At 40.2% G+C, this 48,978-nt stretch carries 47 protein-coding genes; 9 read left to right on the top strand and 38 right to left on the bottom strand.

The genetic code is table 11. The features are described from left to right. Positions 1–544 precede the first annotated feature (544 nt). Together BIZ38_RS21980 and BIZ38_RS17670 are read left to right on the top strand one after the other, a co-directional pair. Positions 545–712, top strand: a complete 168-nt coding sequence (locus BIZ38_RS21980; RefSeq protein WP_316247586.1) for a hypothetical protein — start codon at positions 545–547, stop codon at positions 710–712. Beyond that, positions 699–1,103, top strand: coding sequence for a GNAT family protein (locus BIZ38_RS17670; RefSeq protein WP_316247585.1), 405 nt, complete (start codon positions 699–701; stop codon positions 1,101–1,103). The genes BIZ38_RS21980 and BIZ38_RS17670 overlap by 14 nt, the downstream gene beginning before the upstream one ends. Before the next feature lie 158 nt (positions 1,104–1,261). On the opposite strand, the gene ppiC is transcribed toward BIZ38_RS17670, so the two are convergent. The 9 genes from ppiC to BIZ38_RS17625 all read right to left on the bottom strand — a co-directional run bounded on the left by ppiC (position 1,262) and on the right by BIZ38_RS17625 (position 13,228). After that, a complete protein-coding gene (gene ppiC, locus BIZ38_RS17665; RefSeq protein ID WP_054552145.1) occupies positions 1,262–1,540 on the bottom strand; it encodes a peptidylprolyl isomerase PpiC in 279 nt (92 codons plus the stop codon). A 69-nt stretch (positions 1,541–1,609) separates the two neighbouring features. Beyond that, a complete protein-coding gene (locus BIZ38_RS17660; RefSeq protein WP_138617368.1) occupies positions 1,610–1,948 on the bottom strand; it encodes a hypothetical protein in 339 nt (112 codons plus the stop codon). A gap of 47 nt (positions 1,949–1,995) precedes the next feature. Next, positions 1,996–5,046, bottom strand: coding sequence for a S8 family serine peptidase (locus BIZ38_RS17655; protein WP_187490885.1), 3,051 nt, complete (start codon positions 5,044–5,046; stop codon positions 1,996–1,998). Positions 5,047–5,384: 338 nt separating this feature from the next. After that, positions 5,385–6,014: a lysoplasmalogenase gene (locus BIZ38_RS17650; RefSeq protein WP_187490884.1), complete on the bottom strand. Its 630-nt coding sequence runs from the start codon at positions 6,012–6,014 to the stop codon at positions 5,385–5,387. A 58-nt stretch (positions 6,015–6,072) separates the two neighbouring features. Then, complete coding sequence (locus tag BIZ38_RS17645; protein WP_262387623.1) at positions 6,073–6,447, bottom strand: thiol-disulfide oxidoreductase DCC family protein; 375 nt, start codon at positions 6,445–6,447, stop codon at positions 6,073–6,075. Between the two features lie 26 nt (positions 6,448–6,473). Beyond that, a complete protein-coding gene (locus BIZ38_RS17640) occupies positions 6,474–7,496 on the bottom strand; it encodes a zinc-binding dehydrogenase (RefSeq protein WP_187490882.1) in 1,023 nt (340 codons plus the stop codon). 13 nt (positions 7,497–7,509) lie between these two features. Then, positions 7,510–8,916, bottom strand: coding sequence for a TolC family protein (locus BIZ38_RS17635; protein WP_054552139.1), 1,407 nt, complete (start codon positions 8,914–8,916; stop codon positions 7,510–7,512). After that, entirely contained in the window at positions 8,909–12,055 is a 3,147-nt protein-coding gene (locus BIZ38_RS17630) for an efflux RND transporter permease subunit (protein WP_054552138.1), read from the bottom strand. The genes BIZ38_RS17635 and BIZ38_RS17630 overlap by 8 nt, the downstream gene beginning before the upstream one ends. A 6-nt stretch (positions 12,056–12,061) precedes the next feature. Next, positions 12,062–13,228 (bottom strand): efflux RND transporter periplasmic adaptor subunit, encoded by a 1,167-nt coding sequence (locus BIZ38_RS17625; RefSeq protein WP_187490881.1) that lies wholly within the window; start codon positions 13,226–13,228, stop codon positions 12,062–12,064. Positions 13,229–13,346: 118 nt separating this feature from the next. On the opposite strand from BIZ38_RS17625, the gene BIZ38_RS17620 reads away from it, so the two are divergent. After that, positions 13,347–14,291 (top strand): LysR family transcriptional regulator, encoded by a 945-nt coding sequence (locus BIZ38_RS17620; protein ID WP_054552136.1) that lies wholly within the window; start codon positions 13,347–13,349, stop codon positions 14,289–14,291. Between the two features lie 11 nt (positions 14,292–14,302). Here BIZ38_RS17620 and BIZ38_RS17615 read toward each other — a convergent pair whose 3' ends face one another. Both BIZ38_RS17615 and BIZ38_RS17610 read right to left on the bottom strand, forming a co-directional pair. After that, a complete protein-coding gene (locus tag BIZ38_RS17615; protein WP_187490880.1) occupies positions 14,303–15,346 on the bottom strand; it encodes a GGDEF domain-containing protein in 1,044 nt (347 codons plus the stop codon). 199 nt (positions 15,347–15,545) lie between these two features. Beyond that, on the bottom strand, positions 15,546–16,394 hold the full coding sequence (locus tag BIZ38_RS17610; protein ID WP_187490879.1) for a DUF6279 family lipoprotein: 849 nt from the start codon (positions 16,392–16,394) through the stop codon (positions 15,546–15,548). Positions 16,395–16,939: 545 nt separating this feature from the next. Here BIZ38_RS17610 and BIZ38_RS17605 point away from each other — a divergent pair. After that, positions 16,940–17,662 carry a tetratricopeptide repeat protein gene (locus BIZ38_RS17605; RefSeq protein WP_054552133.1) on the top strand — a complete coding sequence of 241 codons (723 nt, stop codon included), beginning with the start codon at positions 16,940–16,942 and terminating at the stop codon, positions 17,660–17,662. Between the two features lie 19 nt (positions 17,663–17,681). Here BIZ38_RS17605 and BIZ38_RS17600 read toward each other — a convergent pair whose 3' ends face one another. From BIZ38_RS17600 to BIZ38_RS17540, 13 genes are all read right to left on the bottom strand, one after another. Continuing rightward, positions 17,682–19,094, bottom strand: coding sequence for a coniferyl aldehyde dehydrogenase (locus tag BIZ38_RS17600; protein WP_187490878.1), 1,413 nt, complete (start codon positions 19,092–19,094; stop codon positions 17,682–17,684). Positions 19,095–19,233: 139 nt separating this feature from the next. Next, on the bottom strand, positions 19,234–20,664 hold the full coding sequence (locus BIZ38_RS17595; RefSeq protein ID WP_054552237.1) for an SLC13 family permease: 1,431 nt from the start codon (positions 20,662–20,664) through the stop codon (positions 19,234–19,236). Between the two features lie 57 nt (positions 20,665–20,721). Further along, positions 20,722–21,681: a porin gene (locus BIZ38_RS17590; RefSeq protein ID WP_166340920.1), complete on the bottom strand. Its 960-nt coding sequence runs from the start codon at positions 21,679–21,681 to the stop codon at positions 20,722–20,724. Positions 21,682–21,894: 213 nt separating this feature from the next. After that, a complete protein-coding gene (locus BIZ38_RS17585) occupies positions 21,895–23,265 on the bottom strand; it encodes a sigma-54-dependent transcriptional regulator (RefSeq protein ID WP_054552130.1) in 1,371 nt (456 codons plus the stop codon). After that, the gene (locus BIZ38_RS17580; protein WP_138617388.1) at positions 23,262–25,001 is read right to left on the bottom strand and encodes an ATP-binding protein; all 1,740 of its coding nucleotides are present in this window, start codon (positions 24,999–25,001) and stop codon (positions 23,262–23,264) included. The genes BIZ38_RS17585 and BIZ38_RS17580 overlap by 4 nt, the downstream gene beginning before the upstream one ends. Positions 25,002–25,023: 22 nt before the next feature. Then, positions 25,024–27,006, bottom strand: coding sequence for a TonB-dependent receptor plug domain-containing protein (locus BIZ38_RS17575; protein ID WP_187490877.1), 1,983 nt, complete (start codon positions 27,004–27,006; stop codon positions 25,024–25,026). A 195-nt stretch (positions 27,007–27,201) separates the two neighbouring features. Continuing rightward, positions 27,202–27,471, bottom strand: a complete 270-nt coding sequence (locus BIZ38_RS17570; RefSeq protein ID WP_054552127.1) for a CBU_0592 family membrane protein — start codon at positions 27,469–27,471, stop codon at positions 27,202–27,204. Between the two features lie 147 nt (positions 27,472–27,618). Continuing rightward, positions 27,619–27,870: a hypothetical protein gene (locus BIZ38_RS17565; protein WP_054552126.1), complete on the bottom strand. Its 252-nt coding sequence runs from the start codon at positions 27,868–27,870 to the stop codon at positions 27,619–27,621. A 38-nt stretch (positions 27,871–27,908) separates the two neighbouring features. Next, positions 27,909–28,313: a DUF1761 domain-containing protein gene (locus tag BIZ38_RS17560; RefSeq protein ID WP_054552125.1), complete on the bottom strand. Its 405-nt coding sequence runs from the start codon at positions 28,311–28,313 to the stop codon at positions 27,909–27,911. Positions 28,314–28,465: 152 nt separating this feature from the next. Continuing rightward, positions 28,466–28,999 (bottom strand): response regulator transcription factor, encoded by a 534-nt coding sequence (locus tag BIZ38_RS17555; RefSeq protein ID WP_054552124.1) that lies wholly within the window; start codon positions 28,997–28,999, stop codon positions 28,466–28,468. Beyond that, positions 28,996–30,207, bottom strand: a complete 1,212-nt coding sequence (locus tag BIZ38_RS17550) for a sensor histidine kinase (RefSeq protein ID WP_166340917.1) — start codon at positions 30,205–30,207, stop codon at positions 28,996–28,998. The genes BIZ38_RS17555 and BIZ38_RS17550 overlap by 4 nt, the downstream gene beginning before the upstream one ends. 17 nt (positions 30,208–30,224) lie before the next feature. Continuing rightward, positions 30,225–30,629: a DUF4440 domain-containing protein gene (locus BIZ38_RS17545; protein WP_054552122.1), complete on the bottom strand. Its 405-nt coding sequence runs from the start codon at positions 30,627–30,629 to the stop codon at positions 30,225–30,227. Positions 30,630–30,637: 8 nt separating this feature from the next. Continuing rightward, positions 30,638–31,939 (bottom strand): amidohydrolase family protein, encoded by a 1,302-nt coding sequence (locus BIZ38_RS17540; RefSeq protein WP_316247587.1) that lies wholly within the window; start codon positions 31,937–31,939, stop codon positions 30,638–30,640. Between the two features lie 160 nt (positions 31,940–32,099). Between BIZ38_RS17540 and BIZ38_RS17535 the strand changes: the two genes are divergently transcribed. Together BIZ38_RS17535 and BIZ38_RS17530 are read left to right on the top strand one after the other, a co-directional pair. Beyond that, a complete protein-coding gene (locus BIZ38_RS17535; RefSeq protein WP_166340915.1) occupies positions 32,100–33,173 on the top strand; it encodes a ketoacyl-ACP synthase III in 1,074 nt (357 codons plus the stop codon). Between the two features lie 68 nt (positions 33,174–33,241). Further along, positions 33,242–33,628 (top strand): VOC family protein, encoded by a 387-nt coding sequence (locus tag BIZ38_RS17530; protein WP_138617396.1) that lies wholly within the window; start codon positions 33,242–33,244, stop codon positions 33,626–33,628. Position 33,629: 1 nt separating this feature from the next. On the opposite strand, the gene BIZ38_RS17525 is transcribed toward BIZ38_RS17530, so the two are convergent. Both BIZ38_RS17525 and BIZ38_RS17520 read right to left on the bottom strand, forming a co-directional pair. Continuing rightward, complete coding sequence (locus tag BIZ38_RS17525) at positions 33,630–34,991, bottom strand: leucyl aminopeptidase family protein (RefSeq protein ID WP_138617398.1); 1,362 nt, start codon at positions 34,989–34,991, stop codon at positions 33,630–33,632. Positions 34,992–35,077: 86 nt separating this feature from the next. Beyond that, positions 35,078–35,488 (bottom strand): hypothetical protein, encoded by a 411-nt coding sequence (locus BIZ38_RS17520; RefSeq protein WP_187490875.1) that lies wholly within the window; start codon positions 35,486–35,488, stop codon positions 35,078–35,080. A 106-nt stretch (positions 35,489–35,594) separates the two neighbouring features. Between BIZ38_RS17520 and BIZ38_RS17515 the strand changes: the two genes are divergently transcribed. The 3 genes from BIZ38_RS17515 to BIZ38_RS17505 all read left to right on the top strand — a co-directional run bounded on the left by BIZ38_RS17515 (position 35,595) and on the right by BIZ38_RS17505 (position 40,260). Beyond that, a complete protein-coding gene (locus tag BIZ38_RS17515) occupies positions 35,595–35,747 on the top strand; it encodes an oxidoreductase-like domain-containing protein (protein ID WP_187490874.1) in 153 nt (50 codons plus the stop codon). A 297-nt stretch (positions 35,748–36,044) separates the two neighbouring features. After that, positions 36,045–38,630, top strand: coding sequence for a TonB-dependent receptor plug domain-containing protein (locus BIZ38_RS17510; protein WP_187490873.1), 2,586 nt, complete (start codon positions 36,045–36,047; stop codon positions 38,628–38,630). A 145-nt stretch (positions 38,631–38,775) separates the two neighbouring features. Then, positions 38,776–40,260 carry a tetratricopeptide repeat-containing sulfotransferase family protein gene (locus BIZ38_RS17505; protein ID WP_187490872.1) on the top strand — a complete coding sequence of 495 codons (1,485 nt, stop codon included), beginning with the start codon at positions 38,776–38,778 and terminating at the stop codon, positions 40,258–40,260. Here the strand turns inward: BIZ38_RS17505 and BIZ38_RS17500 are convergent. From BIZ38_RS17500 to BIZ38_RS17445, 12 genes are all read right to left on the bottom strand, one after another. Next, the gene (locus BIZ38_RS17500) at positions 40,193–41,095 is read right to left on the bottom strand and encodes an alpha/beta fold hydrolase (protein WP_187490871.1); all 903 of its coding nucleotides are present in this window, start codon (positions 41,093–41,095) and stop codon (positions 40,193–40,195) included. The genes BIZ38_RS17505 and BIZ38_RS17500 overlap by 68 nt on opposite strands. A gap of 502 nt (positions 41,096–41,597) precedes the next feature. Further along, complete coding sequence (locus BIZ38_RS17495) at positions 41,598–42,293, bottom strand: hypothetical protein (protein WP_187490870.1); 696 nt, start codon at positions 42,291–42,293, stop codon at positions 41,598–41,600. Further along, entirely contained in the window at positions 42,283–42,741 is a 459-nt protein-coding gene (locus BIZ38_RS17490) for a hypothetical protein (protein ID WP_187490869.1), read from the bottom strand. The genes BIZ38_RS17495 and BIZ38_RS17490 overlap by 11 nt, the downstream gene beginning before the upstream one ends. Before the next feature lie 754 nt (positions 42,742–43,495). Beyond that, positions 43,496–43,678, bottom strand: a complete 183-nt coding sequence (locus BIZ38_RS17485; RefSeq protein WP_166340909.1) for a hypothetical protein — start codon at positions 43,676–43,678, stop codon at positions 43,496–43,498. A gap of 118 nt (positions 43,679–43,796) precedes the next feature. Continuing rightward, positions 43,797–44,240, bottom strand: coding sequence for a hypothetical protein (locus BIZ38_RS17480; protein ID WP_187490868.1), 444 nt, complete (start codon positions 44,238–44,240; stop codon positions 43,797–43,799). Positions 44,241–44,360: 120 nt separating this feature from the next. Then, on the bottom strand, positions 44,361–44,738 hold the full coding sequence (locus BIZ38_RS17475) for a DUF6896 domain-containing protein (RefSeq protein ID WP_187490867.1): 378 nt from the start codon (positions 44,736–44,738) through the stop codon (positions 44,361–44,363). A gap of 98 nt (positions 44,739–44,836) precedes the next feature. Then, the gene (locus BIZ38_RS17470) at positions 44,837–45,289 is read right to left on the bottom strand and encodes a hypothetical protein (protein ID WP_187490866.1); all 453 of its coding nucleotides are present in this window, start codon (positions 45,287–45,289) and stop codon (positions 44,837–44,839) included. Between the two features lie 951 nt (positions 45,290–46,240). Next, the gene (locus BIZ38_RS17465; RefSeq protein ID WP_062565556.1) at positions 46,241–46,432 is read right to left on the bottom strand and encodes a hypothetical protein; all 192 of its coding nucleotides are present in this window, start codon (positions 46,430–46,432) and stop codon (positions 46,241–46,243) included. 158 nt (positions 46,433–46,590) lie between these two features. Continuing rightward, the gene (locus tag BIZ38_RS17460) at positions 46,591–47,010 is read right to left on the bottom strand and encodes a GNAT family N-acetyltransferase (RefSeq protein WP_187490865.1); all 420 of its coding nucleotides are present in this window, start codon (positions 47,008–47,010) and stop codon (positions 46,591–46,593) included. A gap of 38 nt (positions 47,011–47,048) precedes the next feature. Next, positions 47,049–47,312, bottom strand: a complete 264-nt coding sequence (locus BIZ38_RS17455; RefSeq protein WP_187490864.1) for a hypothetical protein — start codon at positions 47,310–47,312, stop codon at positions 47,049–47,051. Between the two features lie 84 nt (positions 47,313–47,396). Continuing rightward, positions 47,397–47,846 (bottom strand): hypothetical protein, encoded by a 450-nt coding sequence (locus BIZ38_RS17450; RefSeq protein WP_187490863.1) that lies wholly within the window; start codon positions 47,844–47,846, stop codon positions 47,397–47,399. Positions 47,847–48,014: 168 nt separating this feature from the next. Next, positions 48,015–48,434 carry a DUF4265 domain-containing protein gene (locus tag BIZ38_RS17445; RefSeq protein WP_187490862.1) on the bottom strand — a complete coding sequence of 140 codons (420 nt, stop codon included), beginning with the start codon at positions 48,432–48,434 and terminating at the stop codon, positions 48,015–48,017. Positions 48,435–48,978: the final 544 nt, after the last annotated feature.

Here is a 48,978-nt window from a genome sequence, read left to right as displayed (position 1 = left end):
AAACTAATTATGGCTCTGGCTTTGTATTAAGCTAACCCACGAAAAGCGGAGGCTAGCACCGTGTGGGAGTCATTATGTCTATATGCCTAAGAGAGTTATATGAATATTGCTATTTTTGTTGTTTCATTTGTAGTCTATATAGGGATCTGCTTGGCTACCGTAAAACTCCATAAACATGTAGCAGATAATCTTAAACGGGTTAATCGACGTAATTTGCTAAACTTATGCAGCCAATATATTTTGTTTCTGTTGTTTATCGTTACCTACATCCCGTTTAGTATATTCTTCCCTGCGTGGTTAAATGCAAAACTTAGTATTGTGCAAGAGTCCCAAAATGCAACCACTGTTTTCATTTTACTGGGATGTTTAACGCTAGCAATTACTATGTGGCTAGGTTATAAAAAAACTAAGCAGGTTAATTGGTAATCGGCATATAACAAGTCAATTAAATGGACGCAAAACGCTTGGCTTGCGCTCCTTCGTCGCTAATTTTAGCCAAGCATTTATGCCGCTTAAAACGGCGTTTTATTTCAAGGAAGACTAAGTGCAATTTCCAGAGCTAGAAACATCTCGTTTAATTCTTAATAAGTTATCAAAAAGTGACGGACAGGCTTTACTTGATATTTTCACTGATGAAAACGTTGTTAGATATTACGATATCGATGTTTTTAATTCAGAAAAACAATCATTGGAGTTAATTGATTTTTTTTAATCAACGCTTTGCTGACAAAGTAGGTGTTCGTTGGGCTATTCGAGTTAAGAGTTCGGGAAAACTAATTGGTACGTGTGGATTTAACTCAATAAACTTGAAGATGAAAAATGCAGGTATTGGCTATGAGTTAGCCTCAAAGTATTGGGGGCTTGGCTATGCTTCCGAAGCTATTAACACGATTATCCAATTTGCATTCTCTAATGACCAACCTTTAGGCGAACTCTACCGGATCCAAGGTGATATTATGATTGGAAATGCTGCTTCTGAGTCAGTGTTAAAAAAGCTAGGTTTCAAAGAGGAAGGAATTAGGCGTTCAAGTGGTTTCTGGAAAAACGAATTCCATGATTTAAAGTGTTTTGGTTTAATAAAACCTGAATTTAAAGAAATATAACAAGTTAATTAAACTAAAGACTTAAAATAGCCCTTTGAATTACAAACTATAACGGTCTGATTTTGGGCAAAGTGAGTTAAACCTAGCGCTTTAACTCACTGAGATGAAAAGTATAAGACTAACAACATGTCTTACACTATTTAGGCAGGCTTTAATTTTTAAGTTCTATATAGCACTTTAATAACATGCCAACCAAAGCGCGTTTTCACTAAATGTGGCTCTAAGATTTCGCCGCTGAAAGCTACTTTGTCAAACTGTGGCACCATTTGACCGCGTCTGAATTCACCCAAATCGCCGCCTTTTTTACCCGACGGACAGGTTGAATATTTTTTAGCTAACGTCTGAAACTTCGCACCTTTTTTAAGTTGCTTGATGATGTCTTCAGCTTGTTCTTTATGCTTAACAAGGATGTGCAGTGCGTGCGCTGTATTTGCCATGGAAAATCTCGTAAATTAAAACGCGCGTATAATAACATAAAAACGCATAATCACTGATATGTTATCTAGTTAATCAGGCTGGCTTACAGGTAAATAATGAACTCTTTTCACTCCTTTGAGACTGTTAAGTGTTTGAATGTGGGACTTTAATAAGCTTGGCTCTATGTTTTTATCGAACTCAATGATTACACGCCCGAGCTCTGGGTCTACAGCTCTTAAATAGCCACTATTCACTTTTGAAAAATCAGCTAACTCAGCAGACTCAACATATTCTTTTGCTACAGACAAAACGAGTACACCACATTCATACTTTAAACCTTCGTAAACGCACTGATTTCGATCTTGCTTACAAGCACTTATAAAGCTCGTAAACAAAAGGATGTTGAAAATAAAAATACGCTTAAACATTATTGCCCCTAAAAAGCGGGTATTTATTAAAAATACCCGCTATTACTTTACTCTGCTACAGGAACTGTAATTGGTAGAACAACCCTTCTTAGAACAGCACTTTCATCACCTCTAACCCATAAAATAACTTCATAGTTTAGTGGTTCTATTGATGCACTTTTAACGCCTTGCAATGTTACATCAAAAGTTACTGTGTCACCTGGTTTAGCCGCCTGGATGACTTCTGGTGTGATATTAGCTACCCACTCTTCTCCAGAGATATGTTCAATCGAAATATCAATCTCTTTCAGCGCTTCATCTAATGCTTCAGAGATTCTATCTGCGATTTCATTACTGTCTGTTGATAGCATAAATGATACACCGCCCGTTGCGCTTACAACACGGTTGATATCTTCTGTTGTATCACTGTTACTACCACTTTGAAGTCCAAACACCGTGATGCCGTTATCTTGCAGCTCACTAATAACTTGTGTGAAACCTGCACCTGGATAGTCAGTTTCGAGATCAGAATCATGGAAAGCGGCATCGGTCGCAAGTAGCACAACCTTTAATGCCCCTTCACGCCAACCTATACTAGAAGGCGATATTTCACCCGCGTCTGTGTATTGACCGTCGTCGTTGATATCGCGTCCTGCACCTGTTGCTACTTGATAAAGGCCTTCAAGTTGTGACTCTTGATAATCACCGCCATAAAAGGTCTCTAAACTAGTAATACCTGACTTCACATCATCAACATTAGTGGTAACTTCTTGAAGTAAATAAAACGCTTCATCACCACTTCCTGCACTACCATACCCATCAATTGGAAAATCAGAAAATGCCGATACACCAAAGGCTACGTTAATACCCCGACCAGTTAAGTTATCAAGGATTGCATCAGCTTGTGTCTTTAAATTACTAATGTCATCGTCATAGCTACCGCTAACATCAATTAAAAACATAATATCTAATGCATTTACTGTTGTTTCTGGTAAAGAAAACTCAATGGTTTTATTAATTTCAGTGCCTTTGCTCAATGAAGTAGCTGCCATAACCTCAAGATCAGAGTCCACTGTTAATTGTGCTGTTTTAACTGCCGAATTAAGGTTTAGTAGTTTTGTAGGTGATGTAGTGCCTACATCTTTAGACTCATCAGATAAAACAACTGTATTACTTGCAGTTGAAAGTAAAATATCACGAACTTCAGCGGCTTTTAACGATGAGTTGATACCTTTGATCAAACCAGCAGAACCTGTGACTAAAGGCGCAGCATATGATGTCCCGCTTCCAACTTCGCCATTACCCCAACCTAAATCGACACCGGGCGCAGCTATATTTACCACTTCTCCCATACGTGAAAAAGTAGCATCCATATTGCTACTATCAGTCGCAGCAACAATTAGCGCGTTTGTTTTCCACGCATCAGCGCCAATATCATCTTCAGATAGTAATAGTTGGTGATCAGCTTTTTCGCAGTTGTTACCTGCAGAATACACAAGTAACGCATCTTTTGATTTTGCATATTCAACAAGGTTGGTTTGATTTAATCGCCAGCTACGACGGCTTTGTAACCTTACTTCAGTTGGATCTGAGCACTTACTTGTATCACCCCAAGATAAGTTAACAATACTTGCGCCATTATCTATTGTTGCTTTAGCACCAGCAATTAAGTCAGTTACAAATGTTTTCTCGCCAATGCCAAATGGGCAATCAGCCGCACTTAAAATTCCATCACAACGTCTAAAATACACATCGGCATGAATAACATTTGCATACGGGTTAACCCCCGAATAACTTTTACCTTCTGCCATATTGTACGCTGCAACAAAGCTAGTAACCCACAAGCCATGCTCTGAATCAGTATCGTCAGTATCTGTGGTTACATAACTTCCGTCTGCTAATATCTGTAATCGAGATAGTCGTGACTCATCTAAACTAGTTTGTGAATCTGAGATACCTGTATCTACAACTCCCACTTTTACTGATTCTAAACTGTCTTCTTCAATAGCTTGCCATGCTTTATCTGCAGAAATGATACTGTGCCAATAATCACCTGTGTAAGTCGATTCATCTTCAACACTTGCAACCTTCTTAGCCATTGCCAGCTGCATCGATTTATTCGATTTTCGCTTTTTAAATTTGATCGGATTTTCTCGTAGGCTATCTGGCGCTACAATTTCATTTAATCCAGAGTGACGTACCCCTTCAAGGTTTGCTAGATCATTAATCAACACAGACTCTTCAGCTGTATCTCTAACCCTTACTTGCATTAATTTTAATTTTTTGTCGTAGCTGTTTAATGAACCACCCAATGAATCAATTTTATCGAGTACTGCCTGCTGCTCTTCAAGGGTAATATCTTCTTTTAAATGCACTAGTACTTCATTTTGAGCTGCTTCAACGCTTCTTCCATTAACCTCAATAGTTTCTAAGCCTTTAGGTGAACCAAGCGCGTCTGTAGGTACATTGACAACAATTACATCAAGCGTTTGAGTAAATGTTTGACCATCGTTATCAGTAACAAGAAGCTCAAATTGAAGCTCTTCATCAAAGTCTACATCTGGGGCTGTGAACTCAAGGTTAGTGTTTGAATTATCGGCTATTTCTACCTCAACGCCACTTACTTGCGACCATGCATAAGAGATAACTTCACCATTTGGATCAGATGCCTCAAGATTTAAGGTCGACGCTGTATTTTCATTAATTTCTTGGGGATCTTTAGCATCAATTACAGGAGCAATTAATACATTTTTAATAGTCAATGTTGTTGTATGTTTAGCCGAAGCACCTTGGTTATCTGTTGCTGTTAATTCAATTTCAACAGTCGTATCTTCATCAACCTCGGGGGCGGTAATTGAAAAAGTAGCGTCAGTCGTATTAGATAAATCTATTTCTGGGCCTGAGAGTTGTGCCCATTGATAACTACTGATAGTGCCATCGGAGTCCGTTACTTCAGGTTCAAGAGTTAAAGTTGTAAGTTCATCGAAGCTAACTTGACTCTCTGCGCTTATAACAGGTGCAATATTTTGTTTTTTATCATTACTGTCATTATCGCTACCACATGCTGCTAACAATGAAGTAGCAATTAAGGTAAGCGCAAAATTGCGAGGGTGTTTCATTATTTAATCCTTAAATAATTTAATCGTTATTACGAATAAAAGAACACTTTGGGGATATAAGCCTTTCCATGGTTTATTAACTAGAAATGCTAGGAAATATAACAATGGGCTATATATCCAAAACATAAGCACGCTAACATCTTGTCAGTGCGCTCTAGGTGGGAAAGTTTAATACAAAAGAACTGCAATGCAACAATCACAAACAACTTTTTTCATTTAAACACAACAATTTAACAAGCAAAGCTTACTAAAAACCACTAATAGCAATAATACAAAAAGATGGATTTTGCTCATTTTGTCATCAAGCACCTTGCTATATAGCTAGTTAAATCCTGCCGTTATTTATTTGAATGATGATTTATAAAACCATTAATTAAGAAAAATTGCGCAATGTAATACGTTATCATTATTGCGATATCTGCATGCGCTATTTCTAAATAAAAACGATTTAGACCAAGAATAGAGTCTGATATAACAAACACTGCTCCACCTAACACTAAAAAGCCGTTCGATTTATCCGTCATCCAAGTAAGGCTTGCCATTATGGTAAGTACCAACATATAGAAAATTACCGGAATGAGCATGTCATTCAAGTTTGGGTAGAATAAGCAAAAAACGATGATGGCCAAAAATAGATAAAGAAGTAAAACGTCTAATCGCCAGTTTTTAATTGGCAACATGGTAATGATATAAAAAGCGTGGCTAACAAAAAATGCCGCTAAACCGCCTATAAACAGTTGCCCCGTATCAAGGGCTAGCAACACATCACCTAGTGCTGAAAAACTAAGAGCGAATAATAAAGTAATAAAAGTGCGATTTTGTAACTGACTACGCCCTTTTATCACCATCACAATCAACAGGCCGATTGGTAGTGTTTTAAATAGCGCCATAATAGGCTGAGTTAATGATGGTATAAAGAGCAGTAAAGCAATGTAAACCGAGCTTAGGGTTAGAAAGAGAATGTTCATATTCTTATTATTGTTACTTGTTCCCAATAACGAGAATAGCAAGCTTTACTCTAAATGTTTATAAAAAATGCTGCTTTTGTCTTTCGGTCAGTAACTTACACTGTGTCTGTTTGCCAAAAAAACGATAACGATGGCGGCCAACCCAATCATACATACGATCGCGAAAGCCTTTTGGCAGCAGCTTGAACACCTTAGCCGAAGAGAAAGGAAAACCTAGTTGAGTTGCGATAAATAACACAGCATCACTTTGTTTATATAACTGGTTATTATCAATCACTAACATTGAAGAGAGTGGATCGTCAACTTGATGCGCCTTTAGTAAACGTTCACCTTTATCGCTTTGCATGGGGCATAACTTAAAGGTTATTTGCTTATCAAAGCGAACAATAAACTGAACACAAAAATGGCACAGATTGCACTGACCATCAAACAAGATGACTGGGCAGTGAGTTTGCAAGATTAGCCGCTTACCTGCACAACTTGTTTACCGGTAAAGCCACCAGCAAGTTGTTTATTTAATGCAGCTGAAACAGCCTCGGCGGTAAAATCAACAGCATGAATTTGCGGTAATTTGATCTCGCCACGGGCTGCATTATCGAGTAATAAGTTACCCATAAAGCTCAGCTTTTGCTGCGCACATAAGCTATTTGCAAGCCACGCTCCGCCTAACGATACAATGCCGATATTGGGTGCGCGCCTAAACATAAGTTCTTGTTCAAACTTAGGTAACTCATTTAAACAGGCAATTCGGCCACAAAAGCGCATTAGCTCAACGTTACGAATGGTAGTATCGCCACCAATACAATCAAGCACCGCATCAAAGCCTTGCGGACCTAATTCACGGCGAATTTTATCTTCAAGTTTTGGGTCTTTGTAATCAAACACCACATCAGCACCTAATTGCTTAAGTAACTTATGATTGTGTTTACTGGCAGTGGTAAACACGGTGGCACCACGTTGCTTAGCAAATTGAATAGCGAATTGACCAACGCCGCCCGCACCTGCATCAATAAACAGTGAATCCCCTTCGCTTAGCTGCAATTTATCAAGGGCAATTAATGCCGTCATACCTGAACAAGGTAAGGTTGCAGCATCTGCCGGTGATACGTTATCTGGCACAACCGAAACCGCATAGTTTGGTACCGTTGTGTATTCAGATAACACACCTTGGTCGCCAAGGCTGGCGTGCCATACAACACGTGCGCCAACACCTGGGAATACACCTTTACTTGCCTGAACAACCACGCCAACAGCATCATGACCTAGTACATGAGGGTAATGCCATTTACAAAAACCTTGTTTTGCAAAGTTGGCATCACCATGATTTAAGCCCACATATTCAACTTTAACCAAAAGCTCATTGCCTTCAGGGCTCGGTACTGGCACAGAAAGCTCAGATAACGCGATGGCGTCATTCGGCTCAAGCAGTGCAAGCGCGCGCATTGTTGACGGAAGTTCTGTAGTTTGTTGAATATGTGACATTGAATACTCTGGGTTAAAGGTTGTTTAGTTCAAAGCTCCAACGACCATTAAATGCTTGATAAGCACTTACTTTGGCCTGTAATGAAGCAATTGTTGAATCAACAGCGTTCTCTTGCGCTATTAAAACATCCTGTCTCGCATCTAACAACTCTAAGTAAGGAATTTGTCCTTCTTGATACATTGCTTGAGCTTGACCAAATGCTTTATTGGCATAATTAAAACGCTGATCAGCATAACTTAACTGTTGCTGCTGTTTGACTAGCCTTTGTAAAGTAAGTTCACTATCGCTAATGGCTTTTAATACTTTACTTTGATAGTCACTGTAAGCAGCTTCACTTAAAAATTGCTGTGCATCACGCTGAGCTAATAATGCAGGATAGCTGAGTAATGACCATTCAACTTTTGGTGTGACTTGCCATTGTTGCACAGTATCTTCTAAGCCATTGCTGGTTAAGCTCACCACACCTGCAAACCCGGCCAAACTAATATCTGGCAGAAGTGCTTTTGAGGCGGCAACACTTAGCGAATAAGCCTGACTAAACTGATATAAAGCACTGGTGATATCTGGTCTCAGTGCCATTGCTTCACTGGCTTTATTAAACGACACACTAAATTCGTGACTGAGTAACTCAGGCTCTTCTATCAAAGTTATGTCACTTGCAAGTCGCCCTGTTAGAACCGCAAGGGTTGCGAGGTCGCGATATTGCAAGTAACTAAGCTCAGGAATAAGCGCTTGTTGCTGCTTTAACTGCGCTAGAGTGCGGTTAAGATCAAGTTCATTCGCAACCCCCTCCTCTACTCGCGCTTTTAACACATCAATACTTTGCTCGAGCGCCTCGATTTGCATTTCAATAATCGCTTGCTTTTGTACATTACCTTGATAGCTGACATAGCCTTGCACCACGGCAGAAACCACTTCAACCTGTAATGCTCTTAGTTGCTCCGCTTGGTTTAGTGCACCTGCATTAGCAGCATCGACTAACGCTGTAATACGACCAAACAAATCAAGCTGCCAATTTACGTTCACACCTGCGTTTGATTGGCGCGTAATTGCGCCATCTAAGCTGCTGCGCTCTGCGCCCACACTTAGGCTGCCCTGCGGATAATAATCCGCGCGGGCTGCACCTAAACGGGCAATGGCTGCATCAAGCTGAAGTTGACTGGTTTTTAGGTCGTGATTCATTGCTAATGCATCAGTCACTAAATTGTTTAACTGCGCTGAATCTAAACGACGCCACCAGTTATTTTCGCTCGCACCTTCGTTTTGTTCACCAATTTGTGTATCGCTAACAAATTGTGTCAGGCTCACTTGCTGCTCTTGCATATCAACGCTTTGTGCGCAGCCTGCTAGTGCTCCGGCTAACAGCATCGCACTGACTAGTTTGCCGTGTTTAAAGATTCCATGAAGAGGCTTATGCATCGTGTTGCTCCTTCTGCGATTTTTTAGTGACTAACATATAAAACACCGGGGTGAACAATAAGCCAAACACAGTTACACCAATCATGCCTGAGAACACTGCGTTACCCATAGCATGACGCATCTCTGCACCTGCACCTGTGGCTAAAACAAGAGGTACAACGCCTGCCGTAAAGGCAATTGATGTCATTAAAATTGGGCGAAGTCGTAAGCGACACGCTTTAATAATGGCTTCAAGGTGAGACAACCCCGTTTTATGCTGATCTCGTGCAAACTCTACCATCAAGATGGCATTTTTACTTGCCAGTGCAACCAGTACGATTAATGCAATTTGCGTAAAGATGTTGTTGTCATCACCGACAAACCACACACCTAACAGTGCCGAGAAAATCGTCATAGGTACAATCAGAATAATAGCCAGTGGTAATCTTAAGCTCTCGTATTGCGCTGCAAGTACCATAAACACAAGCAATACAACAAGTGGGAAAACATACACCATGGTATTACCCGCTAATATTTGCTGATAAGTTACTTCTGTCCACTCAAACTCAATACCATTTGGTAATGTATCGGCAAGGATTGCTTCAATCGCATGTTGCGCTTGATCAGAGCTATAACCTGGTGCTGGGCTACCATTTAATTCAGCTGTAGGGTAACCATTGTAGTGCATTACACGATCTGGGCCTGTTGTTGGTGTGACAGTTAATACAGAGCCTAATGGCACCATTTCACCCATGCGGTTACGTACTTTAAGATTCAAGATTTGCTCAGGATCTTGGCGGTAATCAGCATCAGCTTGCGCATTAACCTGATAAGTACGACCAAACAAGTTAAAGTCATTCACATACACAGAACCTAAGTACACTTGTAGGGCATTGAATACTTCATCAAGTGGAATACCTTGGATAAGCGCTTGCTCACGGTCAATGTCGATATCCATTTGCGGTACTTGAATTCTAAAGCTTGAATAAAGCCCCATTAACGCTGGGTCTTGCTGCGCTTTCGCAATGGTTGCTTGTAAGCTGTTAAAGAGTGCTTCAAAGCCTTTGTTTGCACGGTCTTCAATTTGCAGTTTAAAGCCGCCCGTTGTACCTAAACCTTGAATTGGCGGTGGCGGGAATACCGCAACAAATGCTTCATCAATACTAGCAAACTTTTGATTTAACTGAGCCGCAATCGCCATTGCCGACATGCTCGGATCTTGACGCTCCTCAAAAGGGGCAAGCGGTGTAAATACAATGCCGCTATTAGGGCTATTAGTGAAACCATTCACCGATAAACCAGGAAACGATACTGTGTTTGCAACACCCGGTACTTGTAATGCAATTTTTTCCATTTCTTGCACGACTTCTTGAGTTCTGTCTAAACTTGCCGCATCGGGTAACTGTGCAACAGCCACTAAATATTGCTTATCTTGCTGTGGGATAAAACCACCTGGTACTGCGTCAAACAATTTTACTGTGCCACCAACAAGTGCAACATAAGCAACTAATACAATCACACTCATACGAATTAGCTTTTGTACCAGCTTTTCGTAGCCATTGGCGCCTTTATCAAATAAGCGGTTAAAAGGTTTAAATAACCAGTTACCAAATACACGGTTTAATAGTTTAGTTAAACGATCTGGTTTTGCATCATGACCTTTTAATAGTAACGCCGATAACGCAGGCGATAGTGTTAACGAGTTAAACGCAGAGATAACCGTTGAAATAGTAATGGTTAAAGCAAATTGCTTATAAAATTGACCAGATAAACCCGTAATAAATGCCGTAGGAATAAATACCGCACACAATACAAGTGCAATGGCGATAATTGGCCCTGTTACTTCAGTCATTGCAACACGGGTTGCTTCAAGTGGTGATAAACCCTGCTCGATATTACGCTCAACGTTCTCAACCACAACAATGGCATCATCAACAACAATACCAATGGCAAGAACCAAACCGAATAGCGATAAGGTATTAATCGAAACCCCCAACCATTGCATAACCGCAAACGTACCAATCAAAGATACCGGTACTGCAATCAGTGGGATTACTGATGCACGCCAAGTTTGTAAGAACACCACAACAACGATTACAACTAATGCAATTGCTTCTAGTAGCGTTTTAATAACAGCATCAATTGAACCGCGTACGAATACAGTTGGGTCATAAACAATGTCGTATTCAACACCTGCCGGAAAGTCTTTTGATAATACTTTCATGGTTTCACGCACTTGATCAGAAAGCTCAATCGCATTTGAACCTGGGCGCTGGAAAATCGGCATTGCAAGTGCAGGTTGACCATCTAACATCGCTCTTAATGCATAGGTGTTTTGGCCTAATTCAAGGCGTGCTACATCACTTAGGCGTGTAAGCTGACCTTGCTCACCTACTTTGATGATCACATTTTCAAATTCTTCTTGTGAGCTTAAGCGCCCTTTTACATTCATCAGAATTTGAAATTGATTACTTTTCGAGGTAGGTTGCGCACCTAAACTACCCGCAGCAACCTGTTGGTTCTGAGCGCGTAATGCATTTACTACGTCCATTGCTGTTAAATCGCGAGCAGAGAGTGCATCAGGGTTAAGCCAAACACGCATTGAATATTGACCCCCACCAAACATTTGCACATCACCCACACCGCCTAAGCGCGCAATCTGGTCTTTGATATACAAATCAGCATAGTTCGCTAAGTAAGTTGTATCATGCGTTTTTTCAGGCGAGTACAAATGCACCACCATGGTTAAATCAGGTGATGATTTTTCGGCTACAACACCTAAACGCTGAACTTCTTGCGGTAAGCGTGGTAGTGCACTATTTACACGATTTTGCACTTGAACTTGTGCACGGTCTAAATCAGTACCTAATGCAAAAGTAACTGTTAAAGTCATGCGGCCATCACTGGTTGCTTGTGAAAACATATACAACATGTTTTCTGTACCATTGATTTCTTGCTCAAGTGGCGTTGCCACTGTTTCGGCAATCACCGTTGGGTTAGCACCCGGGTAATTTGCTGTAACTACAACCGTTGGTGGTACAACCTCAGGGTACTCACTCACTGGCAATTGAAATAGCGAAATTGCCCCTGCAATGAGAAATATAAGCGACAGCATCGCTGCAAAGATGGGTCGCTGGATAAAAAAGTGTGAAAATTTCATTTTGACCTACTGTTTAGCAACCAAATCTGGGTGATTATTTGAAAGAGTAAATGCAATTCCGTCGCTATTGATTGTGACTGTGTTTGGTGAAATTGGCATACCAGGGCCAACACGCGCCGGGCCATTCACAGCAATCACATCGTTTTCGTTTAGTCCTGATGTAATCGCACGTAAACTGCCGTAACGCTCACCCACCGTTACTAGTTTGTATTCAAGAACATTGCCTTCACCCACAGTGAGTACAAAGCGATTCTTTAAATCAGTCCCAATTGCACGCTCAGGCACGATAACTTTTTCACTTACTTTATTGGCAGCAAGCTTAATACGTGCAAATGAGCCCGCACGTAATTGTTGTTCATCGTTTTCGAACACCGCACGCACACGAAGAGTGCCGGTAGTTTCATTAATTTGGTTATCAATGAAGTTGATTTTGCCATTGTAGTTAAAGCTGGTTTGACCCACTTTTTGCATCACAACCGCTTGTTCACTTTGCGCTGTCACATCAGTAAAAGACTGATTCCATGTACGCTCATCAATATCAAAATAAGCATACATTTGCTGGTTTGAAACAATGCTTGTTAACACGCTTTGACCAGCAAGCACGTTATTACCTTTGGTAATATTCGCACGCGATACAACGCCATCAATGGGTGAACGCACTTGAGTAAATTCTAAATCAAGCTCTGCGGCCGTAAGTTCAGCCTGTAGCGCTAGCAATTGCGCTTCGCGTTGTCTTAGCGTTGATTTACGAGACTCCGCTTGCTCCGTTGAAATTGCTTTACGCTCAGTTAAGCGCTCTGCACGTTTTGCTTCACTTTTAGCCTGCTCTAATGCGGCCTTGGCGCTCTCTATCTGCGCTTTTAAGCTATCTACTACTGCTGCAAAAGGGCGTGCATCAAGGGTGAAAAGCAAATCACCTTCTTTAACACTGTCACCTTCTTTAAAGTTAATTTTATCGATCACACCTGAAACACGCGGCATAAGTGCAACCTCTTGCGGTGCCTCTAAACGCGTTGTGTAGGTGTGCCAATTTTGTACTGGCTTTACAAGTACTTGCGCTACATCGATAGGTTGTAATTGTTGCTGTTGCGCTGATTGGCTAGCTTCGCTACCACATCCTGCCAACGTTAAGCTCGCAATGGTCACTGCCACTGCAAGAATAGATTTGTTCATAACGACTCTCCTGTATTTAGATAGGAGACAATGTTACGCAACTAATTAGTGGATAAAAATGATAGATTTTTAAATTCATTAATGCCAGAATTGCACCAATAGAATTTAAGGAACTGCTATGGATACCACCAGCCGCTTATTAATGTTGCTTGAAGTAATTGAGCGGGGCTCATTTGCCAAAGCCGCCGAATCTAGAAATATAGATCGCTCAGTTATTTCAAAACAAATTAGCCGCCTCGAAGATGAATTAGGTGTGCGTTTACTAAATCGTACTACACGTTCTTTTTCGTTGACTGCAGCTGGTGCTGAAATGGTAAAAAAAGCAGCTGAACTGAGAGATTTGTTATCAGATACCGTCAGGCTTGCTGAAAATTACCACCAAGAACCCCGTGGTACGTTAAAAATTACCTCATCAAGTATTATTGGTAAACGTTATATTCAACCAGTCATTAACGACTTTCAAAAACGCTTTCCGCAAGTTGAGGTGGAGCTACGTTTAGACGACAGGCTGATTGATTTAGTATCAGAAGGCTATGATTTAGCTTTTCGTGTTGGCGAACCAAAAGACTCGTCATTTATTGCCCGTAAAATTGCCCGCAACCGTATGTTGCTGTTGGCTTCACCGGAATTTATTGAAACTTACGGTATGCCAAAACAGGTTGAAGATTTAAAAGAGCTGCCTGCCGCTAGCTATTCAAGCCCAAGTAAACGCATCAGCGGAATTCGTTATCGTAATGCCGATGGCGATATTATTGAGCAAAATATTAAAAGCGTCTTTCGTGCGAACGATGCAGAAGTACTTTTAATGAAAGCTATTTCAGGCAATGCGTATGTTTTGGCGCCGGCATTTATTCTTGACGATGAAGTTAAGCGAGGCGATCTCGTACCCATTTTAACCGATATGGAATTACTCGATTACAGCGCGGTGTATGCTGTTTACCCACACAGAGACTTACCAGTAAGAACGCGTTTATTCTTTGATGCTATGCGTGAATACATAGGCAAAGATATTCCTATTTGGGAGGCAAACATCCCTGATTTCGACACCATGTACAAAAGCTAAATTTATAAACGCTAACTTGATTTATTATGCTCAATTGACTCTTGGCTCAACTCATAAGCTGTTACAACTTTATTTCGTCCTTGCTGCTTTGCTTGGTATAGCGCATCGTCAGCACGTTTAATAAAGTTTTTCAGGGTTTGATTTGGCATGTAGCAAGCAACACCAATACTAATGGTCAGATTAATTACTTGCTCATCAATATTGTGGATAGTGGTTGATAAGTGCTCGCGCAGCATATCTGCGAATTCATAAGCACTTCTTGGGTCACTACTGGGTAAGAAGATAGCAAACTCCTCACCGCCAATACGAAATACATAGCCTTTACTAATGCGTTGCCTAAAGAAACTGGTTACTTCAATCAAAATGCGATCGCCAACATCATGGCCATACTGATCATTAATATTCTTAAAATAATCAAGGTCGAGCATTAAGATAAACAAGCCATTTTTGTTTTTTAATTCAACTTCAAAATAATGGGTCATTGCCAAGCGGTTCCCCGCGCCAGTCAAAGGGTCGAGCAAGGCTAAGTTTTCAAGTCGCTGTCCATATTCAGCACGACTATTTTCAAAGGTGTGAGATACTGCCCAAATACAGATATATGTAAATGAAAAATTGAGTAAAAAATTAACACTATTGAGAGGTTCAAGACTTGATTTACTAAATAAAATCAGTGCTTGTAATAGTGCAACCATCAAAGACAACACTTGCCCATATTGCTTACCAAGTAATAGATAGAACAATACAGGCAATGAACATGTCCAGATAAAAAGTAAACTCTTTATACTGCTTAAGTAAGTACCTAATGTAATGAGTAAACTTAAAAACAAACACAGAGTAAGTGATTGCCAGAGCTGAGCATTACGTTTTCGGGTATAGAAAAAGATATAAAAACAAAACGAAGCAAAAACGACTTCTAACGCACCTAGAACAACAAAGTCATTTATAAATAGATTAAAAACCGCGAACACGCCCGCTAAAACACCTAGACAAAAGCCCATCCATTTAAGAACGTTATTACGTAAAGCTTGAGTGCCTCTTAGCGCACCAATATCCATTCAGTTTCTCGTTATTATTCTAGTGACTAGATTTTAACTCCAAATTAAAAAATTAGGAACAAATTATTAAGCGAACCCTCATTAAACTACGTTTATTAACATAAAATCTTGAAAAACTGATACTTTCTAACTTTTATTTTAAAAACATAAGCTGCTAGCTGCCATCAATTTCATATTACGTGCAAACACACCTAGCCCATTAATCAACAATCAAGTCACTTACCTCTTCGATTAACTCATCAAACTCATCGCGAACGTTACGACGCTGTTTATCGGTTAATGTAGGTTTTAGTTCCACTAATAAATTAACGTAGTTATCGAGATTTTTATCATCGGCTGCAATTAACTCATCGCTCATAAAAGCTAAGCGATTATTAATGATGACTGCCAACTGGCTATCAAAGCCTGTTGGTTTTTGCTTTTGCATAAATAACGTTTTTAATGCATCTAAACGCCTTTGTTTGTACTGCATCCACATTAAAAATGTACTGACTCGAGAATTTGATGAACTCTCTATGAGTGTTTTTTGCTGCGCAGTGAGTTTGCTACCGAACCACTCTTTATAGTTTTCAAGGTTTTCTTCTAAACGTTCTTTTTTATGTTGCTCAGGCGATTTTTCTTCGTGTTCTTTGTACTCATCATTAATGTTTTCTTGCAGTGCAGCAACAAACTCTACGCGCTGCTTATAAGAAAGTGAATTCGCTAAAGCGATAAGTTCAGGCTCAATTTTATTAATCAATGTTTGCCAGTGCTGCTTCGCTTGTACAAAGTGTGCTTTAAGCTCGTTATGGTCAACTTGCTTATCTAACATGGTCTTTAAATTTTCAAGGTCGCGTTTATATAAGGGGAGTTGTGTTTCTCGATGCCAATCTCGGCTGGTTTTGACAATATGCTCAAATTTATCAGCCTGGTCACTGTTAAGGTCAACATAATCATCAATCCAAAACCCTGATAACCAACCTAAATTATTGTAAGTAAAGCTCGGAGAACACCCTGTTGCTGTAAACAATAAACTAAATACTATTAGATACTTTGATAGCTTTTTCATTGTAGTTTTTTCAAATCCTATTTCAAAACAAAGTAAACTTACCACTAAGAACAAAAATTCAGCAACCAAATTAAATGAAATTAATTATCATTTGAGTATTGACGAACGGTTAAACCTAAGTAATAATCGTTATCAACAACTTGGTTCGCTAGACTATTCTCACAGCAACATCATACTGTTAAAGGTTTTGATGCTGTTTTACCAAGTTAGTTCAAGATGTAACTCTTGATTGTCATCTGTTTCCTCGACCCAAACATAGACATAAAACGTTACACTTTACTTGCTACATTGCTCATATCGGTGACGGTAGATATGACACGAAAAAGCCCGCTAAGGGCTTTTTTTATTTCTTTAATTTTTCTGGAAAATCTGTATCTTAAGCCTACTTGTTAATTGCAAAGCTTGCCGCTGTCTATAAATTGGGCATTTGCAGCTGTTGGGGCTAAACTAAAAGTGATGTTTTGCTCTGAGGCTGTTTGGCAAGGCATTTTATCAATAGCTCAATGCTTTGTTATTGATACCTAACACACATTTGGAGGCAGACTATGATCAAGCCTAATTTTAAATCACTATTGCTCGCTAGCACGTTAATCTTGTCACCTTTAGCAAATGCCAGTCTTGAAGATGCTCAATTAGCGGCGAATGAAGGCCGTTTTGAAGAAGCGCTTCATGAATTTAATTACCTTGCAGACAGAGGTTATGCTCCTGCAATGTATGAGCTTGCTAAAATGTACGAAGGTGGCTTTGGTGTGCAACGAGACTATCGTAAAGCAGCAGAGTTGTACGAAAAAGCAGTAAAAAAAGTGCATGCTGATTCAATGTTCGCATTGGGTGTACTTTATCAAGAAGGTAAAGGTGTCAAACTTGATAAAGAAAAAGCCATTTCATTGTATGAAATGGCGTCACAAAAAAACCATCCAGCGGCACAGTTTAATTTAGGGGTTATGTATGCCAATGGCGAAGGGGTAATTCAAGATTACCGTACCGCGCTTAGTTGGTACCAAAAGGCGGCTGCAAATAACTTTACTCTTGCGCAATTCAACATGGCTTTAATGTATTACGAAGGGTTAGGAGTTCCTAAGAATCTCGAAAAATCATACATTTGGAATACCATTGCTGAATACAACGGCAACATGGATGCAAGTCATAGCCGTAAGCTTGATGAGCGAAGTATGATGCCTGCAGAAATTGAAGCTGCTAAAGAAAAAGCAGATGCCATTTATGCAAAAATACAGGCTGGTTTATACGCACCTGACGGGCGTCTATAAATAAACTTCGTACTTGCGCTTAAGGGCGCAAGTACAGCCATTTTAATAGTTTGATCAGCAACTTATTTTGTTTTAGCAATAAACTAGTGCGAGGGTTAAACTTACCGGATACCAAGGTATTTCGTGCATGGCTAAAGGTTTTAAAACCTTCAATGCCATGATAGTGCCCCATCCCTGACTCACCAATACCACCAAACGGTAGCTGATCTGCTGTTACCTGCATCAATACATCATTAATTGCTAATGTACCGCTTCTGATTGATGTGCTTAATTTACTGATTTTCTCTTTATTGTGCCCCAAAATATACAAAGCAAGAGGTAATGAGTCACCATTGATCGTATCAATCACCTGCTGCAATGACTCATAACCGATAATGGGCAGTAAGGGGCCAAAGATCTCGTCTTGCATGACGCGCATATCATCATTCACTTGCGTTAAAATGTGCAAGCCCATACGGTGTTTTAGTTCATCAACTTGATGACCTTCTATCGGCTCAAATACTTGCGCGCCTTTGTCTTTTGCGTCAACTAAATAAGCAGCTAATCGCTGGTATTGACTCTCGGAGATAATTGAAGTCAGGTTTTTACCTTCAACACCTTGTTTAAAATGTTTTCGGTAAATATCACAAAGCTGCATTACCAACTGATGCTCAAGCCGCTTTGGAACAAATACGTAATCAGGAGCAACACAAATTTGCCCTGCATTGTTCAATTTACCAAATAAAATTGTTTTCGCTGCTTCTTTGATATTTGCATCATCAAGAACAATTACTGGCGATTTACCACCTAGCTCTAACGTCACTGGGGTAAGGTTTTTACTAGCACTTTGCATTACTTTACGGCCGACAGCGGTTGAACCAGTAAACAGCATATGAGCAAAAGGAAGTTGGCAAAATTTTGCAGCAAGTTCTGCTTCGCCTTCAATCACGATACAATGCTCTTTCAATTCATCAGCCAAAATCGTTTTTATAACTGCGTTAGTGTGAGGTGTATATTCGCTTAACTTTAGCATTACGCGATTGCCTGCGGCTAATGCGGTTATGGCAGGAACTAACGCAAGTTGAATTGGATAATTCCATGGGGCAATGATGCCTACAACCCCTTTCGGCTGATAACTAATATGTGCAGACGAAGGCCATAAACTAAGTCCAACACCACGAGATTCATTTTTTGCCCACTTTGGTAAACGCTTAATCACATCACTGATTGTTTTAACTGTTGGGAAAATATCGCCTAGTACAGTATCGAAAGCTGTACGGTATCCAAAATCTTTACTTGAAGCATTCACTAAAGCCTGCTCGTTCTCAATAAGCGCAGCTTTGACGCGTTTTAGAAGCTTTATTCTAATATCTATTGGTAAGTAAGGTTCAGCTATAAATGCATCGTTCAGCTGATAATATTGTTCTTGTAATTGTGAATCTAGATCGACCAAAACGAGTACTCATCAAAAAGGTTTAAACAACTATAACGATGAATAAAATCGAGAGCAAATAAAAACAGCGCCCATAAAGAGCGCTGTGAGTGGTTGGTAAGAGTTGAAACTATTGTTCTGTATTCATTAATTTTTACATTTAAAAAGCAAATACACTCGCTGCTACAGTCATTGTAACTAAGGTGATCATGGCAATAGCTATTAAGTTAAGTGCGAACCCAGAACGGATCATATCGCGCATTTGAATTTGCCCTGATCCAAACACAATCGCGTTTGGTGGTGTCGCGACTGGCATCATAAACGCACAGCTACATGCAATTGCAGCAGGAATGACCCACACAAGCGGTGTACCAAATACTGACTCAGCAACCGGGCCTAATAGTGGTAAGAAACCTGCAGCTGTGGCTGTGTTACTGGTTATTTCTGTTAAGAATGTAATAAGAGCCGTTACCGCTAAAACACTTAAAACTAACGGAATAGCACTTGCGCCCTCGATCATATGGGCAATATATTCAGCAAGGCCAGACGACTTGATTTGTGCAGCTAGTGTTAAACCGCCACCGAATAGTAGCAACACGCCCCACGGCACTTTAGCTGCACTTTCCCAATCAAGGATTCGCTCACCATCGCCTTTATTTGCTGGTAACACAAATAACATCAATGCTGCAGCAATCGCTATGCCGGTATCAGAAATTTTAAGGCCAGAGAAATCAGCAATCATAGGTCTAAAAATCCAGCATACTGCAGCTAAAGCAAATACAACAGCTACGCCTTTTTCAGCGCGCTGCATAGCTCCTAACTCTTGTAACTGTGACAAGAATAAAGATTTAGTGTCTTTGCTTGCACTTTTTGCACATTGTGTATCAACTTTATAAGCAAACTTAGTTAACCACACCCAGCATAAAATAAGCATAACTGTCGCAAGTGGTACACCTACTTTCATCCACTCAGCAAAGCCAATATCAATCTTGTAGCTATCTGATAGGTATGCAGCCATTAATGCGTTTGGTGGAGTACCGATTAAGGTTGCGATACCACCGATGCTAGCACCATAGGCAATTGATAATAACAATGCTTTACCAAATTGGTCATTATCTGGGTTAGACTGTTTAACCAACATAGTAATCGACATTGCAATCGGTAACATCATCACAGCAGTCGCTGTATTTGACATCCACATTGATAGAAATGCCGTTACTAACATCATGGCTAAAATTTGTAGGCTTGGCTTAGTACCAGCACGAAGCATGGTATTAAGTGCAATACGCTTGTGTAAACCCCAACGCTCCATCGCGATTGAGATCAAAAAGCCGCCTAAGAATAAAAAGATCAAAGGGTGTGCATAAGGTGACGCGACCCCTTTGATTGCTGCAATGCCAGCAAGAGGTGATATAACCAGTGGCAATAAAGACGTAGCAGGAATTGGCACAACTTCGCTTACCCACCAAGAAGCCATCCAAAATGCAAGGCCTGCAGTACGTAATGCAGATACACTCATACCCGCTGGTGGATCAATTAAGCAAGTTAATAACATCACTAATGGGCCTAACAGTAACATCACTGTGCTCATTAATGGGCGTGGCTGTGAGCCATCTTTTGTTTGATTTACTAATGACATACCGACTCCTTAGAACTTGTATTTAAGGCCAAGTGCAACGCTGTTATCTGATTCAAGTTCTAAATCTAAATCAGTATAGAATAAGTAAGCAGTGGTTTGTTTATCGAACACATAGTCAACACCTGCTGTCCATTGTTTACCTTCTTCAGCATGGCGAATCTTTGAGTCGTCTTTAACGTATTGCAGTTTAGGTACCCATTTATCGATTGCATAGCTTGCGCTAAGTGCATAGCCATTGCCTTCTTTCGTACCGTCGGTCGATTCACTGCGCTGGAATAAACCCGCTAACTGTAGGTTTTCAAGTTTCCATGCGGCAACAACACGGCTTGCCGTCAACTTGTTAAGTGCATCAACATGGCTGATAGCGACATAGTAGTCTTTAGATTTTAATGCACGGTCACCATAAATAACCGTTGCCGCAAAACCATCTTCATCGTTGCTGCTGTCATCTTTTGGAGCATAAGTTAGTGCAAGTGATGCGCCACCGTATGTTTTTGAGCTGTAGGTAATGGTATCGCCGATACGGTCTTGACCCGGGATCAACTGAGCGATATCAGCTTGGGTTTCGTTAAAGCCGTCAACTTTACCTTCAGAATATTTAAAACGCGTGTCGTTACGACCGACAACCACTTCACCAAAATCGCCTGCAAGGCCTAAGTAAGTATTACGAGCTGAAAATGGCTCACTGGTATCATCATGTTCAAAGCCTTTTACTTGTACTTCGTATTTGAATACTGCTTTAAGTGACTCTGTTAATTTGTGACTACCTTTAATACCAATGCGCGAAAAAGGTGCTTCGATTTGCGTACCTTCATCAACATAGCGCATAACGCCTGTATCTGTGTTTGCTATTTGAACTTCTGCTTTACCGTATACCGCGTAGTCTGCTGCCATTGCTGAGCCAGCTGTGCTCGCTAAAATCACAGCCGCTGCTACGCGTGTTTTTGTATGAGTGAATATTGTTGTCATTATGCGCCCCTTATTAGGTTCAAATTGTTGTTCCTAACTAGTAAGGCAAGTTGGTTGCCAACTTAGTTAATTTTAAAAAAGCTGTTAAATAACAGTCGATTAACTTTTTTGGCGTAAAAGAGGCTGGCTTTTATGGGTGGATTTCCACACATTTATAAAAATATGCTGTCACTTGTTCCACCCATTGTGAAGAGTTTAATGTGAGAGGTTTGTTTAGTCTTTAAACATTTCGCGATTAATACCGTATTTGGTCATCTTGTCGTAAAGGGTTTTACGGGCAATTTGTAATGTGACCATGGTGTCTTTTATGCTGCCGTTGTTTCGCTCTAGCGCTTCTTCGATGAGTGACTGCTCATAAAAGCTAATCTTCTCAGCAAGACTTAGATCTTGAGCAAGTTCATTTTGATTATTTGTGTCGCTGTAAGAAGCAAACGCAAGATCAGAACCTAGCAATACCGCACGTTCAGCCTGATTTCTAAGCTCTCGCACATTTCCCGGCCAATCATACGCAAGGAGTCGTTGTTTAGCTTCACTACTCAATGGCGCAGGCGGCTTATGAAAACGTGTCGCCGCTATCGAGCTGAAGTGTTTAAAAAGCAGTGGAATATCAGCTTTTCTGTCACGTAATGCCGGAATACTCACTTTTACTAAATTTAGGCGGTAATATAAATCGGCTCTAAACTCCCCTGCTTCGACTAGTGTCATTAAGTCTACTTTGGTAGCAGCAACTATACGTACATCTAAATCAATGGCGTGGTTGTCACCTACAGGGGTTACTTTGCGCTCTTCAAGCACCCTCAACAACTTTACTTGTAAACTCGCAGGCGTAGACTCTATTTCATCTAAAAAGACAGTGCCGCCTTTGGCAAATTCAAACTTACCTTGGCGAGATTGTGTCGCCCCTGTGTATGCACCACTGGCTGCACCAAAAAGCTCACTTTCAATAAGTTGCTCAGGTATTGCGCCGCAGTTTATAGCAACAAAATTAGCCGCTGAACGATTACTTTGATCGTGTAAATAGCGAGCAACTAACTCTTTCCCCGTGCCTGTTTCACCTTCTATTAGCACATCTGCTGGCGTATCGATTACCGCATTAAGTAAATGCATCATTTGTTGCATTTGTTCGGTTTCACCCAAAATACGCACACCGGGCGCAGACGTTTTTTCAACAGCAATTTTTAAGGCGCGGTTTTCCATTACTAACGCACGTTTTTCTGAAGCACGAGCAATACAATCTAATAACTGCTCAGTTAGCGGCTTTTCAAATAGATCATAAGCACCAAGCTGCATGGCTTTAACGGCCACAGATACATCAGCAAAGCCGGTAAGAAAAATAACCGGTAGCTCGCTATCAAAGGCTTTAACTTGCTCTAAAAATGCCAAGCCATCCATTTTTGGCATGTTTATGTCGCTTAGTACAATACCTTCGAAGCGACGACTTAATTTTGAAAGTGCCGCTGTAGGCTCACTAAAACACTGAACTTGATAACCTTCAATCTCAAGGAGCTGCTTCAATGAATCACGGATCACCGCTTCGTCATCGATAACGATTACCTGATCACAGGTCGCTGCAACTTCACTCATGATGTTTCCTTGTTAGTTTGTAAAGTTATAATAAATTGTGCTCCGCCCTTAGGGCGGTTATGGGCCGTTAGGCGGCCATTAAATGAGTCGATTATTTGCCTTGAAATAGACAAGCCCAGGCCTAAACCATTGCTGGTTTTAGTGCTATAAAATGGCTCAAAGATATTACCTAATGCATGTTGATCAATACCCGGGCCAGTATCGAGAATTGATAGCTTTACTCGGTCGTCAAACAGTTCAAGCTCAAAGCTCAGTTCGCGTTTGTCAGATTCACTCATTGCTTGGCTGGCATTAGTGATCACGTTAACCAAGACTTGCTCAAACTTAACGCTGTCGACCCATACTGTTATGTTTGCATCAATATCTGCGGCTTTAACTTCGATATCATCTTGCTTTAACTGTGCGCTTGCAATCATTAAGGCATTTTTTAACATACTCGCTAAGCTTTGCTGTCTCAGTTGAGTTTGTGCCGGTTTACTAAAATGCTTTAGCTGTGCAACAATTTTGTGTACACGCTCTATTAACGACTGCACCAAAACTAAATTTTCGCTGGCTTGCTCAATATTTCCTTTGATAAGTAACCTTTTTGCACTCACTAAGTAGGTATTCATGGCACTTAATGGCTGATTGATTTCATGGTTAATGCCTGCACTTAACTGACCAATAGTTGCAAGTTTAGCTGTTTGGATCAGCGCTTTTTGAGCCTTTTCGAGAGCCTGAGTACGTTCTATAACCTCTTGCTCAAGACTGTGCCTAGAAAACAATAGCTTTTTATAACCAGCAAAACGTACCATTGCCGTATGAATAAGTACTACCGCAATAGCATAAAACACACTAAACCAAAGAAGCCTAGGGATTTGTGCAAGCTCGACATTCGTCACATCCACCAACACACTCGCTTTGGCGTTAATGATATCAATGCTTTCAACAGCACTAATAAAGCGCGATTGCTTACCGTTTAATAAAACTTTTTGAAGTATGGTTTGTTCATTTAGAGGTTTATGGGTATAGGGCAGTAAAGTGGGTTTATGTGACAGATATCGGCGCGATTTAACTAATGCAGCCATTTGTTCATTATCAAGGGGCTTAAGTGACTTTAAACGCCAATCAGCTACATCAGACATAACAATAACGTTGTCTTCAAGAGCAATGTAGAAATGTGAAGTGTCTGATGCATTGAGTAGCTGGCGGTCTTGTTCAAATTTTTTGGCATTAACTTTTAGTGCCACTACCGCAACCACCTCGCCTTGATAAAATAACGGCTCAGAAAAATAAAAGCCTCGCTCACTAGAGCGCATACCCAAAGCAAAATAAGCAACTTTTTCACCTTGTTTGGCTAAATAAAAATACGGCCGAAAAGCAAAATTACTTCCTAAGAAAGTATAGTCAACTTGCCAGTTACTACTTGCTAAAACAGTGCCTGACAAATCCATTACGTAAACATCTGAAGCCCCACTCGCTCGTTGAATATCTTCAAGATAATCATTGACCGCATCTCCACCAGCACCTTTTTCGACAATAAATGATTTTACCAAATCATTGGCACTTACTAAGCTAGGTATGGTTTTAAATCGTGCTAATTCACTTGCGATATAATGGCTTAGCTGAGTAGCTTGTGTTTGACTTTGATGCTGAGCTTGTTCGTAATCATGGCTTCTACCGAGATAAAAAACTAATATTAACAGCATTATTAGCAATACACCTGCTGCAATAAATTTTTTACTTAATGACGACATTCAAACCTTACGAACAGGACTACTAGAAATTGAATTGGTAGTGTAACGATAATTCCTCAGTTGTACCAGCGACTGCGCCATTGTCAATGCGAGGATCAAATGCGTTGTATTTTTTTCCTAACAAATTTTCTGCTTTTAGCATTAGTTGGCTGTTGTTGTTTAACTGCCATTTTAAACTGCCACCCAATAAGCTGTAAGCAGATTGTTTAAAGTGAGCACCTGTATCTGAGCTTACTTCAACTGTATCGCGCCACAATAAGTTTAAGCTCACCTGCCATGAACCAGATAAGTTATAACTACTGATTATGCTTGCAAAGCGCTTAAAGCTCGCATTGATTGGATCTTCAAAGTATTGCGTATAAGTGCCTGTAATCGAAAAATCTTTACTTGATTGCCAAGTGCTATCAAGCTCGATACCACTGTTTTGGGTGTTGAATGAGTTTGTAAAGGTAAACAATGCATCATCTGATAATGTTGGCTCAATATTTATAAAATCATTAAGTTCATTATAAAAAAGCACTGCATTAGCTTGTAACTCTGAGGTTTTATAATGCCAAACAAGTTCAGTTGTTTTTATCGACTCAGAGCGAAGCGATGGGTTACCTATTGTCACATCATCATTTGAAAACAGCTCATTGGTAACCGGTGTTCTAAACGATTCACCATATTGCAGCTTAACAGTATGCTCTGAATTTATTTTATAGACACCCGCAAGACGTGGAGAAAGTTTACTGTCGATGTCCTTCACATCGTCATAGCGTGCGCCAATAAATAAAGTAAGTGCATCTGAGTATGGTATTTTTAGCTGCCCATAAGCACTCAAGGTTTCGAATGTAAACTTAAGTGACGAAAACTCAGGAAAGTCCATCACAGACACGATCCCTTGCTGTTCAAAGGCAGGGTCGATAATTATTTGCTCTGAATCGAAATCATAATAAGACGTGCGAACTCCTGCTTCAGTTTGCTTAGCCTCTGAGTATTCAATTCCCGCAGCAAGCTGCCATTGGTTATCGAATTGATAACTTAGCTCAGTTTCGAATTTACTGTCAGTTGTTTGCCACGCAGGGCCAATGAGAAAGTCTGGAATATCGTCAAATGTAGCGATTAACCCTGCACTTGAAATATTATGCTTTGTGAATGAGTAACTAGAATCTAGCTTTAACTTATCGTTATTGATCCAGTTGTATTTAATTCCCACAAAGGTGTTATCACTGTTATGTTGGTTTTGCTTAGAATATCCAGCGAGGTTTAAAAATTCATCAAGGGATGTTTCATTGTAACGGGCACGTAATTGCAGTTTTTTATAATCAATACCTGTGTCTAGATAAATTGCCTCAAGTGGATCTTTGACCCCCTGCGGATAGCTTTCACCGTCCTTTTGTTCATAAGAGAAATTTGCAAAAATACGTGTATTGTCACTAAATATCCTGTTGAACTGACCTGTTGTGCCGTATCGGCCATTGTTACCAACTACAAATTGCAATGCATTTCGCTCTTTAGAGGTAACAATATTCATAACACCTAAAAATGCATTACTGCCATAAAGTGCTGACCCAGGGCCGCGAATAAACTCTATTTTTTCGATAACTTCCACAGGTATGTAAGGCAAATAAACAGAAGCCTTACCAAATGATGATTCATTTATTCGCTCACCATTTATCATCACCAAAACATTACCGCTATCTTGATAAACGCCCCGAGCATGATCTTTAGGCACCGCCCCTACCCAATCACCTCGAGTTGATTGCATACCAGGCACAAAATTCATCACTTCGTAGGCGTTATCAACCCCTAATGCTTGAATTTGCTTACGACTAAAAACACTTATTGTAGAAGGGACTGATGACAAAGTTTCGTTGGTTTTACTTGCTATATCGACTTGAACATTAAGTAAGTCTTCAAAACTTAAAGAGAATAAGTCTTGCTCTTCAGCCGCGTTTGCAACCACTGGCGAGGTTGAGGCAACTGCAATAGTAAAAAGTGCTGAACATCTGAAAAGATCCACGGTAAGCGATACCTGTACTTATAGCCCGTGTTGCAAAAGCAACACCATGTTTACACTATTAATACAAAAGATTGGTAAGCTTGCAATGTTTTTTATAATTTTAGTTTATAAAGTTTTCTTAAATAGCGACAAAAAAACCCATTTTCAACTGTAAATGGGTTTCTAAAAACGTCTGTTTTAATGAGCCAAGCTTAATTAAGCTGTTTCAACATTTCCAGTACGCTTTGCTTTGATGTACTTATATAATCCAATAAGTGACGCCGCTATCCAGAAAATCTCAATAACAAAACTAGCAAGGTTAAAGTTATAACAAAGACTGATCAGTAACAGAATTGCGCCCGTTAAGTTCATCATGTTATACACAAGGCCGGTTGGCGATGCTTTATTCAGTTGTAGTAAAAAGAAAGCACCAACCACTAAGAATGTGCCTGTCATGCCAATTATATCAAATAAAAGTGCTATCACGTGCGTGAGTCCATTTTTTTCATATGTTTATACCCATACAACTGGCCCAATCCATGGGGAGGGTTGTTTTCATTCATTGAAACAGCAAACCGGTCAATAGTATCAGAGCATGAGTAAGAAACGAGGATAAATGTCCGTATTTTAATTCTATTTATGTGTCACCTTACCACCGATTATTTTTAAAGCTGGAGTACCACGGATCATGGTCTGGCGGGCAAATGGGCGTTGGCAGTCAGGGCAAATACCGGTGTCATTGGTAAAATCTTGGCTAATCCGTTCAACAAAACATTTAACCAACGCGCCTTTTCCACCTTTACGGTATTTAAATAACTGCGTTTTACATTGTGAACAAAAAATATCGACCGTTTTAGTTGGCCCTTTTTTATTTGGTTTTGCCATTAATCCATTTATTATTTCAAAAAGTGCATGCTATCACGCTATGACCAGAGACCCAAAACCAAGCCAATTAATGAAAATTGTAAAATAGCATAACCTGAATTTACCAAAAACAGTTTTAACGGCCGCTGCTCGAATATGTAGCCTATGCCTATAGCAAGGCTTACCCAACATAAACCAATTATAAAACCTGTACCAACAGCCACCCCAACAGCAACATTGGGCCCAACAAATAATGAAAAGCTAAATGAGATCAAACAGCATAATATTAAACTGCTACCAAAAACTTTAAATGGATTAATTTGTTGCAAATCTAACTCAGTTAGACCACAGCTCTCCATCCAAATACGCTTAAATAACCAAGGTGAATACCAGACAATTCCCAATAAGAATGAAGCAAGACCTGCAAAAAAAATTGCGAAAAAGTTAAGTTGATAAAAATGCATACACCAGACTCATACAACGATTAGGTTTAACATGACTTTAGTTAAGGATCAGCGATGCAGCAAATTTAAAACACGTAATTTTGTACCTATTTAGAATTCAATCCTGTACTGATTTACGCCTTCTAATTATTTTACTTACGTTAATAATCACTTTACTGCTTAACTGGTTTTTTCTGTAATTTACGCTGCAATGTTCTTCTGTGCATATTCAGTTGGCGCGCAGTTTCGGAAATATTACCATCGTTACTGTGCAAAACATGTTGGATATGCTCCCACTCAAGGCGCTCTGGCGACATAATTTTGTTTGGCTTTGATTCTTCAAGTGATAGGTTTACCTCGGCGTCTCCCAAGATTGTTTTTAAAAGTGAATTAAAATCGACAGGTTTTGGTAAATAGTCGTCAGCACCTAATCGTATGGCTTCGACTGCACTGGCAATACTGGCAAACCCAGTGAGTAACACAATACGAGCTGAAGGAAATTGTTCTCTTAAGGGTTTAATTAGCGCAAGGCCGTTATCATCCCCGAGTTTTAAATCCACCAGAAAATGGCTCGCCTCAAAAGTGGTTATATGCTGTAAAGCTTGCTCAGCGTTATGAGCAAGTGAACATGTGAAGCCTTGTTTTGTAAAACGCCTTGCCAGTGTGCTGGCAAGATTTTCATCGTCTTCAATAATTAAAAGTTTCATACAATTTTTAAACTAACCATCGCAATTGCACCTTGCTGTGGGTGATTGCTTAGTGTTAATGAGCCATTTAAGCGCTCTAAAGTCACATTCGAAAGCATAACTGCCATCCCCATACCATTGTTACTTGGCATGAGTTGGCCACCTAATGATGCCATTTGTTGTTCGCTAAAACCTTGACCGAAATCACGTAACGACAATGAAACTGTTTGCTGATCTATGTGCCACTTAGCTTCTACGCAGTATTGCTGATTATGGTTATTCGCCGATACGGCGTTTTGCAGCAAGTTTAAAATAGCCGGTAACAGCATGGCATCACTTAAAATCGAACAATCAGGGGCGTTATTTAGCCACTGTAAGTTTTGCTCTGGAAAATGCAGTGTCATCGCATCTTGAATGGTGCTTTGTAGTGTTTCAGCGCTGATCACTTGCCGTGTTTGACCGGTCCTTAAGGCATTTGAAAGCGACCTAAAATGAGCAAGCTGTTCTTTACACTGGGCTAATGGCTTAGCCATTTCTTGTACAATGGGGTCATCAGCTTGTTGTTCTTTCAGTTCTTCAAATAACAGCTGTAAGTTTGCGATAGGCGTTGCAAGTTGGTGCGTTACTTGTGCAGCAGCGCCATCAAGCGTTAATAATTGCTCATGCCTTAATTGTTGCTCACGAGTTCGTGCAATGGTGGCTTCTCTTGCTCTCAATGTACTGTTTAATGTACCAATAACAAAAGCAATAACAATGGCGCTAATAACAAAGTTAATCCACATACCAATAAAATGATGCGTCATCTGCATTTGGTGCATGGTGTGCTCAGGCATATTTATTAGTAAAAAGCTATAAGCGGCGATTGCCAGCACTGCGGTATAAGCAAGCCCTTTCGCATTAACAGAGACCGCAGCGATCATTATCGGTAACAGTAATAACGACACAAATGCATTGGTAGCCCCGCCACTTAATGACAGCAAAATCGTTAAAAACAGTAAATCGGCTGTCAGCTGCATCAGTACAGCGGCTGGTCTGGCTTTGGTTACTTTTCTATAAGCGAATATACTTAACAGCTGAAAGATTGCTTCAACACAAATAACAGCAAGTAAAGGCAGTAAGGGGATTTGGTATTCAAATAGAAAGTACACCGCAATAACAGCGACAAATTGTACGGCGATTGCGGCGCTTCTTAAAATTAGTAGGCGACTAATCGCCGGATCGGTTTGCATAACGGACTCTTTAAAACTTAATCATCGTCCATTGAAATTGTAAAAACAGCACAAGGCGTTCCTTGATGAAACACCATTTGCCATTGTTTACCATTAAAACGCCACAGTGACATACGAATGGAGTAATTAAACTCTGACCGCGCAGAACGTCTAAAGGCTGCTTGATAGCTCAGCTGTGCAATATCATCACTGAGCATTCGACCTTTAAAGTGTTGATTATAAAACTGCGGTACTACCTCAGTTGGCAGACGGGTTAACACTTGGAACTTATTAAAAGACGTACCATCAGCAGCTATTTCAATAAAATCATCATCAAGTAATGCATCAAGCGCTTCAGCAGATTGCCGAACTTCTGGCTCAAGTAGCTGCCGCTCAGCATCAATTAAATGATTAAATAACGTCTCTTTAATTTTACCGCCCATAGTAACCCTTACTGTTTGAGCACTTTACCGCCCTTCATAACAAACTGAACCTGACTAAGTTCACTAATGTTATCAAGTACATTCATATTCACGCTGATAATATCTGCTTGTTTACCAACACTCAAGTCACCGAGGTTATCACTTTGACCTAATAGTTTAGCAGCTTCAACTGTGGCTGATTTAATTGCTTGCTTAGGCGTCATGCCATAATTAACTAATAACTCAAACTCCTTGGCATTATCACCATGTTTAGATACGCCTGAGTCGGTGCCGAAGGCTATTTTCACGTTATTTTTTAATGCTAATTTAAACGACTCTTCCATTTTTGGCGCCACAAATTCAACCTTCTCAGCAATAGCTTTTGGCATATTAGGGTTATTTAGCACTTCTTCTTTTACTGTCGCGCCAGCGAGTAAGGTTGGAACTAAATACGCGTCTTGCTTTTTAAATAATTTAACTGTGTCTTTATCTAAAAAAGAGCCATGTTCGATTGAATCAACACCCGCTCTGAGAGCTGCTTTTATACCTTCTGTGCCATGAGCATGAGCGGTGACTTTTCGGCCTAAATGATGAGCAGTGTTAACAATGGCACTGAGCTCTTCATCAGTAAATTGCTGATTAACCCCGGCCGCTGTATTACTTAAAACACCCCCTGTTGCCGTAATTTTGATCACATCGGCACCACTTTTAATCACATCGCGTACCGCACGAGTACAATCGTCAGCACCATCACACACACCTAAGCCCCCACCCTCTGTCGCTTTGGTAATATCACGGCGATAGCCATGCATGTCAGCGTGGCCGCCGGTCGGTGTGATCATATCACCTGCTGCAAAAATGCGCGGGCCAACAATGTCGCCACGCTCAACCGCTCGTTTTAAAGGGAAGATAACTTGATAGCTGCTACCTAGGTCGCGCACAGAGGTAAAACCCGCATTAACCGTGCGTTTTAAGTATTTTAAAGAACGTAGTGCATAATCTGCTTCGTATTCAGTGACCCATTGATGTGGGTTACGCGTTGCATCTCGCTCAAAGGTAACATGAACGTGCATATCAATTAGACCCGGCAAGACCATCTGATTTTTTAAATCAAAAACATCTGCATCACTGAGGCCTAACTGCTGTGTTGTTAAGTAGCCTGCTTTTATTGCAGCAATTTTATTACCTTCAATAACCAGCGTTTGCTGCTCTTTAACACTCTGTTCAGTGCCAACAAGTACCTTTCCTGCATGAATAAGGGTGGTTTGTGCATTAACCACAAACGTAGATAACAAAGATAGTACCGATAATGTGCTTATTTTTAGATTTATTTTTTTCATAATCGCCTCTTTTTTATACTAGGTTTAACTTAAATACTGAGTAAATGCCATTATTTACGACATAGCGCGGCAATGAACTAGTGTTAACAAGTGAATTTTGATATAACTTCGGGAAAATTTAACAAGTCTGACCACATAAAGAGAACACATTATGTCTTATGCCCAAATTACTGGCTGGGGTAAATGTATACCACCAGCAAGCATCAGCAATGATGAAATTAGCAATATTGTTGATACCAATGACGAATGGATCACAACACGTACAGGCATCAAATCTCGCCGTGTCAGCCATGTTTCTACTGCCGATTTAGCGACCGTTGCCGCAAAGCAAGCGCTTGCTTGTGCTGGTGTTGATGGTAAAGACATTGATCTTGTACTTCTTGCAACTTGTACACCATCAACCATGGTGGCAAATACGGCCTCTTTAGTGCAAAAAAACATTGGCGCGGTTGGCGCTGCAGCAATGGACACAAACGCTGCATGTTCAGGCTTTTTATATGCATTACAAGCAGCAACGGCACAAATTCGTGCAGGTATGATCAAAAAAGCAGTCGTTATTGCCGCTGAACGTATGACGTGGTACATCAACTGGGCACGTCGCGACAGTGCTGTATTATTCGGTGATGGTGCTGGTGCCGTGGTATTAGAAGCCTCAGACACACCATCAGGTTTACTTGCCACTAAAACAGGTTGCGACAGTGAAGATCGCGACATTCTGCATATCGAAAACTTCGGTAGCGATTTAAATAAGTACGAGCCAATTGGCCCTTCTAACTTATTATTCGAAGGTCGCGAAATCTTCAAACGTGCTGTTAAAGGGATGAGCGAAGCTTGTGACGACGTGCTGAACCAAGCGCAGTTAGAGCTTGATGACATTGACGTATTAGTTCCTCACCAAGCCAATTTACGTATTATCCAAGCTATTCAGCAACGTTTGAAAGTAGCTGACGAAAAAGTCATGGTGAACATTGCCGATTACGGTAATACGTCTGCTGCAACAATTGCGATTGCCATTTGTGAAGCGGTTGAGCAAGGCCTTATCAAACCTAACTCAAACATTATGTCAGCAGCCTTTGGTGCTGGTTTAACTTGGGCGGCGAGTTACATTAAATGGGGCGAGCGTGTAACACCTATCGCGGTTTCTGATGCAGCTCTACCTGAGTGTGATAAAACAGGTCTTGAACTGGTTGCACCGGCTGTTGCAGCATGTAAAGCGGCACAGTAATACTCCTATCATTTATAGAGAAGCGCGGCTTAGTCCGCGTTTTTTTATGGGCATAAAAGGATTAATTTATGGATCTATTAGGCATACATCATGCTGCAATCATCTGTAGCAACTATGAAAAATCAAAGCATTTTTATAATGAAATATTAAAGCTACCAATCATTCACGAACAATACCGCGCTGAACGTGACTCGTATAAATTAGATTTAGCACTTCCTGATGGCAGCCAAATAGAGCTTTTTTCGTTTCCTGGAGCGCCACCGAGACCAAGCTATCCAGAAGCACAAGGGCTACGCCATTTGGCGTTTAAAGTCGCCGATATTGCAAAATCTAAGCATTATTTAGAACAACAAGGCATTTCGGTTGAAGAAATAAGAGTGGATGAAATCACCGGGAAGCAATTTACGTTTTTTGCCGATCCCGATGATTTACCGTTAGAGCTTTACCAGCTTTAACTTATTGGAAGCGATCTTGTAGGTAGTTGAACACAGCACGAATACCCAGTGCCTCACCGCCTGCAGGACGACCCGGTAATGCACGTAAGTTCCAGGCCATCACATCAAAGTGAACCCATGGCGTACTTGGCTCGACGAACTCTTTTAAGTAAAGTGCCGCGGTGATCGCACCACCAAATGGAGTGGAAGCACAATTAGCAATATCTGCTACGTCACTTTTTAATAATGCTTTGTATTGATCAAATAACGGCAGTTGCCATACAGGATCATGACAGCTTTCACCTGCATCCATCAGTTTATTAGCCACTTCACGGTTATTTGCGAAAAAGCCAGGTAATTCTGTACCTAGGGCTACACGACAAGCACCAGTTAAGGTTGCAAAGTCAACGATAAGATCGGGGTTATCATTTTGCGCTTCAGCAAGTGCATCACACAGCACTAAACGGCCCTCAGCGTCCGTGTTATCAATTTCTACTGTGATCCCTTTACGAGTTTTGATCACATCACCCGGTCTAAATGCATTTCGAGAAACCGCATTTTCAACCGCAGGTACCAGAACACGTAAGCGAATTGGTAAGTTGGCAGCCATAATTAACTGCGCAAGGCCAATAACATGCGCCGCACCGCCCATGTCTTTTTTCATGTTGCGCATCCCTGAGCTTGGTTTCAAATCTAAACCGCCAGAATCAAAACACACGCCTTTACCGACTAAGGTAATTTGCGGTGCATCTTTTGCGCCCCAACGTAGATCAAGTAAGCGAGGTTTATTCTCAGACGCACGACCAACCATATGAATCGTTGGGTAGTTTTGCTCTAATAATTCATCACCCACCCACTCACTGAACTCACCATCAAAGGTATCAGCTAAATCAGCCATTACTTGTGATAAATGCTGCGGCATCATATCCGCAGCAGGCGTATTCACTAAATCACGAACTAAATTAATTGCACTTGCATACTGAGATAAACGCTTTACTAACGATTCGTCTTTAATGGCAAGGGTAGCGCGTGGCGAAGGTTTTTCTTTATATTCACTAAACTCGTAACCGCCTAACACAAAGCCCAGTGTTACTTGCTCTACAAACTTTTCATCACCTTGTATTTGGTAACAACCTGCAGGCAGTTTTGTTGATAAGTCACCTGCTAACCAAAAGTCTTGTAAATCATTTACCAGACAATAAACATGCTCAAGTGAACCGGTTTCATTATTAGCAACTAAGGCCATGCCTTTGTTTTTAAAATCACAATTTGTTAGCCAATTTTGTAAGGCTTGCGGCTGCTCGGTTAACCACGTTGATAGGTCAGCTTTAGCAATAAATGACAGGGGAATTCCCGAAGAAGAATGGCGAATTAATGAACTCATTAAACGACTCGATATAAAGAAAAGGTATTTAAGCATACCAATATCTTGATACAAAAGGTATAGGCAAAATCAGATAAAAAACCTAATCAGTCTTTGTTTTGTTTCTCTTTTTCTTCTTTTGCTAATTGTTGATCCAGCTCTTTAATTGACTTATTAATATTGAATGAACTAGGTAGCACATCGACACCAACCCATTGCCCCAGCTTTACAACCAAAGGAATGGTAATAGGCGCAAAGGGTAAAACTGCAAACACACCTAAACCAAGCCCTTTTAAGATATCTATAAATTGCTCATTGGCAGTATGCAATTCTTCTTTAGTAGCTTGGCCTTGGGTGTATCGCCTATAAATATGAAGCATTTCTTTTGTTTCTTGCTTTTCTTGGGCAAGTGCGATTTTGAGTGCTACCATAGCGCGCTTAAAACGTAATGTTTGACGCTTTTTGGTAATTTTAGCCACTCGAAATGGGGCTCGATGAATAACTTTATATAATCGCATTTAGTTATTTTCACACAGCATGCGACGTTCACAAAGCATAATTTACTTATATTAGATTTTACTTTATCCTTAATACTCTATTCGTAACCATTTTTCAGTATTAAAAATGAACCAACCTAAACAACAAGCTGAGCCAAAACCCAAAAAACCAGCTTCAGATGAGTGTTGTGGAGGTGGTAGCTGTTGCCCATGTGTATGGGATGAATACCGAAAAAAACTGCAACAATGGCGGTTAAGCAATAATTCACAACAAGCTTAATAGACCGTTCCAAATCAAAAACCGTTCAAAAACCATCCAAAAAAGCCTTCTATCTAATTATTTTTGCATAATTTATATATTTTTTTACGCTAAAACCCAATATCGAGAATAAATTATCCTCTTTACTTTCAATAAGATAATCCACAAAAGAACGACAAAGAACAAAGGAACACCCACAAAACAACATAAAATTAACAATTTGCAAAAATTATTTACAGGATGTATAAGAGATTTACACCAAGTTCTAATACTTTATTTGGTGACATAATCATAACTATTCTAACTGGGGAAGTCGGAATGAAATTCAAAAATAATGCGCTACAACAAGCAATTAAATTTGCTTTAGCGACTACAACAGCAGGCCTGTTTGTGTCGGGTTCGGTTGTTGCTGCAGAGCAAGCAGCTGAAGAGACGAAAGTTAACAAAAATGTAGAGAAAATTGCCGTGGTGGGTACTCGTTCAGCACCACGTTCAATCGGTGATTCACCAGTACCCATTGATATCATTGGTGGTGAAGAGCTAGATAAAGGTGGTAACACCGATATGCTTGAGCTTTTAAAAGGCTCCGTTCCTTCTTTTAACGTTCACCAAAACCCAATTAGTGATGCTGCGTCACTTGTTCGCCCAGCTAACTTACGTGGCCTTCCTTCTGACAGTACTTTAGTACTTGTTAATGGTAAACGCCGTCACCGTGCATCTGTTATCGCTTTCTTAGGTGGTGGTATTAATGATGGTGCTCAAGGTGCCGATATCTCTGTTATTCCAAGTATTGCCTTAAAGCAAGTAGAAGTACTTCGTGATGGTGCTGCTGCACAGTATGGTTCTGATGCAATCGCGGGTGTAATGAACTTTGTATTAAAAGATGCCTCTGAAGGCGGCTCATTCGAAATACGTCAAGGTGAATACTACGAAGGCGATGGCGATACAACGCAAATTTCTGGTAACGTGGGTCTACCATTTACCGATAGTGGTTTTGCTAACTTAAGCTTCCAATATAAAACAGCTGATGCGACTAGCCGCTCAGTACAACGCCCTGATGCAGCCGCACTAGATGCCGCAGGTGTGCCTGAAGTATCTTCGTTAGCACAAGTTTGGGGCGCACCAGAAGTTGATGATGATATTACTATCTTTGGTAACATCGGTCTTGAGTTAAGTAATTCATCTGAATTCTACATGTTTGGTAACTACTCTGAGCGTGATGTACGTGGTGGTTTCTACTATCGTAACCCACACACTCGCCCAGGTGTTTACTCAAATGACGGCGGTGAAACACTGCTTGTTGGTGATTTAACTGGCGATATGAGCGGTAACTGTCCTACCGATATCATGATTGATGATAACGTTTTAGATAACCAAAGATACATCGATGAAGTTGCTAACAACCCAGACTGTTTTGCGTTTAACGAAATGCTTCCGGGCGGTTTTACACCTAACTTCGGTGGTAACATCACAGATACTGCATTAACAATTGGTACTAAAGGTGAAATCACATCTGGTTTCCTTGAAGGTGCATACTATGACTTAAGCGGTACAGTTGGTTACAACGAATCACGCTACTTCATCTATGACACAATCAATGCGTCATTAGGCCCAGAAAGCCCGCGCGATTTCAGCCCAGGTAAATACTCACAGTTAGAGAAAAACTTTAACGCAGATTTATCAAAAGGTTTTGACTTTGGTTTAGCTTACGATGTAAACGTTGCCGGTGGCCTTGAATGGCACGAAGAAACCTTTACTGTTGTTTCTGGTGACGAAGCGTCTTTCACAGCTGGCCCACTAACTGAACAAGGTTTTGGTATCGGCTCGAACGGTTTCCCTGGTTTCAAACCATCTGATGCTGGCGAATACACTCGTCGTAACTATGCTGCATACGTTGATGTTGAAGCACCATTCACAGAAGACTTCTTAATGGGCTTAGCGCTACGCTATGAAGACTACGACACGTTTGGTTCAACAACTAACTACAAGATAACGGGTCAATACCACGTAACTGAAGACTTGAACATTCGTGGTTCAATCAGTACAGGTTTCCGTGCACCAACTGTTGGTCAAGCGAACGTAAGTAACGTTCAAACAAACCTAAGCAGCGGTGTACTTGTTGACTCGGCACTTTTACCACCAACAAATCCAATTGCTGTGCAGTTAGGTGGTACAGAGCTACAACCTGAAGAGTCTCAAAGCTACACGTTTGGTGCAGTATGGACACTTGGCGACTTATTCTTCACAGTTGACTACTACAACATCCAAGTTGATGACCGTATCAGTCAATCAGATAAAATTGAGTTAAGCCAAGCAGACAAGGACACGCTTGAAGCAGCAGGCGTACCAAACGTACAAAACTTAGCGCAAGTAAGCTTCTTCACCAATGACTTCGATACAACAACGCAAGGTATTGATGCAGTAGCTAACTACTCAACTGATTTGTTAGGCGGTAGCTCAACATTCAGCTTAGCGTACAACTGGAACGACACAGAAGTAACTAAGTCAACAGACATTACTGGTGAATTTAAAGTAAGCCGTTTAGAAAATGACTTACCAAACCACCGTGCAACACTTAGCTGGGCACAACAATGGGAGAACTTCTCTGCATTTACACGTGTTAACTACTATGGCGAATACCAAGGTGTTCACGTAGATTACGATGCAACAGCGAAAACAGCTGATGCTGCAGTAACGATTGATGCAGAAGTGACTTACTTCCTAACTGAAGAGCTTAGCTTCTCTGTTGGTGCGACAAACTTATTCGACCAAGAAGCAGAGAAACTTGATTTCTTCGATAGTACTGGCATCCCTAACAATAACTGGGGTGGTAAATACTACGAAACGTCGCCATATGGTATCAACGGCGGCTTCTATTACGTGAAAGCTACCTATACTTTCTAAATAGAACAGCTTTCTAGGTTGAGCAATCAACCTAGAAAGTCGATACCCCGGATTTTTTCTGGATATTTATAGTTAACCAAGGCGAAAGACATTTCGCCTTTTTCGTTTTATAGTAAATAAAAATAACAAATAACCCGCCATTCCTATGCTGTTAGAAAAAGCGAATCAACTACTGAATGAAAACAAGCTTAAAGAGGCCGAATTTCATTTTAAAACCCTTCTCGATTCAGATCCTGAAAATGGCGAAGCGTTATTTGGATTGGGCCGCATTGCACTGCGTTTAGAACGTTATGATGCCGCTGTTTACCTTTTACAAAGAGCCTGTGAACGACTACCGCACATGCTTGAACCACTCCATGCCCTTGCCGATGCTTTTAATGGCGTGCATTCACCGCAAGATGCCTTAACTGTACTCGAATATGCTAAATCAATTGCCAGCCATAACCCTGAGCCACATTACTATCTTGCCCAACATTATTTAACTTATGGTGAGTTAGACAAAGCGTACAGTATTTTAAAGCATGCACTCGGTATGGGAAATTACCCAGTGACGGCGTACATTTTATTTGAACTAGTACAGTTTGGGCGCTTTAACAACGAACAAAATTACATAAATGAGCTACACCAGTTTTTAACTTTGACCAATAACCTGCGCTTAAAAATGGTGTGTTATTATGCCCTTGGTAAAAGCTATGATCAGTTAAATGATACAGAACAAGCTTTTAACTACTTCAGCCTTGCTAATAAGCTACAAACAAAACTCACGCAGTTTAAAACCCATGACTTAGTGCCTTTTTATCAGCGCATCATAGAGCAAAATACAGCTGAGCTAATTGATGCCAGAGACAAAACATTTACAGGCACAATTACCCCCATTTTTATAATTGGCATGCCAAGAAGTGGCTCAACGCTGGTAGAGCAAATGCTGGCAAGCCACAATGACTTTGCCAGCCTTGGCGAAGATGCCAGTATCAGTAATCAGGTTGTTGCATACCTTGAACAACAAACGCAACTCCCCTACCCAGATTGCCTAGCAGAGCTAAACCAAGGGCTAATTAACAATGCCCGCAATATTTATATTGAACGAATAAAACAAGCGCCAGTTGTGCGCCCTTTTATGATCAACAAGCTACCTGCTAACTATCAGTCACTTGGATTGATTTACTTACTCTTTCCTAACGCCAAGTTTATTAATATGCAGCGCGAATATGATGCAATTGCGTGGTCGGTGTTTAGCAACTATTTTGCTGAAAACGAACCTTATTTTTGTTCACTCCCAGAGTTTAAACAGTACTTTGATTTGTATCAGCAGTTAATGGAGCATTGGCAAAACGTGATGCCAGAGGCGGTTTTTGATTTAAGCTATGAAGCACTTATCAGTGACAGCGAACAAACACTAACAGCCCTTTGTAAGTTCTTAAACATCGAGTACAACACACAGTTTTTAGATTTTTATAAGTCAAAAAAACCGGTGGCAACGCTCAGCAAAACGGCTGTAAGACAGCCGTTAACTGATAAAGCATTAGAAAAATACAAACGCTACGAGACCGCAATGCACACACTTATGCGTGAGTCTCAAACCAGTTCAACAAGTCAACAAACTGATCAAAACGCGCCTGTGGGTGAGTAAGCATATTAATATGATCATAATCGACCTTATGGCCAAACTTACGGCCATAAATGGTCATCCTTTGCTTGCCGATGCCCGACTCTTCCATAAATTTTTCAATATCAATCGGCTGGCATAGGGCTTTATCTTTAACACCCGCCACATGCATAATGGGCGGCAGTGCCTTATCAGCTAATGCGTTAGCGTAATCAAAGCCATCGTCAGTATCGACCCAAGGTTTACGCTTAGCCCACTGCATACTTTGATAATGTGACTTACGGGTTTCATCATCACTACCCCATTTCAGCTTTTTAGCCGGCACAAAGCCATGCTTACGGGCAACTAAGGGCGCCAACCCATACCAAATCAAATTACCTTGAATATACTTGCTTGGGTGATGGTTATACAAAGACCGTTTAGAACCAAAATAGCCGCAGGCTTTCACATCATCAATCAACTCAGGAAAACGGGCAAACACACTGTTCATTAACACCCCACCCCATGAGTGCGCCACCCAATAACGCGCAGGCTCGCCTTCAAGCTGCTTAATTTTATCTAAAAATGCAGGGATATCTTCTAAAATAGCCTCGGTTTGACCATACTTTGCATGCTTTGAAATCGCGGGTTTGCTTTCACCACGACCACGTAAATCTGCCACATAGCAAACATAGCCATGCTCAGCTAAAAATGGTGCTAAACCTTTATTGCTGTGGGTGTAAAAGATTTTGCCATTTTCAACGGCACCATGCATAAAAAACACCGCAGGGCCTTTCGCATCAGTCTTACTGATACGGCGTAAATGTAAGGTTTGGCTTTCGGCGAGTTTAATAAACACCGATTCTTGTTTAATCGTCACGTTTGACCTTTTTATTCTTATAGACTCATCGTACCAGTATCAAGTTACGCCAGTCTATTTAGCAAAGCAAGTTTTGCGTGTGGCGATTGCCATTCAAAATGAGAATCTCAGGCACGATGAGATTTTGATTAAATAGTAACACCAATGCAGAGCCATTATTCATTGAAGTTAGAAGTCGACTCTTAGGAGCCTCTAGCTAAATGATTGATGATTCATATGTTACGTAATTAAAATATTCGAGAGAGATGGCCTTTGCTATGAGCGTTCTAAAGGCCATCATTGAGTGCGAGCATACGTTGAGGATAACGCATGTTTGGACATAAATATGTTTGGCCGCCATCTGCATTAGGCGAGTTTCGCATAAAAGTTTCTATGGGCAAACGCCCCAGCTAATCAGCCGGAGAGTTTTAAATAAAATAAGCACAGCTAAACCACAAAAAGTTCATATGCTAGAGTGTCTGCGTAAAACCGTTTGTTATATCACAACCCCATTTTCTGCACTCTATTTTCGCCAGAGCATCATAGGGGCTGAATCCGGTGATAGTTTCGTTAACACCACCCAATCGGTTCCTTTACCAAACGCATCTTTCACATACCAATCCATACGAACAAAAATATCTTGAACGCCGTCTCTATTAAAATCTGCGCGGGCCAACTGAACGTAATAAACATCCATATCGTCTACATCAACATGAATCTGATTGTCATTCTTTTTTTCTATAAACTTAAGATTAGCATCATAGGCTGAAAGTGTGCCGGTTCGACCTTCGAGCGTTTGGCCGCCTACATAGGGGAGCGTAGTTGCCGGAAATTGTTTAATTAGCTCATAGTCAAATGACTCAGGCCAATAGCTTACAGCGTTTTCGGAGCTAAGATAATATCTTTCTACTACTTCACAGTCGATTTTTATTGATTGCCAGTAAATATATTCTGGCGGGCTAACTCGGTCCTCACCAAACAAAGCTAATTCTAGGCAGTTTGTAACGGTTACATTTTCGCCATTCACTGCACTGAATGTCATGTCAAATTCAAAACTGTATAAGCTACCTCGGGTATGTTTTGATGCATCAAACACATCGGGGTTTATCCAGCGCATTTGCTTTACCTGCTCATTTACCGTAGGCGCATGCTGACAAGCTAACAAACAGAGCGCGCACAAAGCTAATATTGAGGATGTTGTAAAATGTTTAAAGTTCATCAATATAATCCTTATGGTTTTTTGCGCTAGCTTGCGCTTTTAGAAAGAGGTTTTTTACGTAGAGATTTCGCTGAGTCTGAATGCCAATGCGATTGCTTTGCAATGCTGCATCAGCCCATTTCTCTTTCTTTATGTGTGCATTCATATTGATATATTGGCTTTTTAAGCGCGTGATACCAAGATTAAAAGACATATCCAATAGCGCTTGCTGCACCTCAAGCGGCATCGCATCAAAATGTGTTGAAAAACCATTTTTGGTATTGTAATAGCCGACTAACTCTCGATAAAAGGCTGCGATATGTTTCTCTTTTTGGATGACTATATCGTGATCCTTCATCACTAATGTGGTGTAAGGCTTACAGTAACTCGCTAAGTACCTTCCATAATGTTGCTTTTTTATTGTGTCATATTCTGCATCTTTCTCCGCTAAGGAGGCTAATACAAGCACATTATTTGCTCATTTCTTGTATAAAGGAATAGATGCCATGGCCGATTTATTAGGAATTAGATGTCCTATACCTACAGTTACTAAGCCCCTAGTATCAAGATATAAGTGAGGAACACGACCTTCATAATTCTCGGTGTTTTTAATAACTTCCGTTTTTACTTTTGCGTTTAATGGCATAAGCTATTTCCCTTTTAATATTTTAACTTTCTTTGAATTTATAAAGATTTATCGAACAGTTTTCTGATCTCACATTTTAGTATTTATTCAACACGTAATTTGTGTTGCATTAAAGCTTGTTGGACTAAACCACTACCTGCTCGGTGCGTCAGAGTTGGTGTTGTTTATGCTGTGGCTTACTTATATAAAATAGGCTTTTTGGAGGCTCTCACTTTGCTAACGAATTTAATCAGCTTAGCTAGTGTTATGTACGCTTTCCTTGCTATGTAAGTTTTCCTTGCATTACTCAGCTCTTATTTTGTTCATTACACCTAAATTTGGCTTAATAAGCAATTTTATTTATTACGTGTAAAAAGATCGCTAGCCTGAGCAATTAAGCAGGTTAACTAATTGATTTGAAAAATTCACCTAACTTCTCAATCGACCTGTTTTGGGTAACTTCCGTAGTTCGTTCAAATTAAACTCTAGGAAATTTTGAGTTAGACTCAGCGAGCGATTCGTGCCAATTTTGGAAATTCAGCTTTAAATATAGAGGATGGAAGCTGACACTCGGTAATGCCCGTAATTAATGGCAATGTCATAACTCATTAAAAGTTAATTGCATAATTGCTGATGCCTTAACGACTAATTCGAAGGCTACGTTGTTTTGAAACTGAAATTTCAATTCAATAGCAGCAATATCATTTGCTAACTCAGGAAAACAATATGCCTTAGCTTCTTGAAGTTTCCCTGCTTCTTCAACTAATTTAGAAATTTCCATGAAGGTTTCCTGTAAGTTATAACGCCTCGCTTAACCAGCGCAAAGTAGCAGGCTAAAATTACGATGATTGAGCGCCAGCCAAGCGTTAGACAATCATTATTAATTCGTTTGTTATGTATCATTTTTGGCGATTGAAAAATAATGAGCCTACCATCACAAAGGCAACTAAAAATAGCGTATAAGCTGTTTCTTTGTCAGAAGAGATTACATCCTCCAATGAGTAGATCTTATTTCCATCAAGGATAAACTCATAAGCCATCGCAAAATCATTATTATTTGGCAGAATAGAAACTATGACCGAACGACCAATTAAAGTTTGTTTTTGGTCGTCGCAATCGGTTCTCAATGAAAACTCTTCTAAGACTTTATAAGAAGAACTAATGCCATCACTTTGCAATACAACCGTCGGCGATCCGTCTTTACTGCCTGAGTTACAACTTACTGATTTAATCGTGCCGTTCTTTTGAATTAAGTCAGTCCGGGATACTTCATCTTTTTCAAGTTTCAGGATACCTAACCCTGTAAATACCATTGCAAGTAAAACCCAAGCACCGTATTTCAATATTTCACCTTAGATACTAACGTTCGATTAACGGGTTAAAAATAGTGAGCTACAATTTACGATGAATGAGCGCCAGCCAAGCGTTTTGCGTCCAATTGCCATAATGGGCTTGTTATATTCTCAATTGCTTAAGACCATTTTGATTGCTTTCTCTAAACGCTCTTCATCGTCTGCAAGATGCTGATAATCTGCATAAGGCAATTGACCATCATTAAATTGTTTTTCAAAGAAGATCTTTAATCGCCATTCATCTGGCTCATCTTTTCCGAAATCAAAATCAATTCCGCCGACTTCGGGGGTTTTGAATACATCAACACCTATCCCGTGTGTACGATAAAACCAATTCGTTCCGGGAATTTGATTTTTTCCTCGGTATTCTCGACCCAAGATATCTTTCGCATCATCCAGTTTATATGAACGAACCAGTACTTCTTTTGCCCATGCCATAACACTATGCCACAAAGGAATTAGATTTTTGATTAGCTCTTCGTCTTTCACCAAACTTCCCTAAGAATATAACACTTGCCATTAGCGGCAGAAATTGGCTGACTATAAGCAAAAGCCTGCTGTTTTGCGTCCATTGTTTTATGGCTTTGTTAGGTAGAGAAAACCTCTGCTTTACCAATCACTTTTACAGTAGGGCTTTCTCGACAAACAACCTCTAAACATTCGTCAGAAGTAACTATTAAGTGAGACCATTCACCATCATTTCCTATAAAGAAGGTTAGCGGACTTTCTTTGTGCCAGCCGTGACCTCTTATTTTAAAAGTATTGAACTTTGGTCGTTGTTCGCTCCAAACCTCAGTCAACCCATGCTCATCAAGACAACGAAAGCCATTTACAGATTCAAATAATAGCTCGTATATAGTTTGTGATTCTTCGTGAAATACACGAGCAACAAGTTCATGGTTTTCGTGTTTTGCGTCGCCTTTAATCAGGTACTTTACACCATTCGATTTCTCTAAAGTCCACTCTTTGGTACCCCATGACAAATCAACTAACCACAAACTGCCATTTTCAAAAGGTGTTGGCCAACTCTGAAGTTCCATCTAGCTACCTAACAATTTAATAGTACGTGCGTCGAGCACCTTTCTGCCAATGTCACGCTCAGGTATTAATAAATCTATTAGTAACAAATAACGTAACGCATTGCCAACTCGTATTTTTAACTAGTCTTAAAGGTATTCAGAAAAAGAAAATGTGCTCGTCGCTCATTTTTTGAATATATGTGCGTACTACACAATTTGGAAACAAATTAACTATTATTTCAAGCCAACCTCAATGTTTAGCTATCTCTGAAAATAGACCTTTAGGGTATTTGTGTTAACTAATTACTGGAAAAAACATTTTAGAGAGTCGGATGTATTAGGTGAATTTCGCATAAACATTTCTATTGGCTAGCGCACCACTGAAGAGCTAGAAATAGCAACAAAGTAACGCAACCCATTTTTTAGCGCCCCAGCGAGAGTCTTTTGTGGTTTGTCATAATCCGAACTAAAACCCACGTTGCCACCGCTTTGGATAGATACCTTTAAATACGATATTACTAAGTTCTTGCCTATCGATATGCCCTTTCTTGCACTTAATTCCATAGTAAATAAAGGCAGTTAAAGCACAAAATGCGTATAGTGATAAGCAAATAATTAAGAAGCATACTGTAAACATTACAGTTACTGTACCAACATCGTAGCTACGTATTGGTATATCTGACTCAATACCAAAGCTCGAGGCAATTATAAAGAATAACGGGTACGCAGCTGAAAGCCCAAGCAAGCAACCAATGCCACCAACTTTTGCAGACTGCGAGTAAAAATATGGTTTTAGTCTTCTCTGACTATTAATCGCCTGAATTAGCACAATGCTTTCCTATGGTGTATAACGCCGCAATATGGGACGTATTAAGCTTGGCTAAAATTTGAGGGGAACGAGTGCCAGCCAAGCTTTAGACGTCCATTCATTGATGCGTTTGTTATATTTACTATGCTACTGAAAGCATAAAATCATACCCACAATTCACCACCATTTTTCAGAGCCTTAAGTTTTTTTAAAACCTCTTCAGCGTGCTCCCAGTCTCTGCAAGGAATAGAAATTTTGCCTTTACTTTTTTTTCTATTCCAGATCAAAGGAGTTCCAGCCCTGGATTCAATAATTTCGCATTCACCAACATTTTTAGGAATTTGATATTTAGGCACAGATCGAATCCTTAAGTAAATATAATGCTTAGCTAACGGACACAAATGTAGCGCGAAAATGCCAAAGGCGCGCCCCGTTTTTGTCCCAGTGCACGAAGTGAACGTGTTATTGTCCCTGGGAACTTGCAGCGGAATACAGCGGTTTGTTAGGATTGTAACTAAATAAACCTACACATGCCTAAACCTAGATCTTTGCCACTTCTCAATGCGAAACCATGCTTGAGATAAAAATCTTCTTTCCCTTTTGCCGCCAATAATCCAACAGTTGAGCCAGAATGGCAATTTGACGACAGAAAACCGTTTATAGACTGCATGATTTTTGAGCCTAAACCAAGCTTTTGAAATTCAGGATGTACAATGACATCTTGAACATAAAAGTACATGAAACCATCACCGATAACACGACCGCATGCAACGAGACGATCACTCTGAAATATTGAAACCCAAAACAATGAAGAATTGATGCTGCTTTCTATAATCGACAGCTCAGGATTAGTCCATCCGACAGCAGCTCGAAGTGAGGATAATTCCTCAGCCATGGGTGGTCTTTCTTCTAAAAAAATTTCCGATGGTGACATTCCGTTGTCCTTAATCCGCCCATTCATTGGTGTGTTTGTTATGCATAGCCAAACTCCAAAAGAGCCATGAATGCAAAAAATGATACAGCACTTCCAACCAAGTAAACCCTCGCTTGCTTGTAACTATTAGGATTGTCACTTTTATTGAGCATCTTCGCCAAACCTGAGCCAAATGCTTGTAGGCTGCCTGTGGATATTTTTTGCTCTAAAACGATCATTCCTAGATTGGCAGCAAAGAACATAAACAGTATTAATAATGTTACCGTTGCAACAATTCCTGCCGTACTTTCAATATTTACCAAGTTGAATCCTTTATATGTATAACGCCTGCTTAACAAGCAATGTGTTGGCATGGCTTTTTGTGTTGTTTTCCAAAACTATGACAACTAATCATTTTCAGAGATAAGGCGTTTGTTATATTGCATTGCAAACGTTTCATAATCTCTTGACTTCAAGTGGGTAATATTAACTAGTACCAAGCGTTGAGAGCCATATGTAACTGCGAAACTTACAGCAACATCTGAGTTGGTATCTAAAACGACATCTGAACGTTTGAAACTAGTCTGTTCAAAATTACTGATTTTAGGAAGTACCAATGCTACTTCTTTTTCTTTAATGGTGAATGTCATTGATGCTTCTGTGACAGGCTCATTATTAGCGTTTTTAGAAGGATAAACTAATACGTTCCAGCTCGGGTCATTGCCAGCGGTTAGCCTGTAAATACCGAATTCACTCGCTTGCTCAGGCGTAATTATTTTCTCGGAAATAAATACCACACCAGTAGCAACTGAGCACCACGGTAGAATCAAAAAAAATAGAGCCAAAAGTCTAATCATACTTCCCTGCAATATATATAGCGCCCTGTTAATGGACAAAATTATGTTGGCTAAATTGTGAAGCGGAGTGAAACCAAGCCAACGTAATTTTGTCCACTTTAAACAGTTTGTTAGGCATCGTCATCCGGCTCAGCATCGAAGGATCCTGGAATTTGCTCGTCACATGTTTCATAAGCAAAAAATTTCTTCCGCATCCCAGATATCAAACTTTTTGATTACATCTAAATAGCAAGCAGATTTACGAACATTGACAGTTAAGTATGTTTCATCCCATCTTTCCAATGAACAATCCAAATCGCGAATTTTTTCAATATAAAAATCTTGTTTATCTCTATCAATTGATTTGTCAAAAATTATTCTGAGAGTGCGGTTACCGCTTCTTGCTATGACATTTTCAATTTCCAATATGCCGTTATCGTCCTCAAAAGCTTTTACTTCATCCTTGAAGTTTAACGAGTACGAAAAGAATGGAACGTTTTCAAGCCGATAAATATTATTCCCTAGCGGCTCTGCCCACATAGACTCGCCACCAATCATCCAGTGATTGGGTAAAGATACGTGAACTTTAACTAATCCTTCGTTTCTCATTTAGATGCCTAACGCCGCAAATAAACGGCAAAAATTAGTTGGCTAAAAATTTGTAAGGTACGAACAAAGCCAACTAGTTTTTTGTCCGAACTTTTTAATTTGCTTTGTTATATGCCGATTACCAATTCGCCTACTTAGTTTTTTCATAACCTAGCCACATAGTAATTGCTAGTGTTAAACATCCCAACAAAATGAAAATAGCTGTTACATTTGGGGACTCTTGCACTATGCCAAGTTTTCCATTTAACCATGCAGGGAAGAATATACTAAACGGAATGTAGGTAACGATAAACAACAGAAACCAAATATATTGGCTAAACACGTTTAACAAACTACGACGATTAACCAGTTTAAGTTTATCTGCTAAATGTTTATGGAACTTTACGATACCCAAGCAGAGCCAAACATAGACCACAAATGAAACTACAAAAATAGCAATATTCACATAACTCTCTTAGGCATATAGACATAATGACTCCCACACGGTGCTAGCCTCCGCTTTTCGTGGGTTAGCTTAATACAAAGCCAGAGCCATAATTAGTTT

The sequence above is a fragment of the Pseudoalteromonas sp. BZK2 genome (assembly GCF_014349195.1).
GTDB lineage: Bacteria > Pseudomonadota > Gammaproteobacteria > Enterobacterales > Alteromonadaceae > Pseudoalteromonas > Pseudoalteromonas simplex.
Note: the sequence above shows the minus strand (reverse complement) of the source record. Positions and strands in the feature narration are given on the sequence as shown.

What these genes read in the sequence shown, in the direction of transcription:
- ppiC (WP_054552145.1), bottom strand. Translation starts at nt 1,540, where the DNA reads ATGGCAAATACAGCGCACGCACTGCACATCCTTGTTAAGCATAAAGAA.
- BIZ38_RS17660 (WP_138617368.1), bottom strand. Translation starts at nt 1,948, where the DNA reads ATGTTTAAGCGTATTTTTATTTTCAACATCCTTTTGTTTACGAGCTTT.
- BIZ38_RS17655 (WP_187490885.1), bottom strand. Translation starts at nt 5,046, where the DNA reads ATGAAACACCCTCGCAATTTTGCGCTTACCTTAATTGCTACTTCATTG.
- BIZ38_RS17650 (WP_187490884.1), bottom strand. Translation starts at nt 6,014, where the DNA reads ATGAACATTCTCTTTCTAACCCTAAGCTCGGTTTACATTGCTTTACTG.
- BIZ38_RS17640 (WP_187490882.1), bottom strand. Translation starts at nt 7,496, where the DNA reads ATGTCACATATTCAACAAACTACAGAACTTCCGTCAACAATGCGCGCG.
- BIZ38_RS17635 (WP_054552139.1), bottom strand. Translation starts at nt 8,916, where the DNA reads ATGCATAAGCCTCTTCATGGAATCTTTAAACACGGCAAACTAGTCAGT.
- BIZ38_RS17630 (WP_054552138.1), bottom strand. Translation starts at nt 12,055, where the DNA reads ATGAAATTTTCACACTTTTTTATCCAGCGACCCATCTTTGCAGCGATG.
- BIZ38_RS17625 (WP_187490881.1), bottom strand. Translation starts at nt 13,228, where the DNA reads ATGAACAAATCTATTCTTGCAGTGGCAGTGACCATTGCGAGCTTAACG.
- BIZ38_RS17620 (WP_054552136.1), top strand. Translation starts at nt 13,347, where the DNA reads ATGGATACCACCAGCCGCTTATTAATGTTGCTTGAAGTAATTGAGCGG.
- BIZ38_RS17615 (WP_187490880.1), bottom strand. Translation starts at nt 15,346, where the DNA reads ATGGATATTGGTGCGCTAAGAGGCACTCAAGCTTTACGTAATAACGTT.
- BIZ38_RS17610 (WP_187490879.1), bottom strand. Translation starts at nt 16,394, where the DNA reads ATGAAAAAGCTATCAAAGTATCTAATAGTATTTAGTTTATTGTTTACA.
- BIZ38_RS17605 (WP_054552133.1), top strand. Translation starts at nt 16,940, where the DNA reads ATGATCAAGCCTAATTTTAAATCACTATTGCTCGCTAGCACGTTAATC.
- BIZ38_RS17595 (WP_054552237.1), bottom strand. Translation starts at nt 20,664, where the DNA reads ATGAGCACAGTGATGTTACTGTTAGGCCCATTAGTGATGTTATTAACT.
- BIZ38_RS17590 (WP_166340920.1), bottom strand. Translation starts at nt 21,681, where the DNA reads ATGACAACAATATTCACTCATACAAAAACACGCGTAGCAGCGGCTGTG.
- BIZ38_RS17585 (WP_054552130.1), bottom strand. Translation starts at nt 23,265, where the DNA reads ATGAGTGAAGTTGCAGCGACCTGTGATCAGGTAATCGTTATCGATGAC.
- BIZ38_RS17580 (WP_138617388.1), bottom strand. Translation starts at nt 25,001, where the DNA reads ATGTCGTCATTAAGTAAAAAATTTATTGCAGCAGGTGTATTGCTAATA.
- BIZ38_RS17565 (WP_054552126.1), bottom strand. Translation starts at nt 27,870, where the DNA reads ATGGCAAAACCAAATAAAAAAGGGCCAACTAAAACGGTCGATATTTTT.
- BIZ38_RS17560 (WP_054552125.1), bottom strand. Translation starts at nt 28,313, where the DNA reads ATGCATTTTTATCAACTTAACTTTTTCGCAATTTTTTTTGCAGGTCTT.
- BIZ38_RS17555 (WP_054552124.1), bottom strand. Translation starts at nt 28,999, where the DNA reads ATGAAACTTTTAATTATTGAAGACGATGAAAATCTTGCCAGCACACTG.
- BIZ38_RS17550 (WP_166340917.1), bottom strand. Translation starts at nt 30,207, where the DNA reads ATGCAAACCGATCCGGCGATTAGTCGCCTACTAATTTTAAGAAGCGCC.
- BIZ38_RS17545 (WP_054552122.1), bottom strand. Translation starts at nt 30,629, where the DNA reads ATGGGCGGTAAAATTAAAGAGACGTTATTTAATCATTTAATTGATGCT.
- BIZ38_RS17535 (WP_166340915.1), top strand. Translation starts at nt 32,100, where the DNA reads ATGTCTTATGCCCAAATTACTGGCTGGGGTAAATGTATACCACCAGCA.
- BIZ38_RS17530 (WP_138617396.1), top strand. Translation starts at nt 33,242, where the DNA reads ATGGATCTATTAGGCATACATCATGCTGCAATCATCTGTAGCAACTAT.
- BIZ38_RS17525 (WP_138617398.1), bottom strand. Translation starts at nt 34,991, where the DNA reads ATGAGTTCATTAATTCGCCATTCTTCTTCGGGAATTCCCCTGTCATTT.
- BIZ38_RS17520 (WP_187490875.1), bottom strand. Translation starts at nt 35,488, where the DNA reads ATGCGATTATATAAAGTTATTCATCGAGCCCCATTTCGAGTGGCTAAA.
- BIZ38_RS17515 (WP_187490874.1), top strand. Translation starts at nt 35,595, where the DNA reads ATGAACCAACCTAAACAACAAGCTGAGCCAAAACCCAAAAAACCAGCT.
- BIZ38_RS17510 (WP_187490873.1), top strand. Translation starts at nt 36,045, where the DNA reads ATGAAATTCAAAAATAATGCGCTACAACAAGCAATTAAATTTGCTTTA.
- BIZ38_RS17505 (WP_187490872.1), top strand. Translation starts at nt 38,776, where the DNA reads ATGCTGTTAGAAAAAGCGAATCAACTACTGAATGAAAACAAGCTTAAA.
- BIZ38_RS17495 (WP_187490870.1), bottom strand. Translation starts at nt 42,293, where the DNA reads ATGAACTTTAAACATTTTACAACATCCTCAATATTAGCTTTGTGCGCG.
- BIZ38_RS17485 (WP_166340909.1), bottom strand. Translation starts at nt 43,678, where the DNA reads ATGGAAATTTCTAAATTAGTTGAAGAAGCAGGGAAACTTCAAGAAGCT.
- BIZ38_RS17470 (WP_187490866.1), bottom strand. Translation starts at nt 45,289, where the DNA reads ATGGAACTTCAGAGTTGGCCAACACCTTTTGAAAATGGCAGTTTGTGG.
- BIZ38_RS17460 (WP_187490865.1), bottom strand. Translation starts at nt 47,010, where the DNA reads ATGTCACCATCGGAAATTTTTTTAGAAGAAAGACCACCCATGGCTGAG.
- BIZ38_RS17450 (WP_187490863.1), bottom strand. Translation starts at nt 47,846, where the DNA reads ATGATTAGACTTTTGGCTCTATTTTTTTTGATTCTACCGTGGTGCTCA.
- BIZ38_RS17445 (WP_187490862.1), bottom strand. Translation starts at nt 48,434, where the DNA reads ATGAGAAACGAAGGATTAGTTAAAGTTCACGTATCTTTACCCAATCAC.